Genomic DNA, 55576 nt, shown 5'->3' with positions numbered 1-55576 from the left:
CTCCAGCGCTCCGTCCTCCAGATCGCCCACCACATCGGCCGGCGCATCGAGGCGTTCACCCAGGACCCGGCCACCACGCCGTACCAGCTCGTCGTCGGCAGCCGCCGCGCGCTCGCCGACCTGTGCGCCGTACGTACCCGGTGGCAGCACGCCACCTCACCCGCCCCGCAGAACAGGCCCGCACGCACCAGGGCCACGGCGGCGCCCCGGGCCGGTCCGCCACGGACCACGGCCCCACCTCCACCAACCGCACGCATCTCCCGCTAACCCAAGTCGATTGGTGGCCGGGCCTCTTGGCCCGGCCACCGGCAGTAAGAGCGCCCTAGTGACAACCCCCTCGATCGACGCTCGCGTCCGCCTCGAGACTGCCAACGCACCGCCGTCGGGACACCTCATTCCTCCGGCTTAGCGCGGCCCACGCCAGCGGTCACGACCCAACGTGACCCGCACCGTTAAAGATGTCTAGAAGGGCTGTCCCAACAGCGTGTTGGGTGTCAACGTGCCTGCTGTTCGGACCGCACGGAGTTCAGTGGGCGAGGCTGTGACCTCGGCACTGAAATCTGCCGTGCGGCGGTCTGCGGCCAAGCGGGTACACCGATTGCTTCAGTGTGGGGTGGCGGCGGCTTTCTGCTGCCCATTCCCTCGGGTGCGGCGGGTCAGCGCTTGACGCGGTTGCGGACGGCCAGGACCGCGAGGCCCAGCAGAACGGGCTCGGTTACGCGGGAGGCCATCTCGATGTAGGTGCCGACCGTGGTCAGGTCATTGCTGGAAGAGCGGAACACCACCGAGTTGAGCGTGACGTTCAGGGCCTTCTCGAAGCGCTTGCCAGTGAACCTGTCTTTGGTTGGGCTTTGGGGATCCGCCTTGTCGATCTCGAAGGTGACCTTGCCTCCGCCGGGCGGCACAGTGCCGGTCGCCTCCTGCTTCGGGGCGTCCTTGGGGAGTCCGAAGCCCATCAGCAGCACGATTGTGACGACCATAGCGGCAACGAGCCAGCCCAGGGCCCGGGAGGCGCGCAGGCCATAGCCGGACAGAAGCCAGTAGCCGTGCAGCAGTCTGCGCTCGGCAGGAGTGGTGCCAGTGCGGTCATGACGGCGCATCTCCATCTCGCCGTAGTAGAAATCCGCCGCCCCCGGCTCGTTCTTGCCGTCCTCGAACGCCTTGCGCAGCGCCCGGTACACAGGCGCCAGCTGCGTCGGCCCGACGTGTCCGGAGCCAGACAACGCCACGGTCCAGCCCCCAGCTGCTGTCGGCTGGCTCGCACGCCAGTGACGTTCCTCAGCGATTATGCGGCGCTGGGTGAACCTCACAGGGGGCCACCTGCGCCAGCGCATGCCGGACGGTGCCGTGCCGAAGGAGCAGGCGCCCTCCATCCGCAGCTGGTCCAGATGCACGGTCCCGGTGAACAGGCTCCCCGAAAGGTCGACGTCGGCCAGGACTAGGTGTGCCGCGTCCACTCCCTGCAGCGAGGCGATCCGCACCCTGGCGTCCCTGGCAAGGATATGTTCCGCAACCGGCAGCCCGTCAGGGAGCACGAATGGCTCGGCCTCCGCGGCAATGGTGAGGGGGTATTCGAAGACCGCGTGGGCAAAGTCCACCGTGGCGTAGCGCAGACGCATCTCTGCCGTTGACGACCAGCGGGTCCGCCGGCACTCCAGGCGGCGCGCGGCAAACGAGAGGGTTACAGGGCTGCCGAACACGGCCCCGGACAGCACCACCCGTTCAGCGCACACCAACGGCCCGAGGCTGGCCAACCGCTCGAAAACCGCCCGGTCGAACCCGGCGTCGCCGTGGAAGGTCGCCGAGCCGAACCTGGCGTCGCTTCGGAAGGTTGTCGAGTCGAATCCGGCGTCGCTTCGGAAGGTCGTCGAGCCGAACTCGGCGTTGCCATGGAAGATCGCCGACTCGAACCCTGCGCCGCCGTGGAAGGTCACCCGGCCGAACTCGGCGTCATTTTGGAAGGTGGCCCGGTCGAACCCGGCGGCTTGGAAGGTCGCCGACTCGAACGTGGCGCCGCCTTCGAAGGCCGCCGACTCGAACGTGGCGCCGTCCTGGAAGGTCGCCGAATAGAACACGGCGCGGTGTTGGAAGGTCGCCGAAGCGAAGCTGGTGACGCCCTGAAAGGCCGCCCGGTCGAATACGGCGGCTTGGAAGGCCGCCGACTCGAACCTGGCGCCGCCTTCGAAAGTCGCCGAGCCGAACAGGGCGAGGCCGAGGCGGGGGTGTCCGGTGGCGGGGTCGCGGAGCACGTCGAGGAGGGCGCTGACGAGAGGTCCGGTGAACGGGGTGCCGCGGTGGTCGATGTCGCTGCCGGGGACCAGGCCAGCCAGGTAGGCGTCGCGGTCAGCGTCGGTTAGGTGGGCGAGGCATGCGGTGTGGCCGGTTACGTGGATGCCGCGGCAGCCGACTGGGTCCTCTGGGGTAGTGCCGTGGCCGCAGTGCGGCCAGTCAGGCAGATTTGGGGACGGTGCGGAGCTCGGGTGCGTCATGCTCGAAGGACGGTTGAGCACGGGCGGATAGTTGCCTTAACTGCGCGTCTCGGAGGAGTCACCGAAGCCTTAGGTGCGGTGCTGAAGAACGCACTGAAACGAAACGTGCGCTTCTGAAATGTTGCGTGCGGTCCGACACCTGCACGGCTGGCGGGTCGGTGGTGAACTCCCGTTTGTCGCGCATGAGTGCCCACAGGACACTGGCACGTCGGCGCGCGAGCGCTATGGCGGCTTGGATGTCCTTGCCGCCCTGGCCGGGATTCTTGAGGTAGAAGTCCCTGTTCGGTCCTTCACGGATGATGCTGGTCTGCGCAGACAGGTAAAACACCTGCGCAGTCGGCGACTGTAACGCTTGGGACGGCGCAGGTTGCCGGTACGACGCCCTGAATCCCTCGGCACGGGCACCAACCCGGCCGCGGAGGACAGCGTCCGCGTAGGCCGACAGGTCACCTGCGGCTACGACGAGCTCGGCACCGAGTATCGGGCGCATACCGGGCAACGACTCGATGATTTCTGCTTGTGGGTGAGTGCGGAATGTCTCCCGGATCTGCCGGTCGACGCGCTTGAGCCGGCCGTCTAGGGCTAGGACCCGGACGGCCAGATCGGCGACGATCTGGACGGCGACATCGCATCGTCCCCGTCACCGCCCCTCCGGAACCAGCAACGACTTCCCGTACGCCTCACCCTTCGGCGTCAGCACCTGTCGTCGGCTCAGCTGAGACTGGGACAGGCAAATCCTGCGGAGGGCCTCCTCGGACAAGCTGCCCCCGTCGGCCTGGGTTGCGCACACTCGCCGACGCCCCCGCCAACACCGCACACCAGCGCATCGCTGGAAGTCGCCGCACCCTGGCGTCCGCACCACCCTGCGCACCCGCAAGTGATGTCGGCGCACCGACTCGAGAGGGTCAACGTATGGTCAGATTTTCGATATCGCGGGCGAGTTGCACCTGATGCCTTGCAGAGCTCGATCTCGGTAGCGCGAGACGGATTTGCAGTGAAGATCACCCCGCTCTCTTCTCGGGACGTAACGAGCCAGGCGGCGACTTCGCTAGCGCTTGGCCACTCCGCTCCCTGGGCGCAGCTCGCAATAGATATTTGCGTGAGTAATTTGCTTGAATTCCCATGTGCACGTGCGGCCAGAAATGAACTCACGCCCCTCCTTCCACACCCGGAGCGCCTGGAGGGCTGCTCCCAGGCGAGGGCCCTGAGCTGCACGTTCGGTCAGAATGATCATTTCATGACTAGCTTCAGTCGGATTCGGTCAATGAATTCTCGTCAGCCTGTACATCCTGACCCAGTTCAGCTGCAACACTGCTCAACTAGCTCCAGGCCACTCCCGTTGCATGGGGCCATCGGCTTGCATGAAGGGAAATGCAAGAGGGGCAAAATCGAGTCTGCGAATGACGGGGCGGAATCTTAGATATGGTGATGTCACCGCACGCAGCTGAGCGATGGCCGACTGTGTGCGGTGGCCTCGGGCTTGCCTCCCGAGGCCACCTGACAGGCCATCGACAAACCGAAAGGTAAGGCCATGACCGTCGGAAAGGAGGGCCGGGGTGCCGACAACGAGCCGCCCCCGACCTCCAGCAATGAATCTATCCCGTCTCCGACGGGCGACGAAACCCGCCTTCCGGCCTGGATGAGCCGAATCCCTACGGGGAGCGCGTCCCTGCTGGCCGTGCTCGTGGGGCTCGTGCTCATCCATGCCCTGCTTACGGACGTGTTGCCGATCCTGATCCTGCGCGATCGGCCGGGCAGCAGTGGCGAGGGTGGTCAGGGCGCAATCTGAGGCGTTCAGCCTGATGGGTGCCGGCTTCCTATGTGCACGCTGAGCCGTCACCGAGTTCCGGAGCGGGCACCGCTATATGGCGGTGCCCGCGCGACGCCGTTGCCTCATGCCCGTGCGGCGAGGACGCACGGCTGGGCGAAGGGATCAATCTGATGGCTGAGCCGTCACTTCAGGCGCGCCGTTGCGCCTTCTGCGGAGAGAAAATCACGCACCGGGGCACCCGTGGCCCCCGTCGTGACTACTGCGACTCGGTGTGCCGGCGCCGGGCTCAGCAGAAGCGGGACCACGACCGGCAAGCCGTCCGGCAGAAAGGCGAGTCCTTCCGAGCGGTGGCCATCGACCTGGCCCTCCAGGCGGACGAGGCACTTACCCTTGATGCCGATGTCCCGTCGCTTGCCCGGGTGCTGGAACTGGCCTCCGGGATTCACCAGGATGCGGTGTGCCTTGCCGCTCTTGCGGTCGACAGTGCGCGCGACGACGGTGCGAGCTGGTCGCTGGTAGCCGAGGCGGCCAACGTCAGCGCGGCTTCGGCGCGAGCGCGGTGGGGCAAGACCAAGGTGACCAAACTCTTACACACTCGCATGACCCCACGGCCTCGAAGAGAGAGAGACCACGCAGCTGGGGCGGACGTTGAGCGGCACTTGCCGGTCGTCGCATCGACTCGGGACTCCGCTGAGGCCCTTGCGCGAGCCCTTCGAGCGCTGCAACAGCACTCGGCCCTGAGCGAAGAAGACATCGCCCGGCACACCGAGCTGCCGCCAGCGATCGTGAGCCAGGCACTGCAGGGCGACATCCTGCCATCGTGGCCGGTGATCTACATGCTGGTCCACGTGCTGGGAGGGCACCCGCCGGACCTGCGGCTGCTGTGGGAGCGAGCCCGCGGTGTGCCGGTGACCCGCGATCCTGCAACAGCACGTCGCCGTCTTGCTGCGGCCCTGCGCGGTGCCCGACTTGCGTGCGCCGACCCAGACCGGATGGGGCTGCCGGCGGAGTGCGACGTTGCAACTGAGGAACTGGACGCCTTCTTCGCCGGATCGACCGTTCCGAACTGGGTGATCCTGAGCGCACTGGTGGTGCGCCTCGGAGGTGATCCGACTGACTTCAGGCTGCTGTGGGCAGCCTGCCAGGACGATGCGCGCCCGCACCGGGAGGAGGCGGATACAGCATGACCCCCTCATCCCGTGAGCGTCCCGTGTACGCCGGGGGCAAGGAGACCTTGCCTGCCCGCTTCCCTCTGGAGTACAGGGCGTTTCGCCAGCTGCACCGCGACGTCTATCTACAATATGCCTGCGTGCGAACTGAGCGCGAATCAGCTGCAGTTCGTTGTGTCGAGGATGTGTTCCAAACATTGTCGGCAGAGTGGACCGCCGCCCTACGCAGTGAGACACCCGCGGCCCGGGCCTGGCACCTGCTGAGGCAGGAGGCAACAGCCCGTTCCGAATGTCGACCAGGCCACTCCTGGAGCGTCCACTGCCTACTGGAAGGACAACAGGCAGACGCCTTCCTCCTGCGCCACCGGCTGGGACTGCCCGTGGCGCGAACCGCCACCTTCATGGGTGTTGCCGACTACACCGTGCGGGCCTGGCTGCGGACTGCCGAGCGATCGCTGCTCGGGGTGCCCCGGTGCGTTCCGCTCGCCGGGGTGGGGTGGTGAGCCGGCGGCGGGAGGGCGGTTCGCAGCGGGCTCCGGAGCCGCGGGTAAAACCCTCACTCCCGGATGTAATAACTCACTCTGGCTGAAGCCCGATTGAGCGATTGGCCCATGCGCTCCTGAGCTCTACGATGAACCCTTCTACTGGGACATCTGGCCTACGCCCAAGGCCGAAGGAGCTACGCATGGCCCAATGGGAGAAACCCCAAGCTCGGCCTCTCGACATGGAGACCCCCAGCGTCGCCCGCATGTACGACTACCTGTTAGGGGGCTCGGAGAACTTTCAACCGGACCGCGAGGCATGTACACGGCTGCTCCAAATCGCCCCCAGCACCCAGAAGCTCGCTCGCAACAACCGGGCCTTCCTTCAGCGCATCGTGCGTATTCTTGTACGGGACTTCGGCGTCACCCAATTCCTCGACCACGGTTCCGGCCTCCCCACCCAGGACAACGTCCACGAAATCGCCCAACGGATTAAACCGGAAGCGAAAGTCGCCTACATCGACAACGATCCGATGGTCCTCGCGCACGGACGAACCACCCTCCGAAAAAACAGCAATGTCATGGTCATTGACCAGGACATGAGGAACACAAAGGAGATCCTGGAATCGACAAAGGAGTTCTTCAACTGGGAAAAGCCGATCGCCGCGCTCTTCGTCTCGGTCCTGCACTGCCTGCCCGACACCGACGACGACCGGGATCCCGCCGCCCTCGTCAAAAGGGTCGCAGCCGCACTACCATCCAAGAGCTACATGGTCATCTGCCAGCTCGTCAGTGACAGTCCGGACGTACGGGATGGCGCCACAGCGCTGATGGCCGAGGTTACCCAGCAGAACTGGGGAAGAGTCCGCGAAACCCACGAAGTTCGCCGGTACTTCGACGGATTGGAAATCCTGCCGCCGGACCTGGTGGAAGTCGTCGACTGGAGACCAGACACACCTCCTCCACCGCAGCATTTGCGCGCCACGGACTGGATCGAATGGGGAGGAGTTGGCCGCACATAGCGAGCTCATCGCAACGGGGCCCGCTACGGGGAGCCGACTGAAATGGTGTCAGCCGCCGTACTCCTCTATGGCCTTCCTCAGCTTATCCATACTGGGCTCCAGTTCGTCAGCATGCTGCCGGAGCGTCGTCAGGGCCCTTCGATAGTTATCAAGTGCCTTCTTCTGGGTAACGTAGACGGCGCCGCTGATCATTTCGACATAAGCGACTTCTGAGGACTCGCCGGCCCCGTTAGGGAAAGTTACATGGGTGATGGGATGCGGCGGCGTGGCACAGTCTTTGCCGATCAACCGAACGCAAACTTTGTCGGCCTCAGCTGCTTTCAGCAGGTGCTGCATTTGCTCCCGCATGACTTCGTTGCTACCGCGGCGCCTGTACAGCACGGTTTCATCCAGGAACAGATCAAGGCGGCGCAGGCTTTGGTCCATGATGAACTGGCGCCGCATCCTCAATGCAACAATCCGGTCCACTACGCGGTCTGTCGGCGTGACAGGCATGAACAGCTTGACCATGGCCCGCGCGTAGGCAGGAGTCTGTAGCAGCCCAGGAACCACCTGGTTCTCGAAGATCTGAATTTTCTCGGCCCGTCCCTCGAATTGAATGAGCCTACGAAGGTAATCGGGCGTGACATCCGCGAACTGCTCATACCATTCCTGGTTGAGTGCGTGTGCGAGCAGTTGATCGATAACTGCGAGTTCTTCGCGGGTGAGGCCGTAATGGGAGGCGAGATCCATGATGTCTCGCTGCTTGGGGGGGCTCTCTCCCCGCTCCAGACGGCTGACTTTCGATGTCGAGCCGCGGATTACCAGCGCTGCCTCTTTCAGGGTCAGGTTCCGCCGCTGACGGTGCCTGCGAAGCTCTTCGCCGAGCATGATTCCGGCAGCATGATTGCATTCCGGATTTCGCATGTTGACAACGGCAGTGTCGGCCGCGGGATGCGGATCCCATCCAGGGGCGACGGACATATGCACTCCGAGAGGCTGAAGGCAGAGGACTCCCCCAGTCTGGCGTGCATATGCCCGTCACATCAAGCAGTGGCCCCAGGTTCACGCTCCGGGACCGCAGGTTTCAGGCCATCAGATGATCAAACTCGGCATCCTTGGCTCCCTTGACGAAGACCTCCATCTCCATCGAAGTGAAGACCAAGGCCGGCCCCTCAGGGAACCGGGAATTACGCATTGCAATCCCGCCTCCTGGAAGACGTGAGACTTCAACGCAGTTTCCGTCTCCGATACTCGCGCTCCCTTTCTGCCAGGTCACGCCCTTGATCTCATACGCAGGGATTCCGTTCGCGATCTGCATGGTCAGTGCCACCATCCCTCTCTTACTCGCGACTCCTCGCCGTCACCGCACCACCTTCATTCCCATATGGGATTGCACCGTGACGTTCATGCAAATGCTAGTGCCACCAAGGTCGCATCGACATGCCTCGAAAGAGTGCAAGTTGAGTATGAAAATACGTTCGCATGGCGGTCCACTTTGAGATACCGGAACCGAGTGGAAGAGGTTCCACCCCGCCTTGCAAGTACCGGACGCGGCCGCACAACAGCCGGAAATGATGAGGGGGTTCCGCACGGTGACCGCAATGACAAAAAATTCTGCGACTATATTCGCCGCCCCAATCAGCTGATGGCGATCAGACGGCGATGCAACAAGACGGCTCACCTCCGCTTCTGCGCCCGACCAGGCGCCAAGTCTCCCGCCCAGCTCGTGCCCCGCCACACCAGACACACCCGTCTCGGGAGGTGTGGTACTTCATTGAGGGCCACCTTGATTGGGACTCCGGGCATCGGTGGCGGTGAACAGGGCTACGTCCGGGCTACGAGTGACAGCCTGATTTCGGAGCTGCCGTGCACCGGGCGCAAGGCGTCACCGCGCCGCCCTATGCCAGTGAAGCGGCGATCACAGCGGCAAGATCCCTCACGGGCTGGGGCACCGCAGACCTGCGGGCAGAGCGCTGAAGCGGCTGCGCCCTTCCTCTCCACGCTGAAACGGGCCGAGCGCCATCTCGCCACACGTGTGAGCAGCCGAGGAGCGGAGCGGGTCAGTCGACGGGCAGCGGTTCACCAAGGTAACCAGCCTGCGGGGCGGGCAAGGCGCGGGCGACGTCGCCCAGCGCCATCAAGCCCACGAGATGGTGACGAGAACGCGGCCGCCTGCCGCGTCACAGATGATCACGCGGCAGCATCTCGTTCCAGGTGCGGGAGAACACCCGGCGATCGTCCTCAAAACCGTCCAGGGTGGCGTCAACGAAGAACTCCGACTCACTGCACCGCAGCGACGTGCTGGAGCGGTGCTCCATCTCCGGTGATGCGGGTCACGGTAACGACGATGGTGACGCTTGCCGGTCTGCCGCGAGCGTTCAACTGTGAGATGACGGCTGCTCGGACGCTTTCGCGGACGTCGCGTGCGGTGTCGAGGGCGCGGCGGTGGTCGTTGAGTGCGCAGCGGACTTCGAGGTGCCAGGCGTTGGTTTCGGGTGTGTAGCTGGCGTGGATGCCGGCTTCGGGGGACGGTGTGAGCGAGCCGAAGGTCCGCCGGATGTAGGTGGCGGCGTCGGCCAGGGAGTGGCGCAGGCTGGGTTGTAGTTCCTCTACGCCGGGGACTGCCAGCGCGGCCCGGGCCGCTGTCTGCTCGACGCTGGCCGTGTCGACGGTGATCATGGCCCGGTTCCCTTCCGTGGGATGGGCTCGGCGGAGGTCAAGGGCTCCAGTTCGGACACGATCCTCAGGTCGATGCTGCTGACGGCGAGGCCGATCTCCTGCGCCGAGGCGTCGGCGACGGCCTGGCGCACCTGGGCGGCTCGGCTGGGCAGGGGGTGGTCGAGGGTGGCGGCGAGGGTCATGGTGATCGTCACGGTGGTGCCGGCATCGTCAGGGGTCAGGCGGCAGCTGGCGGCGCATACTCCGGGGATGCGGTCGGCGGCGCGGCGCAGGATCTTGGCCACGGTGGTTTCCGCGATCCGCAGGTCTTGAGCGGGATCGTCCAGAGGCAGCATCCGGCCGAGCCGTGCCTCCGCGCGTACGGCGCGCACGACCCGATCGGCGACCGTGCGAGCGCTGGGCCGCTCCGCCCGCAGGGTGCGGGTGGTGGCGTCCAGGGCTGCCAGTCCCTCGGTTGCCTGCTGGCAGTACGTGCAGTCGGCCGTGTGAGTGTCGGGCTGATCGCTTCCGGCGCGGGCCTGCTCCCAGACGTGGCTGACCAGGCGTCCGCAGGGCAGCCGTTCGTCGCCGATGAGCCGTGCCGGGTCGGTGGCCCGGTGCGACGGGGGCACGTTCTCGGGTGGGGAGGTGGCACGGGGATCTTCTAGCGCCATGAGGCCATCTCCTTCATCAGCGTGCGCCGTGCGCGAAAGAGCCTTCCGCGTACGGTCTGTTCGCTCTCCCCCACCACGTGCGCGATCTCTTCGTACGACAGTCCGTGCAGCTCCCGCAGGATCCAGCAGGCGCGCTGTCCGGGCCGCAGGTGTGCGAGTGCGTGGGCCAACGCGGCGGTGGCTGCCGTGCTTTCGGCAGCACGGGCCGGTTCGCCGCCGGCGTCATGCGCTGTGGGCTCAGCAACGGTGTCGAGGGAGACGGAAGGGGCGTGCGCGCGGCGGACGTTGAGGCATCGGTTGGTGACGATGCGGTACATCCACGTGCGGAACGCCGCGTCCCCCCGGAACTGGGTAAGGCGCCGCCATGCGCTGATGAAGCCGTCCTGCACAGCCTCCTCGGCATCCGGCACGTTGCCGAGCATGTGAAATGCCAGGGCCAGCAGCCGACCGCTGTGGCGGTGCACGAGCACAGCGAAGGCGTCGTCATCGCCCTCAGCGGCGCGGGCGACCAGGATCCGGTCCTCCACGTCCCCGAGGTCCGGCTCGCCGGGACGCTCCACCCCGCTGGACGGAGGCGGCTCCGCACGCCGGGGTGACGAGAATCCCTCGTGCTCCACATCCACTGTTCGCTTCCTACGTGAGGCGCCTCGCGGACCGCGAGGCCCGCCGTCACCCACCCAGGCTCCCTGATGGCGCGAGCCCGGTCGGGTAGCCACCGACCAGCCTACGTGATCCAGATCATAAACAAGTGTGACGATTTCACCCCGTACGTGTCCAACCTTGTAACGGGCACCGACTCCAGCGCCCGCGCCACTCATCCAGGAGAACGCCATGACGAACGCGACATTCCACCCTGCCTCGGAAGGGCGCAGGCCCACCGACGAGACCACGGCGCAGCAAGGTCCGAAGCACGGGACCGTCTCGCCGGAGAGCCGTGGCCGGACCACGATCGCGGACACCGTCGCGGCGAAGATCGCCGGGATGGCAGCCCGCGAGGTACCGGGCATCCACAACCTCGGCTCCGGCATGGCCCGTGCCATCGGTGGCGTCCGTGAGCGGATGCCCGGCGGGCAGCCCAGCGTCACCCGCGGTGTCAGCGTCGAGGTGGGCGAGCGCCAGGCGGCGGTGGACCTGGATGTGGTCGTCGACTACGGCTACCCCATCACCGAGGTCGCCGCCGAGGTCCGCACCAACGTCATCGCAGCAATGGAGCGGATGACCGGCCTGGAGGTCGTCGAGGTGAACATCGCCGTCAACGACGTCGACATACCGGGGGACGAAGACGACGACAGCGAGCAGCGGGTGGAGTGACCTCCCCACCCTCTTCCCGGCCGCGCCGGCACGGCGCGCGGGAAGAAACGGCAACGTAAGACGGGTGAATGAACAATGAATGCAACCGCGGTGGGGCTCCTGACCGGTCTGACCCTGGGTTTCGCAGGCTACTTCGGCGGCTTCGGGGCCTTCCTCGTAGTCGCCGCCATGGGCCTGGTAGGCCTGATCATCGGCCACCTGGCGCGCAGTGACGTGCACGTCAGCGACTACGTCCGCACCCGCGAGGGCTACGGGCGCCAGGAGACCTTCGACCGCCCTCGCAGCAATTACGGACCCAGCCCCCGCACGGGGCACGCCAGGCGAGTCCGGTGACAACCCAGCTCCCGTCGGTTTCCCTCCGAGGCGGCCCGGGAGGCGAGGGCACGAGTACGCCTTCCCTTCCCGTGCCCGCCCGACGCGGCGCGACACTGATCCCCGAGACCGTGGTGGCACGCATCGCGATCCGGGCGGCACGCGAAGCCCTCATCCGACATACCGGCCGCCCACCCGCACGTCTCGGCCTGGGCCCTGCCCACTCCACAGTCGCCGTGCACGAAGGCTCGGCCCGCCTCAAGGTCTCCTTGGACCTGCCCTACCCCGTCGACATCGCCCGCACCTGCGGCGAAATCCGGCAGTACATCACCGACCGGGTCTCTCACCTGACCGGCCTGCGCATCGACGACCTCACCGTCTCCGTCCAGCGGCTCGTCTCCAGCGAAAGCCTGCTACGAGGCCGGGCCGAATGACCTGACGACCCGCGCCACGACAGGAACATCATGACTTCCCCCACTCCACACGCCCCGCCCGGCCATGACGGCGATCTGCCACAATCGCAGCCGGCCACCACACATGCCCGGCCTGCTGGAACGGCGAAGCAAAGCGTGCCGGCGAAAGACCGCTCCCGGCGTCCTTGGTCGGCGCGTCGGATCCCCGCCTGCCTGGCCGCCGCTCTGACCCTGCTGGCAGCGGGGGCGCTGCTCTTCGAAGCGATCTGGATACGCACCGGACACCGAGCCACCGCATGGTGGACAACCCTGACAGACGAACTCGCCACCCGCCCGCTCGGCAACATCTGGATCCTCACCGGCGCGGCCGTCACCGCGGCCCTGGGCCTGTGGCTCATCATCCTGGCCCTCACCCCGGGCCTGCGGCACCAACTGCCCTTGCGTGTGCCGACCAACAGCCACATACGGATGCATGCCGTACTCGCGCGCAAGGGCGCAGCGCTGCTGCTGCGCGACGCGGCCATGCGTGTCCCGGGGGTCAGCACGGCGCGAGTGCGGGTGCGACGCCGCCGCGTCACCGTCCGTGCCGGCGTGGGCTTTCGTGACACCGCCGACGTCAAGGACGACCTCACTGACACCCTCCGCCGCGAGGAACGCGATCAACTCGCTTTGACCCGCCCGCCTCGGCTGAGGGTCCGCGTGCGCCGGAGCACGAAGTAGCGGCCTCCGACCGGCAGTACGCAGCCTTCCTCCCTGGAGAGCATGATGAGGGAACACGCCAAGATCAACCGAACGCTTCTGGCCCTGCTCGGGCTCGTGCTGCTGGGTGGCGGCCTGTTGGTGCTCGCCGGCGGTGCCGATATCTACCGGCGCTTGAATCTCATGCCGCCAGCCAGCTGGCCCCTCGCTGCTTCGCACAACGTCCTGGTCCCAGCGGATCAGACCCGGTGGACGGACATGAGCTGGTGGTGGCCGGCCACCATCGCGGTGCTGGCCCTGCTCATGCTGCTCGCCGTGGCGTGGCTGCTGTCCCAGCATCGGCGCCGCCCCAGCCAACTGACCGTCGCAGACTCATCCGAGGAGACCGTAACGGTCAGCAACCACGCGCTGAACGACGCGCTCACCACCGACCTCACCATGCTGCCGGGCGTCCGGGGCTGCCACGCACTCTTCTACGGCAAACACACGCACCCACAGGCCCGCATCGGCCTCACCCTTGGCCCGGGCACCAGTCCGCAGCAGATCATGGAGGGCCTGCACGACGCCGTCGAACGGGCACGGCAATCCGCAGGCTGGGACAACCTCCCCACGCGTGTCGACCTGAGCGTCGCCCGCCACAGCCCGCACCGCGTCGAATGACATCACGTCCGTTCGCGGTCCGGGGACGCAGCTCAAGGACAGGGCAGCAGCGAACCAGGGGTGTCAGTGGTGACCGTGGGCGCTGTCGGAAGCTCCACCGAACAGCCGGGCGACGGCACGGAAGGGGAGCGTGACGACGGTGGCGATGGCCCCGCCGATAGACCTGAGTACGTCTGCGATGGCGCTGAGCATGACGCGGTCCTCCAAGGATCTCCTCGACCGCGGCGGGCGAGGTCGTGATGCGTCAGCCGGACAACTCAGTCCGACTCGGAGCGCGGTTCCTGCGGGTCGACACCCGAGGATGCCTCGGCATCCCTGCTGCCGCTGGGACGCTGCGAAGGGCCTCGCCGGCCTTCGTCGTGCATTCCCTTCTCCTTGGACCTGCCGCCCTGCTTCTCTCCCCGACGGGAGGAACTCTTGACGGTGTCGCCCGTGACGCCCTCCATCTCTTCCTGGGAAGTTTCCTTGCGGGGCCCGGACTCGGGGGCGTACTGGTCAGGATGGAACGACCGATGCGCGCTCGGATTGTCTTGTTGCCTGGTCTCGTCGATATCAGGAGACCATCCGTGCTCTTTGCTTCCCTTATGGCGGCTCGGCCCTTCACCGTGGGAAGGGTGGGGTGTTTTTTCATGCTTGGTCATGAGCGGACCCGCCTCTCGTGCACGCCGCACCGCGAATCAGCGAGCGTGGCGTCACTGCCAGGATAGTTCACGCCGCAGCATAGTGAAATCGCCGAGACTTTCAGGCGCATTTCACGCGCCATAAAGTTGCATCCGCATCTGCGCCGGCGTGCGGTTTCCTCCGGCGCATCCTATTCTTCTTCCTCGGCTTCCTCATCGTCTTCAGCGTCTTCGTCGTCCTCTTCGGGCTCGCCTTCCTCGGGCTCGTCCTCCAGGTCTTCGGAGTCTTCTTCATCTTCGGCTTCTTGGTCTTCTTCGCCTTCGGCGTCTTGATCTTCGTCGTCTTCAAGTCCTTCTTCGTGGGTTCGGACAACTTCGCCATCGCGGATCTCGCCGCGCCAGCCTTCGAGGTCCTCGTTGTCGGTAAGCGTGACGTACCGCTGGAAGTGCTTGAGGTCTAGACGCAGGCGCCGTCCCTGAGCGCGCCAGATGTTGCCCGTCTTCTCGAAGAAGCCGGAGGGGTAGTACTCGACCACAGCGACAATGCGTGTGAGTTCCGGGGTCAGTTCGTGGAAGCTGATGGCGCCGCGTGTAGTGCCCTTGCCCCCTTCGGAGTTCCACACGATCCGCTCATCGGGAACCTGCTCTTGTACAGTCGCTTTCCAACTGCGGTTGGAGAACGCCACTTTCAGTTTCCAGTCGCTCTCGATCTCGTCCGACTGCGTGACACTCTTGACGCCCTTGGTGAAGCTGCTGAACTCCTCAAGCTGGGTCCATCGGTCATACACGGTACGCAGGGGCATACCGATGTCGATCACCTCGACGATGTTGGTGACCTTTGTGTCCCCGGCCTTGCCGCCACCGCCGAAGAACCCTTTCACGGTGTCGACTGCTTTGTCCTTGAGGCCACCGGCTTTCTCGCTGAGGAAAGCCTTTACAGGTGACTCGCCTCCGCCGAGAACCCGCTTCCCGACGTTGAGCAGGGTGCTGTTCCCTTCCCCCACATCACCCAGTCCCTGTGCAAGGTCACTGATCTTTTCTCCGGCCTTGTCCACCAGCCTCTGGCCCTGCGCTTCGGCAAATCCGGCCAGCTGCTCCTTGAGCATGTCAAGGCCGGAAGCCTTGTCCGGACTGGTGTCGCCCTCCTTAGCCATGGCTTACCTCCTGCGACTGGCGCGGCGGGATGTCTTCTTGGCGGCTGTCTTCTTCGCTGCCGATTTACCGGACGCAGCTTTCTTCGCCGGAGCCTTCTTTCCTGAGGACTTCGTTGTGCGGGCCGGTTTCGCCGAAGGCTTCCTCGTGCGGCGCCGTGCGGGCTTATCCTCTTCGCCCTCGTCCGCGTTTTCTTCCTCGTCCTCAGCCGGCTCTTCTTCGCCCTCGTCCGCGTTTTCTTCCTCGTCCTCAGCTGGCTCTTCTTCGTCCTCGGCTGCGCCCTCTTCTTCGTCCTCGGCCGGCTCTTCGTCCTCGGCCGGCTCTTCGTCCTCGGCCGGCTCTTCGTCCTCGGCCGGCTCTTCCTCGTCTTCCGGGGATTCCTGAAGGGCGCTGGTGCGCTTCTGCAGGGCATCGGCAAGTGCCCCGAAGCTGCGGTCGGCTGTCGCAGACAGCGCGGTGCGACCGGACTTCAAGAGCTCACCACGAACCTGGTCGATGAGCTGTGCGGCCTGGGGAGTGGCGGCTAGCTTGCGCAGCCCTTGGCCGATCAATTCACGCGGGCTCAGCTGCTGACCGGCAACCATCGAGGCGACCCCGATGGCGAGCTTGCCCTTCTTGGTCCGGCCCAGTACATATCCAGCCGCAAGCGCGGCGGCCAGAGTGACTTTTGTATCGGTTTCCATGAATGGCCTCATGTCACGTTCGTGGGATCGCGCCGCTCAGGCGCCATGCGGCCCCCTGCGCGAGACTCCCCAGATGCCCCCGAAGTTCTCTTGGGATGCAGAAGGCCCTCTTCCACCTTCACCCCACATCCGCAGGCCCGCATCTCCCCAGGAATCATCCTCGGCGCCGAAGCGCACCTCGACGAACAGTTCGGTGTGCCGAGGTGCTCGTAGAACTCCTGGTGTTCACGAGGCTTTCAATTCACGATCGCCGATGACTTGCGCTCGATCAGGCACCCACATGGCCCGGTCCGATACGTGAAGAGTCCGTCCACTGTCGCTACGTGACGAGTCCGCCCGGACTCCGCTGCGGGGCTTGGGTGGAGGGGCGGCCGGACGTCAGGCCGGCACAGCTTCCTTTCTCCCCTGGTCGGCCGGGACGGATTTGCCGCTCCCGCCGTCTGCCCGGGCACGGATGCCGGGTTGACGGCTTCGGTGCCGGGAGAGTGGTTTCACCAGGCCGGACTGCGGCTTTCGTCTCGCGCTACCCGGCGGGCCGAACAAGTAACCGGCCCTGCCGCGCCAGGTACGGGCGCGGCGGATGTCACCCAGTCCGGCGGTACGAACCCCCGAGTCAACTGCCTGTGGAGTCGGTCAGTCCCGCGTGCATGGCCGTGATGCTCGTTCCGCACCCGACGCCGCATCGAACGGTCAGGCGTCAGGTTCACCAGTTTCCGATGGGGTGAGCGGACCCGACGCGACTGGCAGGGTGTGCTCGTGGAGGTGTCGGGTAGGGGCCTGGCGACGGGGGCTCAGCAACCGGAGGGAGCCGGCCATGAGCGACAGCACCATAACGGCAGGAACGGCGATGGAGGCCGCGTCGAAGGTGTGTGCTGTCCCGGACCCGACGGTGCTGCCGCAGATCGAGGACCCTCAGCACATGGCTCCCGGCGATGCGCGCGAGCTCACGAAGGTCTTCCTGCTGCGACTTGACGCGCTGGAAGAGGGGACGCGTGAGTACCAGTACGTGCGCAACACCCTTATCGAGATGAACCTGACCTTGGTGCGCTACGTCGCCCGGCGTTTCTCCGGCCGCCGGGAATCCGTCGAGGACATGCTGCAGGTCGGCACGATCGGTCTGATCAAGGCCATCGACCGCTACGACACCTCGCGTGGCGTGGAGTTCACCACGCTCGCCGTCCCCTACATCCAGGGTGAGATCAAGCGGTTCTTCCGTGACACGACCTGGTCGGTCCACGTGCCCCGGCGTCTGCAGGAACTGCGCATCGATCTTGCCCGCGCCCGCGAACAGCTCGAAGGCCAGGGCGTTCACGAGCCGACTGTCGCCGATCTCGCCGCTCACCTTGATCTAGACGAGGCGGAGGTGGGGGAAGGAGTTGTTGCCTCGAACGGCTACGAGAGTGACTCCATAGACCGGCCCGTTCAAGCCTCCGGCTCCAAGCAGCAGACCGGCTTTGTCGCCGACCTCATCGGCGCCGAAGATCCTGCCCTCGCACTGGCCGAGGACATCCTGGCTCTCAAGCCGCACCTGGCCGAGCTCGGCGACCGCGACCGCACTCTCCTCGAACTCCGCTTCGGCGCCGAGATGACGCAGTGCGACATCGGCGAGGAACTCGGCCTCTCCCAGATGCACGTCTCCCGCCTCATCACCCGCATCTGCACACACCTGCGGGAAGTGATGCTGGCTACCGACTGACTGCACAGCACCTCAACTGCTGTGCGCAGCCTGCCGCTTGTCTCCGTATGGCCTGCCTGGGCAAGGGGTTGAGCGGCCGACGGACCGCCGCAGCTGCTCCTTGTTGATGGTGGAACGGACTTCGATGTTCTTCTTCTTGGCCTCTTCGTAGTGCTGGTCCTTTGTCGGATCGCCCGGTCCGCGGTGGGAGCGTTCGCCGCCTCGACGCGTGCAGGCCACCGCCTCGGGGTGCAGAGTCGACCGAGTTATGTAGTGCCGGAGGAGCAATCACAACTGCGAAGGGGTCCAAGTCGTCAGCTGCATTGACTCCCCCGGCGTTCCGGGCCGGTGTCAGCTAACGGCACGGCCTGGTCGGGTGGCCTCCGTCGCCGACGTGCCGACCACGAAGGGAATCGGGTGCTTCGCTGCGCGAGAGGGGCGGCATCAGCCGGAATCACGAGCGGCTGAGGGGTCCGTCGGCCATCCTGGGGCACCCATCCGCGGCGCAGGGGGAAGCCGACCGCTGTCGCCTCGGGAGCAAAGGGCTGGCAACGGGTGGGCTAACTGCTGAGCTCCTCGGGTAGGGACGGGCGGCCCACCGGTTCAGACGTCTCAATTAATCCCGGGAGAGGGAAACAGGGGCAAGGACGTTGACGAACAGCCATCCATTCGGCGCAGCGCCCGAGGGCTTCCGGCTGGCCGGTGGGGTACGCCACGCGCTTGGTATGCGCCGTGATGCGGGTTGCGCTGGGGTTTGTCTTCTTCCGTCGTCCTGGTGACTTGGGGGCGAGGCTATTTCTGGCGGGCCGAAGCGATGGATCACTGAGATCGTGTCGGCGCCCGTCGGTTCCTTGGGGTGTTCCGGCGGTGAGCAGGGCGCGACCAGAATTGCGGACCGGGTAGTGGCGAAGAGCGCCGCACGGGCCGCCCGGAAGGCGCGGGTGCTGCTCCCCACGCCGCAGCGCACCCGTTGACGGGCCAGGGCTGGTGGCGGCCCGTCGTCATCGCCGCGCTGGCCATGTTGCTGATGCTGTGGTGGCTGCTGATCCAGCACATGATCCTCGTCGACAGCGGCAACGGTGAGGGCGCCCTGCGCGGCCGGGCTCTGGAGGCAGCCCTCACGGCCGAATCGGAGGCGCCGGACGGCGCTGACGGGGCCGGTGCGCTACTGACCGGCGCCGGAGGTGAGCGCCGTGCTGGCGCTTGCCCCGCACGCCGGCCCGGGGACCGTCGTCCGGCGGCTGTCGGACGAGTCGGGGGCGCACGCCCGCCGCTCGGCCGGGCACCAGCGGCTGCCGGGCGAGGTCCGGCTAATGGGCGAATTCTCTTTGGTCTGACCGCTGCCGCCGCAGAGCTGAAACCCCTGACTACCACCCGTCATCAAGGTGCTATCGAGCCGGTTCCGCGCTTCCGCCGAGCCCGTCGCCGCCGTCTACGACCTACGCCCGGCTCTGTGCTCACACTGGCACGGCTCAGATCACCCAGGGCAACCTCGCCCAGACGTATAAAGGGCTGGGTCGCCTAGATCGGCCGCCACCGACGACGGATTCTGGCGCATTCGCCCACCTGCGCGCCCAGTTTCCCTCGGGCGTGCTTCACCCGTCGCCCGGCACCCATAACGCGGGGGGACCGAATTGCGCGTAGGTGGGAGGCAACACAGAGTTTCGGAACGTGACCTACCGCTCCATGCAATTAGCCTCTGTTCTTGAAAGTGTCCTTCGCCTTCTCCTTGGCCTCACGGGCGGCACCCTTGCTCTGCTGCGCTTGACCTTTGACGGTCATGCCCTCGTTGCCGACGGATCGACCGGCTTCTTTCTTCACCGTGCCTTTGACCTGCTCGGCCTTCGCCTTCGCCTTTTCGCTCGCGCTCACGATTCGCCTCTTTCTCGCACCCCGCTACTGGAAGCAATAATCGCACACAGTGCATTCGAATAGTTCGAACCAACAGGGAAAATGCCGCCCCGTGATGCACATGCCACAAAGCCACGAAACCGCGGCAGGCTCTGGCCTGTGTTCGGCATATGTGACCCGCCCGCCCCAGCTGGGACGCCCCAGGGGCGATTCGCCGGCCTGAAGCCCACGGCCGTCTTGGGTCAGTGACGGTTGCGGGCTTCCGGAGGCTCCGCCGAACAGCCGGGCGACGGCATGGCTACCCGACAGCGCCGGGCGGCGTGCCGCTCGGCGCTTGTCGCGGGGTACGCAGTGACGCTCTCCGCTTGCCGTGCTGGCGGCGCGCTGGAGGCCGACTCGGCCACCTCGGCGAGTGGCTCACGGCTCGTGCGCGATGATGCGGACGACTGGCTCGGCTCATGACCTACCGCTGGGCAGGTCGATGTCCGAATAGGTGTCGCTTGTGACGGTGTCCGTCACCGTCGGGTCGGCCATCCCGAGGAGAGCTGCCGTCCTGCCGTGCCGCTGTTCCCAGGTCGCTCCTCGCGTCAGGGGGGTCGACGCGGCCCTCGTCGTCCGTGCTGCGTGCAGCGGCTGCATCGTGGCGCTCCCCCTTGAGCGCTTGACGCATTGCGTTCTTTTTGCGGCTGGTTCGGCGCATGCCGCCGAGCAGCAGACTCAGCCCGAGCACTGCCACCGCGCCGACGATGGCACCCAAGAGGAACAACATGCCGGTGGATCCGGTCATGTGGAATCCGAAAACCTTGAACGCTGCCGTCAGCTCGTGTGCGCTGCCCATGTTGGTGACAACGGCGGCGACGCCGACGACTACCGCAGCGATCAAGAGGATGACTCCGAGAATCACAATCATGACGAGCTCCTGATAATCACCCGAAAGCGCTGTTCTCAGGCTGCACCCATCCGCTCGCAGGCACCACCGGGCGCCTTCTTCAGCACCTTGCGCGCAATGCGAGAGCCCCACGTTTCGATCACCGTCAGAGAAGAACGAGAGCGCGCACAGGTCCTTCCGCCGGAGCGCTACGCGCCCGAGGCGGACCGCAGCAAGGAGGACGCAGGCAGGAGAAGGTGCCACCGGCGAGCTAGGTGAGAGCGAGATCAAGGGTGGCGAATGCCGCGCGGCGCAGACCGAGGAGAAGGGCATGAGGAAGACCGGTACCAAGGGGCGCTCCCGTCGGCCAGCCGCTACCCGGGATGCCGAGGCGCACACCGGCGTGGACCCGCAATCCCGTGAGAGCGGGGCCCGCCGGTGCCGTCAGCGCCGGTGCAGGAGGCCGCCGTCCTTCTCGTACTGGGCCAGCGCCAGGCCGAGGCCGAAGAAGGTGGGGGCCCATTCGCCGACGAAGATGCCCCACCGGTCGGCGCGGTCCACGTCGGCGGACTTCTCCAGTTTGGCGGAGGTGGCCCAGCTCAGGAACGAGATGCCGATGGAACCCAGAGCGGCGCAGTAGGCGTGCTCGCTGCGCAGCCCGGCTTCGTGCAGCTTCTTGATGATCACAGCGTTCTCCTCGGTGAGGGCGTCGGTCCTCAAAGGAGATCACCGTGCTACGGGCCGCGCTCCTCGTGCTGCGCCGAATGCATGGAACGAGGTCGGGCGCGGGCAGGAAGCAATCCCCTGCTCCATCGCGCTCTGCCATTCACCAGCGGTCGGCTTCGGCGGTACTGCCTGACGGTGGTGACGGTGGGCCCGCCTCGTCCGTCGGCTGCGAGGTGAATGATCCGGTGGTGGCGGGTGTGCCGGCTGCTGCGCGCGCCAGGGCGTGGAGTCTGCGGCGGGCGCTGGTTTCCAGATTGGCTGAGGTCAGGTGGTGCATGCTTTGCGTGACGAGCTGGGCGATCTTCGTCTCGACCGCACTTCGGGCACCGGTGATGACGAGTACGTGCCGTACCGCTGCGAGGTCTGCGGGCGTCAGGTCGCGGGCACCCGCACAGCCTTCCAGCACAGCAAGGGATGCCTCGTCGCCGTTGGCCACGGCGCGTGCGCGGGCGATGGCGACGAGAGGGGTGAGCTTGCCCTCCCGGATGTCGTCGCCCGAAGGCTTTCCGGTCTGTCCGGGGTCACCGAAGGCGCCATGGAGGTCATCGCGGAGTTGGAAGGCGATTCCGGCGCTGCGGCCGGCTGCGCGCAGCGCCCGGGTGGTGGCTTCGTCGGCGCCGGCCAGGGCGGCGCCGAGCGCGAGGGGGCGCTCCACCGAATACAAACCGCTCTTGAGGTAGGCGATGCGGATCGCCTCGGACAGGGACATCGATCCGGTGGCCTGAGCGTGCAGGTCGAGGTATTGGCCTGCGGCCATCTCGGTTCGCATGGCGGTCCAAATGTCCCGGACCCCGCGGCCGGTCTCTGGTGGCAGTTCGAGGTGGACGACAGTGTCGTCTGCCCAGGCCAGCGCGAGGTCACCACCAAGGAGGGCTGCAGCGGCGCCCAGAGGTTCGCTTGCTCCCGGCCGATGAGCGGCGGCGTACTGGTTGGTGATGTCGGCATGCAGGGTGGGTCTGCCGCGGCGTAGGCGGGAGGCGTCCATCAGGTCGTCGTGCACGAGTGCACCGGTTTGGATGAGTTCGAGTGCGGCAGCGATGCGCAAAGCGCGGTGGACCTGGTCGTGGTCCTGGCCTCCCCGGCAGGCGCGCAAGGCCCACCACAGGAACTGTGACCGCATGCGTTTGCCGCCGTCGAGCGTGAACCGGGCGATGCGTTCGGCGACATCACGTCCGAAGACCCCGTCCAGGGCACAGGCTGAAGCCGTTCTGTCGCGCAGGACGTCAGCGAGCACGGAGCCGACGGCGGCCGGCACGTCCCGGTCGACGGATGTTGCTCCTCGCCACGTGATCGGGCGGCGGCGCCCGGGACCGCGGGCACAGGCGCGGCCCGGAGGGTCCGGCTGCTGCGAGCCCCTGGGAAAGGCCGGGGAGTGATGGGTGCGGGAGGGTTTCTCTGCCCACGTGTGGCGCATTCCCTCTCCTCTGTGACATCGCATTCGGCGGTGGTGGCAGCAGGCAGCAACGAAGCGCCGTTCACTCAGTCGATCACGATCGTCGCTTCCCGACATGCGGGTGTCTGGCGAGGCCCCACGTCGCACTGCGCCGACCCTGCCGCCCTGCGGGCCTGCTACGTCGAGGAGAGGAAGCGTCCGTTGGGGTTGTTGTTGGCCCTGTGCCGCCGGACGCCCCGGGGAGTGGGGGTGGGCACAGGGCCGCCGGCCGGTGAGGGTGGCCGGGACATGGGGGCACGGAACGGATCGTTTGCCGCTCAAGCGGTGTCGTCGGCCCTGTGCCCGCCGGGCGAACCTGGAATGGGAGGCGGGGCACAGGGCCGCCGGCCGGTGAGGGTGGCCGGGACGATGGGCACAGAACGCACCGCGCCCGCCGTGATGATGCCGCTTCCCGGGACGGGCGGGCGGGCGCCACGCCCATCGGTCAGGCAGTTGGGGGAATTCTGCACATACCGGTGTTGTGCGGGCGGCGTCCGGGAACTCGTGGGTGCGTCAGCCGGGTGGGCCGGCTGCCCAAGTGAGAGGCGGCGTGCCGTGGGGCATGGCGGCGATGTGGTTGCGGAGCTGACCGCCGACCACCGTGAGGTCGACGAGCTCTTCCATCAGTTCGAGGACGCTCCTCCCGGCAGTGAGGCCCGCGGGCGTCTGGTGGCTGCGCTGACGATCGAGCTGGTGCGGCACTCCGTCGCCGAGGAGCAGTACCTCTACCCCGCGGTGCGCAAACACCTCGAGGGCGGGCACTCTTTGGCAGACAAGGAGCTCGCCGATCACGCCCGCGTCGAGCACCTGCTCAAGGACCTCCAGCATCGCGAGCCCACGGACAAGGACTTCGACCGTCTGATGGTGAAACTGCGGACCGAAGTGACCGCGCACGTCGATGACGAGGAGAACAACCTTTCCCGCAGATGCGCAACAACGTCGACGCAGCCGTCCTGGAGGACCTGGGCGACAAGATCCGCCGGGCAAAGAAGACCGCCCCTACCCGCCCGCACCCCGCTGCCCCGACTACCCCGCCGGCCAACAAGGCGCTCGCACCGGGACTGGGGCTGATGGACCGGGTGCGGGACTACCTCACCGGCCGCGGCCAATAGCCCGGCACACCAACACCAGGGGAGCGCGGGGCCCAGGCGGCACAGGCGCGGTGCCGATGAGACGGCGCAGCCGCGTGCCCTGCCGAGCAGTTCGGGCCGAAACCCGCCAAGGCGAGCGAGCACCCGCGGGCCGGACGCCTGACGGGTGGAGAGCCGCGGTAACCATCGGTGGTGCTTGACGGTCAGCTGGTGGAGCTGCCGCCGGACAGCCGTTACCGCGGTGATGACAGCAAGCGCGTCACCCGTGCCTGCCTTTGGCGGCCCCGGCACTGCGGTGGGCTGGGGTCGGTCGTAGCCTGCGGGTATGACTGACGCCTCGCCTCCGTCCCCATCCGAAGCGGTCGAATTGCTGCTGGCCGGCAACCAGCGCTTCGTTGCCGGCGCTCCACAGCACCCCAACCAGGATGCCGCGCGCCGTGCCGAGACAGCTCCCGGCCAGCGCCCCTTCGCCGTGCTCTTCGGCTGTTCCGACTCGCGTCTGGCCGCCGAGATCATTTTCGACCAGGGCTTGGGTGACCTGTTCGTAGTCCGCACCGCAGGCCATGTCGCGGGGCCGGAGGTGCTGGGCAGCATCGAGTACGGGGTGAGCGTGCTGGACTGCCCGCTGGTCGTGGTGCTCGGCCACGACTCATGCGGTGCGGTCGCGGCCACCCGTGCCGCCCTGTCCGATGGCGTCGCCGCCACCGGGTACGTGCGCGACGTCATCGAACGCGTCACCCCCAGCGTCCTGGCCGCTCACGCAGCCGGGCTCACCAGCGACGACGACATCATCGCCGAACACATTCGCCACACCGTCGACCTGCTCCTGGACCGCTCCCGGGCACTCGCCGACCAAGTCGCCGCCGGACGCACGGCCGTGGTGGGCCTGTCCTACCGGCTGGCCGACGGCAGCGCCCGACTGGTCACCTCTCACGGTCTGCAGACAAAAGCGGCCACCACCGGCCCGGCATCCTGAACAGCTCGGCTGCCGCACCGGACGCCCTGGGGGCTACACCGGTTCGGCAGCCGGGAGACATCACCCCGAACCGGGCCCTTACGAGCACATCAAGGAGCAGGCCAGGAACACGGCACGTCCGAGAAGCGTGCCAAGGAAGTCGCCGCCCTCACCGTGAGCACGGAACGGGCCCGTCCCGGGGAGGTGAAGTCCCTCCTCGGCATCGAAGAACGCACGATTGACCTGAGCGCGATAACGCGCTGCGGCTGCGCTGTTCTGCGGAGGCTCCAAGCATGCGCGAGAATGGCCGTATGGGGCGACCGGGGGCTCCTTGGTAGCCAAGCCCCGCCTGAGAACCGGTCGGTGGTCATCTTCGCGGCATCATGAGCCCCCGGACCTTGAGTCGACGCCCGCACCGTGCACGGCTGATAGCCGGTTGTCACGGATCGCCTGGGCCCAAGGGCGGGGAGTGTGTCCCTGCCCGTCGATGATCAACACGCATGGGATGTCATCGAAGAGCACTTGACCCTCTGGGGGCCTCGACTCCAGCGGCGTATGTCCCGGATGGGAACGACTGGTCAGGTCTCCGGGCTCGCCAGCCGTGGTCCGACCTGAGCCGCACCGGTGATGACGGCACTCAGTGTGGCACTCCTTCGGTCTTGCACACGAGGTCAACCAAGCGCCCGGTACGAGAACGGAGAAGGCGATGGCACCGAGCAGTGATGCGCGGCAGCGCGCCGCCGGGGGCACGGGGGTGCGAGCTGTGCGGGGTGGCAGCGACTACGCCGAACTGTCCCGACGGGTCAGGAGCGCGGGACTGCTGCGCCGGCGTCCGCTCCGCAGTGCCGCCAGGCTGGTGGGGACCGGGGTGCTGACGGCCCTGGGCTGGATGCTCTTCGTCATCGTCGGCGACTCCTGGTGGCAGCTCGCCGTAGCCGTGGTTCTCGCCTTCGCCTTCACCCAGTGCGGTTTTCGCGGCCACGAGGCGGGCCACCGGCAGCTCTTCTCGAACAAGTGTGCCTGCGATCTGACCGGGCTGTTCTTCGGGAACCTGCTGATCGGGCTGGGGTTCGGCTGGTGGGTGGACAAGCACAACCGCCACCACGCGCACCCCAACCAGCCCGAACGCGACCCTGACATCGGCACGGGTGTTTTGGTGTTCATCCCGGGCGACGCGGCAGCCCGACGGGGCGTTCGTGCCTGGTGGACTCGCCATCAGGCAGCGCTGTTCTTTCCGCTGCTGCTGATGGAAGGGTGGAACCTGCACGTAGCATCGGTCCGCGCACTGCGCCACCGACGCCCGGGTGCTCCCGCACCGATCGCCGTCGAAGGGGCGCTGCTGCTCCTGCACGCCGCTGCCTACTTCACCGCCCTTGCGCTGGTCCTCTCCCCCGCCAAGCTGGTCGTGTTCACCCTGGTCCAGCAGGGCCTGTTCGGCTTGTACCTGGGGGCCTCGTTCGCGCCCAATCACAAAGGGATGCCGATGCCCTCAGCCGAAGACAAACTCGATTTCCTGCGCACTCAGGTCCTCACCTCACGCAACGTACGCGGTGGCCGGGTCACCGCGTACATGCTGGGCAGTCTGAACTACCAGATCGAACACCATCTGTTCCCGAGCATGCCCAGCCACTCACTGCCGCAGGCCCAGCTCCTGGTGCGTGAGCACTGCGAAGCACTCGGCCTGCCCTACGCCGAGACCGGCATCTTCGACTCCTACCGACAGGCGTTGGACCATCTGCACGCAGTCGGCGCCGGCGCTCCTCCACCGGCCGCGCACCCCGGCTAACGGCCTGGCCCCCCGTGCCCCCTGCACCGGCAGGCGTCCGCTCCTGCGCAGGGTGGTGCCAGTGCGGGTGAACCCTGCTTTGGCCAGGACGCGGAGCTGGTGTGAGGTCAACACGGGGCGCACGGCATTCCTCCTGGAGGTGATAGGCGCGCCTGCGGTCGTCCGGGATGATCAGCGAGGAGATCGCAACTAAGTCCCTGGAGGCTTCGTGCCCGTGTTCCCTCTGTTCCGCAAAGTCGCCCTTGCCGCTGCCTCGCTCGTGCTGGTCACCTCTCCGGCCGCCTTGGCTGCGCCGGCGCCGAAAGCAGCCGAGCCTTGTTATGTGGAGCACTTCTGCCTGTGGGGGCGCGGGCAGTTCGAAGGGCCGATGGCTTCCTACACCAAGGGCAGCCGGAACGTGGCCGGCCAGGGCCTTACGCGGGGCGGCTGGTCAGCGTGGAACCGCACCAGCGAGGCATGGTGCCTGTGGTACAAGCCCGGCTACGCGGGCGGTGGAAAGGAGGTCGTGAAGCCGGGTCAGAAGTTGTCGGTGACCTTCTACGCGTTCAAGTCGCTCCTGCCGCGCAGCGACTGGAGGTGCTGACCTCCGGCTCCCCCATCGACAAGTGAAGCTGTCCGACTCGGGCGTGGTCGGCGACTCCTTGCCCGCGGAGCGGGATGCCACCTTCCAGGCGCTCACGCACCGCCCGGCAACCGGCCCCTGAATTCCTGGCGCGCGTGGATCTCCGGCCCGGTTGACGCACGCACGGGGAGACGATGGCGGCCCGGACCGGAGACCTGGACGTGACACTAAGAGGAGCTAACACAATGCTCGGACGCGCCGGTAGGTGATCACGCAGCAGGCCAGCTTGAGGAATGCTTCGTGGATGTCGTCACGGATGTCCCATCGGATCCGCAGGCGGCGGAAGCCGTGGATCCAGGCGTTCGTGCGCTCTACCACCCAGCGGACGGTTCCGAGCCCGGAACCGTGCGGTTCTCCGCGTCGCGCGATGACCGGCTTGATTCCGCGTTTCCACAGCAGGCGGCGGTACTTGTCGTAGTCGTAGCCACGGTCGGCGAACAGTTGCCGCGGCCGGTGACGCGGCCTGCCGGTGCGGCCCTTGATGTGGGGTATCGCATCGAGCACGGGCAGCAGCTGGGTGACATCGTGCCGGTTGCCACCAGTCAGCGTGATGGCCAGCGGAGTACCGCGCGAGTCGGTGATCACATGGTGCTTCGAGCCCGGTCTGGCGCGGTCGACCGGGCTCGGGCCGGTTTTGGGCCGCCCCGACGTGCCTGGCGGTGCGAGCCATCGATCACCGCCCGCGACCAGTCCAGCTTCCCGGCCCGGTGCAGCTCGGTCAGCAGGACCTGGTGCAGCTGGTCCCACACCCCGGCCTCGTGCCAGTCCCGCAGCCGGCGCCAGCAGGTCATCCCCGAGCCGAAGCCGAGCTCCTGCGGCAGCCACTCCCACTGGATGCCGGTATGCAACACGAACAAGATCCCCTGCAGGCACTTGCGGTCATCCAGCGGCAACCGGCCCGGATTCCGACTCCGCCGGGGCCGCACCGGCAGCAACGGTTCAACCCGCACCCACAAGTCATCCGTCACCAGCCACGGCGGGCCCTGTCCCTTCCCCACAGCTTGTTCAACGAGACGCCACGAAACGGGACATGGTCCAACGAGCCCTTTCTGTTAGCTCCTCTAAGCAAATCGGACATCAGGCGCGAGTGACTCACGGGTGGCAGGCAGAGCGTTCTTCGAGAGCATGAAGCCGCACCGCCGCGTGGGCCTGGCAGGTGGCGGCGGAATTGGTTGGGGAGTGGTGGGTGTGAGCGGTCCGGTCGGCAGGGCGATATTGGACGTGGTCAAGAGCCGGGAGGGTCGGCTCTATATCGCGGCGGAGGGCATCGGCGGACTGCTGCGCGGTATCGACGAGGAGTACACGGCGCTCGCCGGGCCGGGTGGGTCCGTACGGGTGCCGGGGGCGGCGCGGAGGTGGAGTTGGACGGCGCCCCCTGTCCGCCTTCGCCTCGATGCTGACGCCCAGGCCGACGACCTCGGCATCCAGCTCATCCACCGCGACCCCTGAGGCGCGCCCGGCCGACTGGCTGTCTCGCGTGCGGACGGTCAGTCCCAGACCTCCGGTCCGCCGCCCTGCCACTCAATCAGCTTCCGATCGTCCAGCGTGATGACGCTGTCTTCGTTTCCTGCCTGCCGCAGGATGTCGACCACGTCGGCGGGGCCGTACGCCACACCGAGCACCACGTTACCGAGAACCACCGGCCGCCCTCCCTCACTGGACGGCGGAAGCACCTGCACAGGGGCGCCTTCCACCACGGCTCCACACTCCACCACAACGTCTGCCACCGCCCCCGCTACCACCCCGGGGCTGGGCCGGTGAGGTGCAACGCGCTCAACAGCGTGGCCCCGACCGGTTCGCCCGGCCGGGGCCACGTGTGTTCGCGGGGGACTTGAACACCCCTTCAACGATGGAGCAGGGCTCAGAGCAACGGGCAACGCGAGCACCTGGCAGCCGGAGGGCCGCAAGCTGTACTCGTGGCCGACCGGACAGCACCCCGGCCTGCTGTGCGCAGCGCCGCCCCTCCTGCGTCACTCCAGCCCCACCCGTAACGAAATCAACCAATCACACCCAGCGGCCTCCAGCGAAGGACAGCGCCCCCGGTATTGGTGCCCGCCGTCTTCGCGGCACAGTCGCGGCGGGCGGGGACGGCCGCGCCCGGCGGGTTTGCGCCTGCGGCCTGCTGGAGACGTTCCTGCGCGGTACCGTCCTTTCGTCAGCTTGTCTTCTTGCGCATCTTTACGCAGGAATTCATTGCGCCCGAACTCGGGTTCCAGTTGCAGACCTCAAACCACACGTTCTTGACGTTGTAGTAGGTCTCCCCTGGCCTGAACTCTCCGCCGAAGTCGTCAACCTGAGCCAGAAGGCCCCACTGCGCTCCTGAGGGGGTGTCGTAATGGCTCCGAATCGCACTCCCCCAGCCGTCCCCACCCCTCATGTCATTGAGGTTGATGTAGGAAAAATCTGCCTTGTACCAGCCGCCTCCCGTCGACTCGTAGCGGTAGTCAAGGGTGCCGTAACTGGCATTGTTCGAACTGGTTGCCTCGTACGTGGCCCAGTTCGTCCAGGCCGGCGTTGCCTCCGCCGGAGTGGCTGCCGTCAGAGCCATGGCCCCCACCGCCGCCATGGACGTCAGCACGTGACGGATCCGCACGTTTGCCCCCACTGGTCAAGCCTGCACCCCTGTGGCGCATGCCCCATGAAATGACGGAATGCTTCCATGGCGCCCGCATTGGGGCAATACCACATTCGAGCCACCTGTGAGGCGTCAGCCCTGCCTCCGGCCCACGGCCGGAGGGTCTCCTCACGGTGCGGCGGGCCGAGACCGTAGCGGCCGGGCCAGCCGCCGACCGTGAGGCGGGCATGCGGTTTGAGCGCGCCTCCGGGATCTCCTCCTCGACCTCGACGGAGACCACGCCACTGTGCGTCATTCGCTGTCTCGACCGCCGGCACTCATCTCCAAGGGGCCCGGGAGCGGCATCGACGCTGGTCACCGCCGGCGGTGCTTGCCCTTCCCCGGCAGCAGAACCGCCACGACAGTTGGCGCGGAAGGTCGCCGGGGCCCTGGAGGAGCCGCAGCCGGCTCCCGCGTAGCGCCGGAATCGCGCCGTCCTTGGACAGCGCGATTCCATGCAGGCGGGCCCCCGGATGCGGTTGATCCCCGGGGCCCGCTGCGTTGCCGGTAGAGCTACTGCACCAGCGCGGCGAGGGCCTGCTCAGCCATCTGCACGCCCATCGTGGCCGCGATGGTGGTCCCGGCCTCGATGAGCTTGTCTTTGACCTGGGTGGCGACCTGGCGCAGGCGGCCCGGCTCAGGGCTTTCGGAGGTCGCCTCAGCGTGGAGGTCCTGGGCGACGCGCTCCAACTCCGCGCGGTCCGTGTCGGACATACCCAGGGTGCTGCTGACCTGGCCGATGTATCCGGCGAGCTGGACGAACAGCGTCGGGTCGACGCCGTCGGTGTTGTTCTGGGTGAAGTGCTGCTGCTCGCCGATGATCACGCCCTTGGCGTTCGGCAGGTAGTTGTTGTAGGTGCTGCCGGGACGGGGCTGGTTGATGTGGTCCTGCACGCTTCCTCCTGCCAGGGCGCAGCTGACGCCCTGGGGTGTGATGGCGACCGTGGCGGGGTCGGTGTCGATGCGTTCGATCAGCTTGTGCTCTGCCAGGTAGACGAGCGCTTCGTGCAGGTCCTCGCCGGAGATGGCGGATCCGGCGAAGAAGGCGCCGGGCGCGGCGAAGAAGAGGGCCGGGTCGACGGGCTGCTGGTTGCCGGAGGTGTCGAACAGCCACCGCTGGAAGGCGTCCATGGCGTAGCGGAGCCGTGCGGCGCGGTCTCCCCGCAGCTTCGTCAATCGGTGGATCGCGGCACGGCCCGCATCGGTGAGGCAGACGTCGGACGTTCCGTCGAAGGTGCGCGCGACTTTCACTAGGTCACGCTGTTCCAGCTCGAAGACGAGCACGGAGGCGTCCTCGCCGTGCAGTTCCTGTTCTTGGATGAACCGGGTGACGTCGACGTAGTGTGACGGGTTCTGCTGTGCCTGCTCGTCCAGCCACAGCAGGAGTCGCGCCAGGATCGGATCGCCTTCGGCGGTGCCACGGCCGGGCACCGAGCCTCCTTCGGCTGACGTCCCCGTCTGGATCGGCACACGGATCGGATTTCGCCGGGCCGCGCGCTCATAGCCCTTAGCGATCTCCTTGAGGTGCTTCTCGATCGCGCGCTGATTGATGGAGTTGCGGGCCATGTTGCCCTCCTGTCGCAGATGCCTCAGCGCCAAGGGCACGGAGGGGGTACGACGACAGGCTGTTCGTTTCCGAGGCAGCCAAGGGGGTGCCCGCCGTGCCAGGCGGACGTCCCCTTCGTCAGTCGATCGGGACCAGGACGTCGTCTTCTTTCGGCAATGCGTACACCTGATATGCCACTGCGGTTCCGTCGTCGGCGTGCCGGACGGAGGTGCCGGTGCCGGTGAACCCGGCTTTGGCCAGGACGCGGCCGGAGGCGTCGGCAACGTTGGTATGCCACCGCGACACATGGGAGTTCGTGGCAGCACAGGTCGGCAATCACCCTCACTTCCGTACCCCGGCTCTGGAGGAACGCGACGGCGGCCTGGTGGCTGCGGTGCTCTCCGGCCGGTCCCTGGGCGCCATGCTGCTCTCGCTCTACCATCTCGCTGTGACCTCCCGGCGCGCTGAGGGCACCGAGGAGTGGGTCTCGTATGCCGACTGGGCCATGGCCGCGCAGGTGTACTACGCGACGGCGCGGTTGCTGAGCCGATCGTTCTGCGAAGAAGGTGATCCGGTCGTGGTGAAGATCGACGACCGAGTACCCGCTCGTCCGTAGGGGAAACACGCCGCGTTCGTGACGCTCTTCCAACGCGGCAAACCAGCCGCTGTGACTCTCCTCGTCCGCGGTCAGGGACCTGCCAGAGCGAGCCACCCGTTGCATGCGCCGACATGACGACGAGGAGCAGACTCGGTCCGTAACTGTTCCGGACTCGTCGTGTCTCCGCCGGGACGGTGTGCGCGCCGGGTCAACGAAGCTCCGTCCGACGCCGATGCGGGGCACGGAAACCTGCTCCAGCACCCGGTCGAGCTGGGGGCCGTCACCGTAGTGCCCGGGTGTCACAAGGAGCGCGAGGGGTCGGCATCGTCCCTCGGCGGCGAGGTGGATTTTGGTGATGAAGCCGCCGCGGGAGCGTCCCAGGCATTCGCCGATCTGACCACCTCCTCCAATCGGACGGCCAGTTTCCGCAGCACCGGACCGACCCGGTTTGTCCCCTGCCCGGCCCCCTTTTGAGGAACCGCGGCTGGGGGCACCTTCCTCGCGCCGGCGGCGTGCTGGTGAGCCCGCACCGCGGTGGAGTCCACTGACACGTCCCAGTCGATTCGGCCCTCAGCATCCTCGGCGGCCTGGACACGGGACAGCAGCATCGCCCACGTTCCGTCCGCTGACCAGCGGCGATGACCTTTGTAGACCGTCTCCCACGGCCCGAACCGCTCGGGAAGATCCCGCCACTGCACACCCGTCCGCACCCGGTACAGCACCCCGTTAGTCACCCGCCGATGATCACTCCACCGACCCCCACGCGCACCACCACGAGGCAAGAACGACTCCAGTCGATGCCACTCCGCATTCGTTAAATCCCCACGGCCCATGGAACCAGCCTGACCCCAACACCCCACCCACGTCCGGAGATCCGAGAAACAGTGCCTAGTTTTCGAGCGGCCGGAGCCGCGGCAGCACCTGCAACGGAGGCGATCAGCTACAGCGTCAGCACATCGTCGAAGATCCGGTAGCTCACCAAGTCGATACTCCCGGGCAGCGCCTCTTAACTCACGAAAGTGCCGACAGCTGCATTGTGTAATCGCGGCGAGAGTCGCTACCTAGTCTGCACTCAAGGTCGCGCCGCGCCACCCAGCCGCTGGGCACACGGTCGTTAGAGACCTCGCGTGTGCACACCCGGCATCTCGGAAACGCGATGGATAGGCCGATGGGAAACGGCATACGCTCCTTATTCCCCGGCTCCGACTACCTCACGCACTTTATCGCCAGCGGCATGAACTGCCTTCTTGGCTTTACTTTTGGCGACCTTCTTGGCTGCTTGGCCACCGAACAGCTCGGGAACGGTGACGGTGCCCGAGTCGCGTTCCAAGTCCAGCCGGTTGCATGCCTCGGCGAACCGCAGATAGGTGTCGACACTTGCCACGACGATCCGGGCGTCGATCTTAAGGATTTCGATGCCGACCAGGGAAACCCGGACGAACACATCGATGACCATTCCCCGGTCCAAGATGAGTTCCATTACGTCGTACAACGTGCCGGCCCGCGGTGGGCAGGAGATCTCGCCGGCCGAGGTCGTGGAGGTCATCGCGGGCGTCCTTCTCGTGGTTGTTCAGGCTGTCGCCCGGTGGGCTGGCATTGGACACGGGTCGGGTGGGGGATTCCTGCCGGCAGCCGAGGGGGCGTGCGCCGAGCTCTGCCCTCACCATCATTCTGTTCAACGTGCCGGCGAGCGCACCCTGGGCGGACCGACAGGGTTCCGGCCGGGCTGGGGCTACTGCTGCCGGTGGTCTGGCGGACGATCCAGCACTACGGGGTGGAGATCGACACCTTGCGCTACAGCGGGCCGGTGGCCGGGAAGACATAAACCGCACCAGCGGCTACTGGCGCCCGGGCGACTTCTACGGCGCCCGCAAGGGCGGCCGGTGGCCCACAAGCCTGCACTGGTCACACTGGCGCCGCAGACGTCAGCACCAGGCCCGCATCAGTCACTACACACGACGCGGGCACAGCCCATAGAACTGCCCAGCCATCAGCACAAACACCGTTGCAGTACTAGGGGGCGTCTTGTCGATCATGCGTTGGAGAGAGATGGGTGTGCTGGCCAGTGTGATGCGGCGGGGCAGTGGTCAGGGCGCTTCCCCCTCGGCGAAGCGCCCCGGTGCCACACCCTCATTGGCCCACCCTGCCGACCCGCGACGACGGCGACGCCCGCTCCACGGGCCGACGACCCGGCCTGACGTTTTGTCTCCCGAAGAGCTGGGCGATGCACAATGTCATGCGCGCGTCCTAAAGCGGGCCACGCGCCGCAGGAGGTCTTGGCTCTGCTGCGAGGGCCGTTGCTGCTCACCCTGAAGCGCGGTGAGCACGACGATCCCGGCGGTCAGGGACGGGACCACCCACTGCATCAAAGTGAGCTGTCGCTGCGCCTTCGCGAGGTCGCCGGGCACCTTATCCGCCGTCTCGCGGTCCTCCGGATTGTCGGAGGTGGCGAGGTCCACCTTCTTGCCGAGAACGCGGGTGTAGGCGGTGGCCGCGAGGGCGCTGGCGGTGAAGGCGATCTTCGCGGCGCTGGAGGCGGCGACACTCCTTTGTTGCGCCACCCGCTCCTTGTTGGCGTTGAGGAGGCCGGCACCGCTGACCAGGTGCGCCGCGACGGCTGCGGCACCGACGGGCGCCCATTTCGCCCAACCGGTACTGGAGATCCGTGCGGTGGCCTTGTTCGAGCCGCCTTCCAGTTCGGCGGCCCTGTTGAGGCCGACGGCGCCCATCAGGGATCCGCCGAACCAGGGAGGGCCTGAACCTGCACGCCGCCGGCGTGAGGGCGCTGACCAACCGCGCCCTCACGCACCGCCTGCTGGACGGAGTCCTGCTGCTCACCCACATGGCGGCCTACCTCGCAGCCGTCTTCCTGGTGCTGCCGCCGGCATGGCCTTCGTCTTCCTCGCCGTGCACCAGGGCTTCTTCGGCGTCTACACCGGCTCCGTCTTCGCCCCCAACCACAAGGGCATGCCCCTGGTCACCGACGAGGACCGACTCGACTACCTGCGCAGCCAGGTGATCACCTCACGCAACGTGCGCGGCGGCCTCCTGACCGACCTCCTCATGGGCGGGCTCAACCACCACCCCTCTCCCGACCGGCCGGTGTCTCCGCCATGGCGGGACACCGCTGCGGGTGGCTGCGGCTACGGGACACGGCGGCCGACCGGTGCTCGTCGCCTTCCCAGTGTCAGGCGTCTTCGTGTGGCAGGCGCAGCTTGCCATCCTCGCTTCCTCCGGCATGGTTGTCGCCAGGCGGCTGGCCGGCGTCGCCGCGGTGTTTGCGGCTCGATCACCGCTCAAACAACATCAGACATCTCCCATCCCTCACGATCAACGCAACAATCGCGTGATCGGAAGACACTCCCGAGGTCGTGCGGGACCTCTACGAGCGCCTCCATGACGTCTACCTCTAGAATGGGCGATCAGCTATGCGAGTGGGAATCACCGGGCACCGCGGCTTGGGTCAGAACGTCGAGCGGCAGGTCCGCCGCCTGGAGGGCGCAGTGCGCCGCTGGGAGCCGACCGAACTGGTCGCGGTCTCGTGCATCGCGGACGGGCCGGACTCCTGGCTGGCAGAGGCAGTGCTGGAGTACGGCGGCCGCCTGGAGGTGGTCGTGCCCGCCTGGGAGTACCGCGAGAGCCTCCCTAGCTGGCACCACCCGGTCTATGACGCGCTGTACCGGAAGGCGATCGACATTCACGAGACCGGCCTGACGGTATCGGACAGTTACGCGCACATGGCCGGCAGAGAAACCCTGGTCGGCCTGGCGGACGAGCTGATCGCGGTATGGGACGGACAGCCCGCGCGGGGCTACGGGGGCGCTGCGGACGTGGTCGCCTACGCCGAGCGCACCGGAACCCCCGTGCAGGTAGTCTGGCCGCAGGACGCCACCCGAGGATGAAGGCCACTCAGGATCACGGAAAGGCAGTCACGTCTTCAGCAAGCGGTTGAAGAACGAACGGTACCGTTGAAGCGCGACACGCAGTTCCTCTGTCGCCACTTGTTCTCCCTGCTGCCACTGACTCTCGAGACCCTGTTTGTGATCCGAAAAGATCGCGGCGAGAGCCTGCATGACTTCAGCAACCAATTGATCAGCCGCACCGACGGCCTTTTGTGGGTCATCCACGAACTCGCCTTGAATGCGCTGCCATTTGATCCGGAAGTCCTCCCGCTCAGGCCCGAGAAGTGGCTCGTCGCTCCCCTCCGAGGGCCCATTCTCATCCGGATTCTGCGAGGGGGCACCGGCTTCGCTTTCGGCGGACAGATCCCGGTGGATTGTGTCAGCCTCTCCTGGAAAAGTCGGTGGCGCATCGGTAAGAGGTCCAGGGGTTTGTGCATCTACATTCCGTTTTGCGCCTGCCAGGTCGTCCGTTGACAGGCCCGTCGCGTCCGATTCAGGCAGATCCCTGCGTCCCATCCCTCAGCCTCCCTTTTGGTATCGCCTCGCCTGAGGTGATGTTCTGTTGCGGTCGCGAGGCGTATCAATGCTTTCCTGGCTGGTGACCGTTGTGCAGAAGCTCCTCGAAAAGTGCGCGGTAGTGAACCATCGCACCCCGTAGCTCTTCCGTGGTTGCCTCATGCTTACTGCTGCGGTCGTTAACCTCGTGGGCGGCACGATAGTGCTCCAGCGTGCGCCCATGCTCGACCGACAGGTCTTTGAGCTGCTGTTCAAACCCGCTCGTCGGATAGCCCCGCTCACCCATAAGCGCCGTCACCAGCCTGTCAGCCTCATGGACCGCATCATCGGGCCGGTCAACAAAACGCTCTTGCGCGCGACTCCAGCCATCAGCATATTCGTCCCGCACCCCTGACGGCAGGGGCTTGATCTCCAACGAATCATGACGCTCTTCGCGCTCACGCAATTCGCGCTCCGCGGCCATACGGCTGTCCTGGGAATCCAGGGCCCGTTCGTACTCCGGCCCGAACTTCTCTTTCAGGCGGCGACGCCTAACAATCATCCGAGCCAGCATTGCGCAGACCAACACGCCGATCACGACGACTACGACGATCGCTATCAGGATTCCAGTCGACATGGATCTCCTCCGCCTTGGATGGGCCGCATAAGAACAGTACTGAACTGAGGCTGGCTACAAATGCGCTGGCCTACTTACCTCAGCCAGCACCGCAAATCGCTGCCAAGAACGGGATTCGGGGGCGCATCCGGAGTCGGCGAGTTCTACCAATAGTGCCTCCGCCCGAACACCGCGTGACCCAACGAGCCGAGGATCCAGAAGATCACACCGAGAACAGCGAGCACGATGCCGATCGTCCACAAGATGGCTATCCCGGTCACGAACCCGACGACGAGTAGGATAATTCCGAGAACGATCACGATGCCCTCCTACCGGACACACTCCTACTCCAACTGTGATCCCCTCCTGACTTCACGGCAACTGCTAGACAATTGGCTGGTGAGTTCTCGCGGCACGTTGAACTTTTGGTCCATAGTCAACATGCACCGACGAGCAGTCCGGGCGTAAGTAGTTGCGATCGGTCGACGGCGGACGAGGTTCCTGGCCGCCGCGCGATATCTCCTCTTCCAGAGTCGCAGGCCCTGGGGACCGAGACCGTCAGCAGCGTCGGAGCACGGCATCGAGCGACCGCTGTCCTCCTTTGACGAGGGCGACAAGAGAGTCCTGGACGGGCATCGCTTGGTGCTCTTCTCAACCCCGCCCGCGCCCCATTCAGGACGGCCAGATGACGCTCCGCGGCATCCGCCAGCCGTCCTGTGCCCAGGTCTTGTCACGCTGTTGAGCCCGGCGTGGACCTCTCCTGTCCCCGGGATTCGGCGGGCTGGCGCATCGGGAGCAGCCTGCGCAGTCCTGGCGCCAGGAGAAAGAGCCACAGGCCCAACCACGGCGACTGCGGCCCCTTTAACTGAGCCAAGCCGTCATCCAACGACCACGTGGCCGGTTGTCGGCGAGGTGCCGTCGCCAGCCCATAGCGGTCGGGTGTGCCCGCACCGCGGCCACGTCGTACAGGAGCAGTCCGATGCCGGTGACGCACAAGGGGGCAACGACAGCCGCGGCCGTCGGGCGGACCAGAAGCGCTGAGCCGGCCGGCCAGAGTCGTGGTCCGCTCCCGCGCCGTCATCCGGAGGACACCTGTCACTGCCGACCGGCAGCCGCCGGGTATTCGAGCCTGGTTCCCTGGCGCTCATCCGCACCGGTCCTGACCTGCGCTCTGCGAGTGGCCCGAGCGGAGCCTCGCGACCGACACCAGGTCAGGCACGTCCATGCCGCTCGGCGCCCGCTCCATGGACGCCGTCACGCGTGGTGCCGGACGGTTGGCCGGAGATCTCCGGCTGCCACACCGAACTCCTTCAGCGCCTCACGATCCACCTGGGAAGCGATCTTCGCAACGATCCGGTCGGCGATAGCGATCGCACCGCGCTCCGCCGACAGTGCCCAGGGCCGGTCGGCGTCAGTCGTCACCGCCGCCATTCTCCCCGCGCCCGCCGCTGCACATCGCCGATCCGCTGCTGGTCGTCACGGCGGCGGAAGAAGTCGCCCGGTTCCAGATCACCTTCCATCAAACGCCCGGCCACAAGCCCGATGGCGCCCGCCCCAACACCGTCAGGAAGGCACCGAAGCCGCCGAAGTACCCGGCGAAGCCCAGCGCCATCCCGGCCAACAAGCCGACCACGGCCCTACTCATCATGCGCTCCTTCGCTTGAGCGACCCGCTCCTGCCGCGGCTAGTGGACCCGCTGTTGCTCTTCCGCGGCTCTCAGGCCCACGCCGGAAACTGCAGCCGTGCGAAGCTCGGCACCCGGTCCCCGGAACAGGAACAGTGCGAGGGCCCGCCAGCGAGCTGGACGACGTCGTCATGGCCGTCCCCGGCGTTGCCCGCCTCACCCCGATGCTGGGAGCCCGCCCGGTCAAGATGGAGCAACACGACGATCCGCCTGGCCGGCCCATCGAGGTCCAGTTTGCGGTCGCCCCGGGACACCTTCCGTTGAACGTCGCCCGCGCCGTCCGGGCAGCAGTGACCGGTGCAGCCGCCGATGACACCCCGGGCCCGGTCACCGCGGCCGCCCTCATCACGGAAGTCGAGTTTTACAACGGCTAACACTTGAGCCGGGTTACCCGCGGGTGATCAGGAGGCGAGTCCGAAGGCCGCGTCACGTCCTGGAGGCAGAAGGCATGGCCCCACCCCGTTTGCACTGTCCGGCTCGCCGGAACCGGCGCACGCCGGTAGGAGTGGTCACGGACATCTCCCGCGCACGACGAACTCTCACGTCAGCGCCCCCGTACACCTGAGGTCGATATGACAGAACGCAACACGTTCCTGCGCAGCATGCACGATGTGGGTCTCGCGGCGTGGTTCGGCGGCACGCTTATGGGCGCAATCGGGGTCAACGGCGCCGCAGAGGAAGCCGGCAGCAGCCCGACAGACACCGCACGGATCGCAAGCGTCGGCTGGGCTAAGTGGACACCTGTCAACGCTGCCGCCATCACCGCTCACCTGATCGGAGCGACCGGACTGCTCACCGCCAACAAGGCCCGCCTTCCCTACCAGCGGGGCCTGATGGCCTCTACCGCGGCCAAGACGGCCCTGACCGGCCTCGCCCTCGCCGCCACCGCCTATAGCCGCGTGCTCGGGAAAAAGGTGGAACTCTCCACCTCCCCCGACCCCGACCAGGCCGACATGTCCACCAGCCACCCCGTCCCGCTGGCGCAAGCCCAGCGACAGCTGCGCCTGGCCCAGTGGGCCGTTCCCGCCTCCACCGCCGCCCTGCTGATCCTCAACGCCCTCCACGGCGAACAACAGCGCCCGGCCGAACAGCTACGCGGCATGGTCAACAAAGCCGTTTCCCGCCTCAACATCCACCACTGACTCACAAGTGCTCCGATCAGCGGATGCCGTTCCGGACAGGCGACTACGGCGACAAGGCCCAACCGACTCGAGAACATCCCCAACGTCACCGTCTCAAAAGAGTTGAAGTCATTGCGGGACAAGCTCACTCAATGGGCCACCGAGCTCTCGCAACAGGCTGCGGGCCACGCACTGGCACCCATCGCTGGTTCTACTCGAAGACCCACACGGAGCCTCCCCCCCGAGGGCGCGTCAGCGCTTGCTCTTCCAGGGGCGAGCAGGCTGGTGGCCTCGGCGATGGCCTCCGGGGAGGGCTTGAAGCAGCGGCGGACGTTCTCCGGTTCGGCGGAGTGGGCGCAGTGGGTCCTGCCGGTCGCTCCAGTCGCTGCGGGGTGCTGCTGGCCCGGCCGGTCCGCCCATCGGCCGGCGTCTGCCGGGCCGGACGTCCGCGGGCTGCTCGGCGCGGTTGTCCTGGGTGGGGCGGGCGACGGCCTGAGGGGGTATTTGAAGGCGGCGAGGGTTCACATCAGGGCGTTCACTGCGGCAGCGAAGGCCCGCGGCATGCGTTCGGCCGTGGGAACGATGCGCGGTGCAAGCACGGGCTGCTGTCGGGCCCGTACCAGAAGTTCCGTCAGTAGCCGATGGCGGCGGGTCGCGCGTTTCCAGTCAGCCTCGTAGCGACCTGGTGTGCCTCGGCGCACGTTGTTGACCAAGGCTTCGGCGCCTGTGAGAGCCAGCGAAATACCTTCACCGGTGAGCGCGTCGATGTATCCAGCGGCGTCGCCCACGAGCAGTACCCGCCCCTCGAATCGGGCACGGGCCTTTTGACGGAGCGGCCCTGCGCCTCGCACCACAGTGACGGCCGTTTCAGCGCGGAGCCTGGCGGTCAGTGCGGGGAAGTGCTCCAGTTGGGCATCAAAGGGGGCACGGTGGGCGGTCAGCAAGGCGACGCCTACGAGTTGCGGACCGAGCGGGGTGACGTACGCCTCCAGATGCCGTCCCCAGTGCACCTCGACGTACGGAGACCAAGGTTGCACGGCGTAGTGGCGGCGAAGCCCGTAGCGGGGTGTACCGCAGGGCTGCGTTGCCAGGCCGAGCGAGCGGCGGACCGGTGAGTGCAAGCCGTCCGCGGCAACCAGCCACCGGGCGCGCAGCCCCGTGCCGGGGATGGTGATGCCCGTGGCGTCCTGCCGTACTTCTTCCACTCGCAGGGGCAGTACGGGCACCCCCGCCTCCACTACGGCCCGGTGCAGGGCGCTGTGCAGGTTGGTTCGGCGCACACCGAGGCCGGGGCCTTGCTTGAATGATGCCTGCACCTGACGTGGGCCCTGGACGTAGCGGATGCCGGCAATCGGGTGGCCGGCGACCTGGAGGCCGAGGGCGGTAAGGGCGTGGACGGCGCAGGGCATCAAACCCTCACCGCACGCCTTGTCGACCGGCGCCTGGCGCGGCTCTGCCACGACGGCGTCCAGGCCGGCGCGCGCAGCATACAGGGCGGTCGCCAGCCCGGCGGGCCCGCCTCCGGCGATCAGCAGGTCGTGGCCGCCGCTCACGCGGGAACCGCTCGGGTGAGCGCGGCGTTCTCGCAGCGCACACGGACCGTGAGCAGGATCGCATTGGCGAGGCTGAACATCGCGGCGGTCATCCACGCGGAATGCACGAGGGGCAGGGCTGCGATCTCCACGACAACGGCGACGTAATTGGGATGGCGAAGGAACCGGTAGGGTCCGGCGCTCACCAGACTCGCTCCCGCAACGACGATGACCCGGGTGTTCCAGTAGGGCCCGAGTGTCGTGATGCACCACCAGCGCAGCGACTGTGCCAACACGACCAGCACGAGCATGGGCCAACCCGGGACGGGCAGGAACGGTCGGTAGACGATCACGGGCTCGAGGAGACAGCACACGAGCAGGCCCACGTGCAGGGCGACCATGACCGGGTAGTGGCCGCGGCCGTACTCCACACCGGTGCGAGCCAGGGTCCATGCCGCATTGCGCCGGGCGACGATGAGTTCCACGACACGTTCGACGGCGACGGCCAGGACGAGAAGCGTGTACCAGCTCATGCGGCCACTCACCAGCGCAACAGGACGAGTTCGGAGCAGAACCCGGGGCCCATCGCCATCAGCAGGCCCCAGGAACCGGGCTCTGGCCGACGGGACTGCCAGGTGTTCTGCAGGATGTGCAGCACGGAGACGGACGACATGTTCCCTACCGCCGCGAGTGAGCACCATGCGCTGTCCAGGGCGTCGGCGGGGAGTCCAAGGGTGTCGGTCACGGCGGAGAGAACCCTTGGACCGCCCGGATGGCACACCCAGGTCTCGATGTCGTCGGTGGTGAGCCCGTGACAGGCGAGGAAAGCACGCACGTGCCGGCCGAAGTGGCCCCGCACGATGCCAGGGATACCTGCGTCGATCACTACGCGGAACCCATCGGCGCCGATGTCCCACCCCAGGAGCTGCTCAGTGCCCGGATACAGGCGGCTGCACGTGGCAACCACCGAGGGTCCGGCGTCGCCCGCCCGGATGCCGGCGCCGATGCCACAGCTACTGCCTCGTGCGACGAGCGCTGCCGCGCCGTCACCGAACAGTGCGCCGGCGACGAGATTGGCGCGGGAGCGGTCGCGCTGCTGGAGCGTCAGCGAGCACAGCTCGACGTTGAGCAGCACAGCAGTGTCGTCGGGATGTCCGCGCAGGTAGTCGTGGAGCCGGGCGATGCCGGCCGCGCCCGCCACGCACCCCAAGCCGAACACCGGAAGCCTTTTCACGTCGGGCCGCAACCCCACGCGCCCGGCCAGACGGGCGTCGAGCGACGGGGCGGCGATGCCGGTGATGGAGGCGCACACCAGTAGGTCCACATCGGTCGGCTCGAGTCCCGCATCGCGCAGTGCGCCGGTGAGGGCTTCCTCCCCCAGCTCCAGGCCGACAGCCATCCATGCGTCATTGCTCTGCCCGAAGTCGCCGAGGCTTGCATACCGCTCGATCGGCAGCGCGAGGTGCCGCGTTCGCACGCCGGCAGATGCGTGCAGACGGCGCAGCAAAGCGCGGTCTGCCCCCGGGGGCAGGCACAGGTCGCCGATCGGCTCGACGAGGTCGTCCTGTGCGTAACGGTGCGGCGGCAGTGCGGTGCGAACGGCTGCGACCGTGATCCCCGTGGCGGGCACAGCCCTCCAGCCCGGCGCCGCTGGAGCAGGGAAAGCATCGCCGGCGATGACTGGGACACGCATGACGGTAATGCCTTCCTTGTCGTGAATGGCTTGTACCTTGCAGTCGTGTCTCTACACCCGTCCGAGGCCCTTCCGCTCACGACACACCGTGTCCCGGCACTGCTCCGCTCCTGCCACCTGGAGCCGGCACTGGCCGTGACGGTCCTCGTGACCGCGCTGGCCGCGGCGGCCGGCCGCGGGCCGGCGGGTTCGGCAGCGGTAGCAGCAGCGGTGCTGGCCGGCCAGCTCTCGATCGGCTGGTGCAACGACGCGGTCGACGCACAGCGCGACACAGATGGCGGCCGCCGCGACAAGCCGGTGGCCGCCGGTGAACTCCCGCCTCGAGTGGTGGCTGTTGCAGCCGGCACGGCGCTGGGGCTGTGCGTACCGCTGTCACTACTGAGCGGCGCGGCAGCCGGAGCGATGCATCTGGGGGGCACGGCCGCGGGCTGGGCGTACAACCTGTGGTTGAAGCACACAGTGCTCTCCCCGCTCCCCTATGCCGTGGGCTTCGGTTCGCTACCGGCCTTCGTCACGCTCGGTCTGCTGTCGCCGTCCTGGCCGCACTGGTGGGCCCCGGCGGCTGGCGCGCTGCTGGGCATGGGCGCGCACCTGGTGAACGTCCTTCCAGACATCGACGACGATCTCGCGGCCGGTGTGCGCGGACTGCCCCAGCGGCTGGGCCGGACGGCCTGCCGGCGGCTGGCCCCGCTCATGATGCTGGCGGCTGTGGCCGTGCTCGTAGCAGGGCCACCTGGGCCGGTGGGGGCGATGAGCTGGATACTGGCGGCGGCCGCAGCCATCTCCATCCTGAGCACGGCTGTGCCATCGAAAGCTGGGAACCGGTGGCCGTTCCGGGCGGCGATCGTAGTTGCAGGCATGGCCGTGGCACAGCTCCTGCTGCGGGGGGCGGACATGGTCCGGCCTTGAACCGCCGTAGCTCCATGTTGGGCGAACGCATAGCCGTAACACCCGCACGGTGTACACCGTGTCGCCAGGAAGCTAGCCGCCACCCCGGAGCACCACGATGCTGCCAAGCGCTGTACGTGGCGTGGGTCGACCGCAAGGGCACACCGACACCCGAGCCAACGAACCCTCTCCGAGTAGCCCACCGGCCGCGTCCGCCCCGTTCACACGCTCCCGCCCCGGCCGGCGCCCCGCGAAGATGCTGCCCATGCCCGACGATCACTGCTCGAAGTGCTGCCTCGTCAAGCCGCCCAAGCCCGAGACGCCCGCGCCGTGGCCGTTGGGTGCGCTCCTGTAGCTCGGCATCATCCTCGGCGTCGGCGGTCGCAGGATCCGGGGCAATGACCTTCGGTGGGTCTGGTAGCCCGGCCGGCGTCGCCTTCGAAGTGCTGGAAGACGAAGCCGATGTGCCGGGCGCGCAGCGCGGAGAGCTGGGCGTCGGACAGCGTGCTGACGTCGTACCCGGCCACCCGGACCTCGCCCGAGGTGGCCCGGTCGAGGGTACCGAGCAGGTTGAGAAGGATGGGCTTTCCGGAGCCGGACGGGCCGACGATGGCGGTCAGTTCGCCGCGCTCCACCCGGAGGTTCACGCCCCACAGGGCGTGCACCCCGCCCGGGTACACCGGCTCACCGTCGAGGAGAACACCCCCGTCCGGCAGGTCACGTTGCGCGGCCGCCGCGATGTCGGAGAACGCCGCCGTCAGCTCGGTGCCCCTACGGGAACGCATCTCCACCCGGCCATCGGGGTGCCGGGCAAGGAGCGCCGCTATCGGGAGGTGACGATCACCGGACCGGAGCCTTCGCGGAGGCCAGGCTCGAATTGCGCGACTCCCTGGCACGCGTGTCGCGGAAATTTTGCCCGCTGCGGTGGCTCAAGGGCCGGCGGTCTCCTCATATCCGCGCGGCCGCGGGACATGAGTGGCGTTCCGGGTACTGGCGTGACTGTCCACTGAGAACGTTGAGCCCAAGGCTGAGGAATCCGGCATGCTGATGGCCCACTCTGCAGTACTACGCAAGCTCGTAGACGAGTACGAGGCCCTCCAGGCGGTACACGCCGAACGCGGTGACGCAGAGCCGCGTGGACGAATAGCAGAGGTCGCCTGCGCCCTGTGCATATCCACCGGCACCTCCGACGTGGACGCGGCCCTGGTCGCCGCCCACCACCAGCTCCCCGGAGCTCAGGTACATGACGACTCTCTTCTCGCCCCCTGAGCGCACAAAGGCACTGCCGGGGCGGCCCCACCGCTGGTATCGCGATCATCGTGGACCTTGTCCCTGAACGTCTGGCGCGGGCACGCGCCCGGGGTGTGCACACCCTGAACTTGAACGAATACGGAAAGAATGTGGGCGATGAAATCCGCGGCCTTACCGCCGGCGGCCGCGGCACCGACGCCGTCATCGACGCGGTGGGCATGGAGGCACACGGCGCGCCGTTGGCCAGGGCAGCCCAACAGTTCGCCGGCCTGCTGCCCGACACGCTCGGGGAGAAGATGATGGGTCGAGCCGGTGTGGACAGCATGGCTGCCATCAACACCGCCGTCGATGCCGTGCGCCGCGGCGGCACCATCTCGCTCATCGGCATCTATGGGGGCACCATCGACCCCATGCCGATGATGACGATGTTCGACAAGCAGATCCAGCTGCGCATGGGCCAGGCCAACGTCAAGCACTGGGTGCCCGACATCCTCCCGCTCCTCACCGATGCCGACGTCCTCGGCGTCTACGACTTCGCCACCCACACGCTGCCCCTCGAAGAAGGCCCACGCGCCTACAAGACCTTCCAGGCAAAGGAAGACGGCATGGTCAAGACCGTCCTCACGCCCTGAACTGCCAGGTGCCAGCCGGAACGGAAGCCGTGCTTCGCAGGGCGCCTCTATCCGCCCAGCTGACCCAGCTCTGCCCCGAGAAGCAGCCACGGCTCCAGGGGGCCGAAGGGCACCGACCTGGCCCCGCTCGCCCGCTTCGCTCAGGGCACCCCACCATTCTCACTCAATGAAGGAGACGCGAAGTGGCAGGCGACAACCGAGCCGAGCAGAACCCGGTCACCAAGCACCCTCAGCCGGAATTCGAGCAGCAAGATCAGGCCCACCCGGGCTGGACGGGGCCCATGGACCCTCCGCCCGACCACGGGGAGGAGTCCTACCGGGGCAGCGGCCTTCTGGAAGGACGCAAGGCCGTGGTGACCGGCGGGGACTCCGGCATCGGGCGGGCTGTCTGCCTGGCCTTCGCACGCGAGGGCGCGGACGTCCTGTTCACCTACCTCCCGGAAGAGGGCAAGGAAGCCGGCGAGACCTCCCGCCACATCGAGGAAGCCGGGCGCACCCCGGTGGCGGTGCCCTGCGACATCCGCGAGGAAGAGCAGTGCGAACGTCTTATCGAACGGGCGGTGACAGAGTTCGGCAGGATCGACATCCTCGTCAACAACGCCGCCTACCAGATGTCACAGCCCGACGGCATCAGCGCCATCACCACCGAACAGTTCGACCGCGTCGTCCGCACCAACCTCTACGGCATGTTCTGGCTGTCGAAGATGGCCATGCCGCACATCCCTCAAGGCGGATCGATCATCAACTCAGCCTCTGTGCAGGCATACAAGCCCAGCCCCCACCTGCTCGACTACGCGATGACCAAGGGCGCCATCGTCACCTTCACCCAGGGGCTCGCTCAGATGCTGGCCTCCGACGGCATCCGCGTCAACGCAGTCGCCCCCGGGCCGGTGTGGACTCCTCTGATCCCGGCGACGCTCCCGGACACCACCACCTTCGGCAAGCAATCTCCCCTGGGCCGGCCGGCCCAGCCTGCCGAGATGGCACCCGCCTACGTCTTCCTCGCCTCACCCCAGGCCAGCTACATCACCGCCGAGGTCCTCAATGCCACCGGCGGAACACCACTTCCGTAAGGAGCCGGTGGACCGCTCGTGGAGGCGCCGGTACGCCGTCCAGCTGAGGTCGCACGCCGGAGTCCAGGGAGCAACGCGGCCCGCCAGAGGATCTCGTCGCACAGCAGACGGCCGAGGCCCGCGATCGTGGGCTGGCCCAACAGCGCACTCTTGGCGGCACCCCGCCGTCCTGACAGCAGGTCCGTCGGCTCCGCCCGGCCCACGGCCAGGGCGTCGGGTCCCAACCGGTCCAGTTTTCGGCCGACGCCCGAATCGTCTGCCAACTGCGTTCCCTGGGGCTTGTGTTGATCGCGGTAGCGCAGGCCGGCGCCGCCGAGGTCAGCACACGACAGGCATGCGCGGCAAACGGTTCGTCGGAGGAACGGCACCACAGGTGAGCAGTCTTCAGCTCCGTCTCGGTGAGTTTCGTCTTCCCTGGCGGATCAGGCATTTTCTCGTGCGGGTCGCGTACCTCGCCCAGGCCCCATCTCTCCATGTCAGTGATCGCCCAGCACCAGGGGCCGAGCGATAGCACTGGAGACACAAGGAAGAGATCCGGGCAGTGGGACGGGAACAAGAGAGAGCCCTGCGACTCGACAGCGAAGTCATCCTTCCAGCTCAGAAAATCTCCTCAGCGGTGGATCTGACGATGCGGGCCTGCATGTTGCCTTCCATCATGCGCAGGGCGGCCTCGGCGAGATCAGGGTGGATATGCGCACAGGCGTCCTCGACGACGGTGACACCGAAGTGCCGGATATGCGCGTCGAGCGCCGAGTAGAGCACGCACTGTTCGGTGACCTGGCCGCCGAGCACGATCGTGTCGATGCTGTGCTGGCGCAGGAGATATTCGAGGGGCGTCTGGTAGAAGATCGGGTGCCGCGCCTTGACCACGAACAGCGACTCCTCATCCGGCCGGAGCGGCTCCACGAGGTCCGCGTGCGGGCCGCTGAGCACGGTGTCCAGCAGCTCGTCATGGTGCGAGCGCCACAGCCCGAAATTGTCGTTGACGTAGATGACCTGGGCCTCGCTCTGCCGGGCCCGTTCGATCAGCGAGGTGAGGTGCGGCAGGACCGTGCGTACCGAGGGCAGGAGCAGTTCGGCGTCCTCGTGGTCGTAGGAGTTGAGCATGTCGATCACGATGAGTGCGGTGTCGGACATGGCGCGGCTCCTGGTCAGCCCCGGGCCGGACGTTCGCGGACCACGTCCTCTGTTCGCTTGTCGTCACGCAGGCCGAGGAACCGCGGATGGCGCAGCATGTCGTCGCGGGTCCACTCCGTGAAGCCGATCTGGGCGACGAGTTCGGGCCGCACCCAGTGGACGCCCCGGTCACGCACGGACCCGTCGAATGGGGAAAGGTCGCACCCGCGGGCGTCGAGCAGGGTACGGACCGGCGCAGGGTCTGCTGGTCGAAGCCGGTGCCGACCTTGCCCGCATAGCGAAGGGCGCCGTGCGCGTGGTAGCCGAGGAGCAGGGCACCGAATCCGGTTCTGCTGCCGGCTGGTTCGGTGAAGCCGCCGATAACGAACTCCTGGCCCTGCGCGCACTTGAGTTTGAGCCAGTCCGAGGAGCGGCGGGGAAGGTAGCGGCCGGCTGCCCGTTTGGCGATCAGCCCCTCCCAGCCGCGGGCACAGGCATCCTGCAGTTCGCGGGCGCCGCCGTGGTTGCGGTGCGGGGTGAAGCGCAGTGGCTGTCGAATGTCCAGCGCCCTGCGCAGCAGGGACTTGCGGGTGCGCAGCGGCAGCCCGTTGAGGTCGCGGCCGTTCAGCCGCAGCATGTCGAAGACGTAGTACGTCACCGCGACGCCGCTGGCGCGGGCCTGCTCGTGGTCGGTGAGCTGCATCCGATGCTGGAGGCGGGCGAAGTCAGTGCGGCCGTGTGCGAAGGCGACGATCTCGCCGTCGACGGTGAAGTCGCGGCATCCCTGGCGGCCGAGGGCGTCGACGATTTCCGGGTAGCTGGAGTTGACCTCGCGGCCGGTTCGGGACAGCAGCCGGGTGCGGTCAGGTTCGCGCAGGCCGAGCGCCCGCACCCCGTCGAGTTTGCGTTCGAATATCCACTCATCGTCGAATTCCCGGCGGTCGCTGAGCACGGCCAGCATCGGGCGCACCGCGTACTCCTCGCCGGCCGGGGCGTCGTCCAGCAGCGCCTGCTCAGCCGGGGGTAGCGCTGCCGCCAGCAGCTCACCTGTCCCGGTCATCACCGCTCCCTCCGCCCGGGGCCTCCTCCTCGACGACGCGCTGCAGGATCCGACCGCTGCGGACGGACCGGGCTCGGCGGGCGTCGGGGGTGTCACGACATCCGGCTCGCTCGTCGCCCTCCACGTCCAGCAGCCAGCACTCCCGCTCCCCGGGACCGCCGGTCGGCGTCATGGATCTGCTCCACGAAGCAGGGTGCGTCACCGGACGGGGCCTGCCCGCCCTGCGGCTCGCGGGTCCGGCCGAAGTGCCGATTGCCACGATACGTAGTCAGCTTGTTCCTACTGGTCACGGGCCCGCCCACCTTTCTCTGGAGGCCGCATCTCTCACTTTGGCGCGCGGCGGACAGCGGCGCATGTGCACCTGCGGGCTCGCGCCGCGGCCTTTTGCCTGCCCATAGCGGGTAACACCACGTGTCACAGGGCACTCAACAGCCTCAGAAGGTACGACGCGCTGGAAGAGGGCGCCCACGAGTACCGGTACGTGCGCAACACGCTCTGGTGCGCTACGCCGCCCGACATTTCTCCGCCTGCAGGGAGCCCACCGTGGCCATGCTGCAGGTCGGTACGATCGGCCTGATCAAGGCCATCGACCGCTACGACGTCTCACGTGGCGTGGAGTTCACCACGCTCGCCGTCTCCTACACCCAAGGTGCGATCACGGACGAGGCAGAAGTGGCAGAAGGAATCGTCGCCTCCAACGGCTGACACAGCGAGCCATCGAACGGCCCCACAAGCCTCCGGCTCCACGCACCAGACCGACCTCATCTCCGACCTCGTCGGCGCCGAAGACCGCCCTGGCACTTGCCGAAATCATCCAGCCCGCAAGCCGCACTTGGCCAGCGACCGCACCCTACTCGAACTCCCCCTCGGCGCCGAGATGACCCAAGACTGCCGGGCGCAGCCTGCCGCTCCTCTCGCGGGTTACAGATGACTGCGTAGGCAGTTGGCTCCGTAGGGCGGGGCTGCGCTCAGGGGGAGGGGCAGACGGACCGGCGCCCAACCGCTGCTTGCCCGGCGTGATCGGCCTAAAGGAGAATCTGCGCGCCGAGACCTCTATGCCTCAGTGTCCTCCCTGCAGGGGACGCGCGGGCTCACCGGCCGTGCCCGGCATGCCTCCTTCTCGTCGTCGCTCGTGACGGGCCGCGTTCACCATCGCGTCTCGACGATCGCATTTACCGCAGCACGCGCTGGCCCCCATACCTCCAGGCTCGGGCATTGCACCTCAGCGCGGCCCGGTTCATCGCCGGAAGAGGGACGCAGGCATGGCCCAAGGTCATGACCACGACACTACCGCCAGGTGGCCAGGGGATCGGATAGCTAGCAGGCTGGAGAAGACGCGCGCGGACCCATCCAGATCCTGGTACCCGGCTCTCGGAGCGGAGGTGCCGTATGAGCACGTGGCCGGCCACGGCCCCCGGCCTGCGGCCGCTGGTGACGCTTGCCGGTGTTTATCTTCCGCAGCACGACACGCGGCTGCTGTTGCGCGCCCTGTACCGCGAAGGTGTGGGGGCGGGCACCGAGCTCCTGGACCTCGGTTCGGGCAGTGGGGCCCTCGCGGTGGGAGCGGCGCGGTGTGGCGCTCTGGTCACTGCCGTCGACATCTCCTGGCAGGCAGTCCTGGCCACAAGGATCAACGCCTGGCTCTCCCGGCAGCGCGTCACCGTGCGTCGCGGCGATCTGACCGCAGCTGTCGGCGGCCGTTCCTTCGACGTGCTCGTCAGCAATCCGCCTTACGTCCCCGCACCCGGCAATCAGACGCCCCGGGGGCCGTCCCGCGCCTGGGACGCGGGACGCGACGGACGGCTGCTCGTCGACCGCATCTGCGACGCCGCGCCGCGCGCGCTCCGCCCCGGAGGCGTCCTGCTCATGGTCCATTCCGGACTGTGCGGCACCCAGGACACCTTGGAGCGCCTGACATCCGCGGGGCTGCGGGCGACGGTCAGCGACCGCGCGGTCATACCGTTCGGCCCGGTCCTGCGCTCCCGGCTGGCCTGGCTGCGGTGCCAAGGCCTGCTGGACGAGGTCCAGGACACAGAGGAACTGGTGATCATCCGTGCCGAAAACTCCTGAGCGGCCACGCCGCATCACCCTCGTCCGAAACGGCCCGCTCCTGGTGGAAGGGCCGGTGGAAGTAGTCGGTGACGACGGTGCAGTAGCCGTCTCCCGACGCTTCACCGTTGCGATCTGCATGTGCCGGCGCAGCCGCAGCTACCCCTGGTGCGACACCAGCCACCGCAATCGTTCGAAGCTCCCGCCCGACCGTGCAGCCGGCACCGACTGCCCAGCAGCCGACCGGACCACCGAAGGAGACCAGCAATGAAGGCCGACCTCGGAGCCGCCCGGCCCGGCAAGCCGCAGCTTCCGCGACCGCGCGGCTACCTGTCCGACGCGGTGATCTCGTGGCTCCGCACCGGGAAGGGACCCTTGCCGACGCGGGAGGAGGTCCAGCGTGAGGGCCCGTACGGGGCAGATCTCCAGCTCGCCCTCTACGTGCTGTACGAACTGCACTATCAGGGCTTCGACGGCGTGGACGACGACCGCGAATGGGCTCCCGCACTGCTGTCGGTGCGGCGCTACCTGGAGGAGGCGTTCCTCCGGGCCCTCCGCGCTGACGTCCCGGCGCTCGGCGCGCAGGAGGCGATGGCCGGCCTCCTGACCGAGCCCGCCACCGACGACGGCAACAGCGTCAGCCACTACTTGAAACGCGAAGGCCGACTGTGGCAGCTGAGGGAGTACGCCGCCCTCCGCTCGCTGTACCACCTCAAGGAAGCCGACCCGCACGCCTGGGTCCTCCCTCGTCTGCGGGGCCGCGCCAAGGCCGGCATGGCCGCCATCGAATTCGATGAGTTCGGTGCCGGGCGGGCCGAGGACATCCACGCCCAGCTCTTCGCCGACCTCATGGCAGACCTCGCCCTGGAAACCGCGTACGGGCACTACCTCGACCTGGCTCCCGCGGAGACGCTCGCCATCGTCAATCTCATGTCCCTGCTGGGGCTGCATCGGTCACTGCGCGGGGCACTGGTCGGTCACTTCGCCACGGTCGAGGTCACCTCGTCGCCAGGATCACGACGCCTCGCAGAAGCCATGCGCCGCACAAGTGCCGGCCCAGCCGCGGAGAGGTTCTACGACGAACACGTCGAAGCCGACGCCGTCCATGAACAGGTCGTCCGCACAGAAGTGGTCGATGGTCTGCTGAAGGACGAGCCAGACCTGGAAACCGATGTCGCCTTCGGAATCGGTGCCACCACACTTCTCGACAGCCGACTTGCCGGATATCTGCTCGCCGCCTGGCGGGAGGACCGCAGCGCACTGCCGGCGCCATTGCCGCACGTCCGCACCCGCAGGTCCACACGGAGCGTGACCTGAAAGCGCGTCCTCATCGGCAGGGCCGGGCGAAAGGACGACAGGAGGGTGTGATGGACGAGAGTACTGAGTTCTGGACTCCGGCGGAGACCACGGCCTTCCAGGAGCCTTCGCCCGCCGTGGCGGCGGCTCGCGAGTCCTTGGCCTCGACCGGCGTCCACCTCATGCCCGCAGCCGCCGTGAGGGCACACTTCAGCTCCGGAGAGGAGGAGTGGGCGCGCTTCGCCTCGCATTGGGAGGGCCTTTCCCAGGACCGGTATGCCGCCGAACGCGGCACCTGCCGGCTGCGCCGTTACGGACGGTTCTCGCTCACCCCCGCCACCGGCGAGCTGACCCAGTTGCCGGACACCCCGTTTGTGCAGCCGGATCGGAGCAACCCGCTCTACGTGGACGTCGACCGGCACTTCGATCCGCTGACCGACGCCTTTGTGACAGACCCGCTGCTGCGCTCGGTCGTGTCGCTTCTCGGACACGTCGCGGGCGCCCTGGACTCCGCCCCGTGCTGGATCGCGAAGGTGCATCCGTTCCGGGTTGTCGCCACGGCGGGCGGCGAAGGGCAGCCGACTCCGGAGGGCCGGCACCGCGACGGAGTGACGCTGGTGTCTTCGTTGCTGGTCGGACGCAACAATGCGAGCGGGGGCCGGAGCAGCGTCTTCGCTCCGGAGGGGCCCACTCTGCTCTCGGCCACTCTGGACGAACCCGCGAGCCTGCTGCTGTCGGACGATCGCCGTACCTTGCACGGCGTGTCACCCATCCGTCCGCTGGATCCGTCCCGGCCTGCGCACAGGGACGTGCTGGTCACCACTCTCACGCCGGCCTGACGGTGACGCCTCCCGGTGGACGTCCTCCCGGTGGCTCTCCTCGTCGAACGTCAGCCGCTCGAGATCATCCACTACGTCCGCCAGGTGTGCGCGACGGCGCCACGAGGTCCGCTGACGCTGAGCGCCGCAGCCCCGCTCGGCGAGCCGACGCAGGAAGCCGACGGCCCGGTCGAGATCCCCGTGCTCCTCCAGCGCAGGGCGGACATGCTCGACGAGCCGGGCGGCCTGCACGGAGGAGGGCAGGATCCGGCCCGTCAGTGCATCGACCCCCTCGCCCGCCCACCCGTCGCGCGCGGCTCGCCAGTAGGCGGCGCGCACCAGTTCGCTGCAGGTCTCGGGGCCGGTGTGGCCGCGCTGTACCAGCGCGCCGGCCGTCACCACGAGCGCCCGGATCAGAACCGCCAGGCCGACGGTGTCCGTCGCCTCCGCCGGGACATCCATGACCCGGATCTCCAGGGTGGGGAACTGGGGATTGGGTCGCACGTCCCAAAAAGGGACGCTGGCATCCAGCATCGCCTCCGACTCATGCAGGGCGGCGGCAAGCCGCTCGTAGTGGTCCAAGGACTCGACGTACGGCGGGGGCCCCAAGGCTGGGAAGCGGCCCCTGATCACGGTGCGCCAGCTGGCATACCCCATGTCCCGCCCGTCGAGGAAAGGCGAGTTGGCACTCATCGCCACGAGCAGCGGCAACCACGGCCGCAAATGATTACCGACCAGCACCGCCACCTCCCGATCCGGCAAGTGCACGTGAATGTGTGCGGCGCAGATGGCGAATCCATCGAGCAAGGCCCCGAACTGGTCCAGGCCCGCCCGGTAGCGCGGATGGTCCCCAACGATTGCCGGGCCCTCGCGCCCAATGACCGGTGTACCGGAAGCACAGACGCCGAGCCCTTCGGCCCGCGCGGCTGCTGCGGCGGCCCCTCGTACGGCGACCAGCTCGTCATACAGGGCGGCGCCCTCCCGGCAGGGAGGCGTTTTCACCTCAACCTGACACTCATCGAATTCCCCCGAGACGAGGTCACCCACCGCCTCCCGGGCCCGCGCCACCACCCGCCTGCCCAGCGATGACACCGCCCGGCTGGCTGGATCGACGAGAAAGAACTCTTCCTCCACGCCCAGCAACGGAGCCGGGGCGCGGCCCGTCGGCCCACCGGGGCACTGCCCGCTGGTCATCCTCCCTCCGGCCCCTGCCGACTCTCGGCCACTGTTCCGGGCCGGCGGCCGCGGGAGGGACCGGGAGAAGGCCCGGTCGAGCAGGCCCGCCGGCCCGCGCTCTCGCCCAGTGCGGTCCTGGATCCCACCGAACAGGCGGTGGCACCGGAACCTTCGATGACATCCACCGTCATGGCGCCTCCTTGCCCCGGTTTCTCCTGTTTACGCCGTACCCGGCCAGGGCGCGACTCCAGGAGCCGGGGGCGGCAAGCGACAAACTCGCCAGGCCCTAGGCATCCGTAGAGAACCGCGCCCACACACGGTGCTGGCCGAGAAGTTGGGAGAGCTGATCCAGGGTGCCGGAGCCGTCGTTGCTGATGACTACGCCGGGGGCGTCAGTGGGGACACCTGCGGCCTGGAGGGCGTCCTCGGCGCCGGCCCAGCCGCCGAGTGCCTTGCCGTGGCGGAACGCCTCGGACAGCATCAGCAGGACCCGGGGGTCAGTCTCGGTCCGGCCCGCCGCGGGATCACCGGCCTTGGCGTCACGCGCGCCATAGGCGTCCTTGCCGGGTCCGGGGGCCCCGGCGAGCACGAGGGCGTCGAACTCGATGGAGCGGGCGGTGGCGAAGGTGCGTTGCACAGTGATCGGATCGCCGGCCGCGTCCAACTTGCCGCCGGCCGGGGCGATGACCAGGGGGACCATGTCGGCATCGAGCACGGCCTGCCGCAGCGCGCGTACCCCCTCAAGGTCACCGTTGTCGTCCGCGACGATGCCGATGATGCGACCGTCCAGCGGCCAGGTCCGGCCGATCTGGGACAACGCCGGGCTGGGGTCGACGGAGGCGAGGGGGCGGTCGGCCTCGGCAGGCGGCAGCCCGAGACCTGCGGCGACGCCCTCGCAGAGTTCCGGGTCGATGTTGGCGAGGACCCGCAGTGCCCGCTCCTTGATGGCTTGCTCGTAGCACTTGTTGAGCTCGAAGGTGTAGGCCGCGATGATGTGCTCGCGTTCGACCGGGGTCATGCTGAGCCAGAAGCGGCGGGGCTGGCTGAAGTGGTCGTCGAAGCTCGCAGGTGCTTCCCGGACCTTCTTCGCGGACGGGAGTTCCACGGGTACCTCGATGTATGCCCCGGTGTCCGCTCCGGCGAGGAAGAGGCAGCCACCGTCGAGGGAGTTAGGCCGGTAGGGCGCCACGCCGCTGTGGACCGCGTCCTGGTGGAAGCCGTCCCGCGTCATGTCGTTGACGGGGGCGTGGGTGCGGTTGATCGGGATCTGGGCGAAGTTGGGGCCGGCGAGCCGGGTGATCTGGGTGTCGAGG

57 protein-coding genes and 11 pseudogenes (2 of these 68 cut by a window edge) are annotated in these 55576 nt (G+C 67.5%); 30 read left to right on the top strand and 38 right to left on the bottom strand.

Annotated elements, in window-relative coordinates; genetic code table 11:
• On the top strand, positions 1–267 hold the 3' portion of the coding sequence (locus NUT86_RS33375; RefSeq protein WP_274739058.1) for a DnaB-like helicase N-terminal domain-containing protein. It extends 855 nt beyond the left edge of the window; the window shows 267 of its 1122 coding nt (coding positions 856–1122); its start codon lies beyond the left edge, outside the window; its stop codon occupies positions 265–267.
• A 389-nt stretch (positions 268–656) separates the two neighbouring features.
• Here NUT86_RS33375 and NUT86_RS33370 read toward each other — a convergent pair whose 3' ends face one another.
• Positions 657–2510 carry a pentapeptide repeat-containing protein gene (locus NUT86_RS33370; RefSeq protein ID WP_446750799.1) on the bottom strand — a complete coding sequence of 618 codons (1854 nt, stop codon included), beginning with the start codon at positions 2508–2510 and terminating at the stop codon, positions 657–659.
• 112 nt (positions 2511–2622) lie between these two features.
• Positions 2623–3114 (bottom strand): annotated as a pseudogene (locus NUT86_RS33365) (transposase); the annotation flags it as partial.
• A 906-nt stretch (positions 3115–4020) separates the two neighbouring features.
• Between NUT86_RS33365 and NUT86_RS33360 the strand changes: the two are divergent.
• From NUT86_RS33360 to NUT86_RS33350, 3 genes are all read left to right on the top strand, one after another.
• Entirely contained in the window at positions 4021–4278 is a 258-nt protein-coding gene (locus NUT86_RS33360) for a hypothetical protein (protein ID WP_274739057.1), read from the top strand.
• Positions 4279–4607: 329 nt separating this feature from the next.
• Entirely contained in the window at positions 4608–5447 is an 840-nt protein-coding gene (locus NUT86_RS33355) for a helix-turn-helix domain-containing protein (protein WP_274739055.1), read from the top strand.
• A 667-nt stretch (positions 5448–6114) separates the two neighbouring features.
• The gene (locus NUT86_RS33350) at positions 6115–6933 is read left to right on the top strand and encodes an SAM-dependent methyltransferase (RefSeq protein WP_274739053.1); all 819 of its coding nucleotides are present in this window, start codon (positions 6115–6117) and stop codon (positions 6931–6933) included.
• Positions 6934–6981: 48 nt separating this feature from the next.
• Here the strand turns inward: NUT86_RS33350 and NUT86_RS33345 are convergent, their stop codons facing one another.
• The 5 genes from NUT86_RS33345 to NUT86_RS33325 form a co-directional block, all read right to left on the bottom strand.
• A complete protein-coding gene (locus tag NUT86_RS33345; RefSeq protein ID WP_274739051.1) occupies positions 6982–7896 on the bottom strand; it encodes a helix-turn-helix domain-containing protein in 915 nt (304 codons plus the stop codon).
• A 103-nt stretch (positions 7897–7999) separates the two neighbouring features.
• A complete protein-coding gene (locus NUT86_RS33340; protein WP_274739049.1) occupies positions 8000–8233 on the bottom strand; it encodes a DUF397 domain-containing protein in 234 nt (77 codons plus the stop codon).
• A gap of 962 nt (positions 8234–9195) precedes the next feature.
• On the bottom strand, positions 9196–9594 hold the full coding sequence (locus NUT86_RS33335) for a hypothetical protein (RefSeq protein ID WP_274739047.1): 399 nt from the start codon (positions 9592–9594) through the stop codon (positions 9196–9198).
• The gene (locus NUT86_RS33330; RefSeq protein WP_274739045.1) at positions 9591–10247 is read right to left on the bottom strand and encodes a hypothetical protein; all 657 of its coding nucleotides are present in this window, start codon (positions 10245–10247) and stop codon (positions 9591–9593) included. The genes NUT86_RS33335 and NUT86_RS33330 overlap by 4 nt, the downstream gene beginning before the upstream one ends.
• Positions 10238–10774, bottom strand: coding sequence for an RNA polymerase sigma factor (locus NUT86_RS33325; RefSeq protein ID WP_274739043.1), 537 nt, complete (start codon positions 10772–10774; stop codon positions 10238–10240). The genes NUT86_RS33330 and NUT86_RS33325 overlap by 10 nt, the downstream gene beginning before the upstream one ends.
• Before the next feature lie 304 nt (positions 10775–11078).
• On the opposite strand from NUT86_RS33325, the gene NUT86_RS33320 reads away from it, so the two are divergent.
• The 5 genes from NUT86_RS33320 to amaP all read left to right on the top strand — a co-directional run bounded on the left by NUT86_RS33320 (position 11079) and on the right by amaP (position 13642).
• Positions 11079–11558, top strand: coding sequence for an Asp23/Gls24 family envelope stress response protein (locus NUT86_RS33320; protein ID WP_274739041.1), 480 nt, complete (start codon positions 11079–11081; stop codon positions 11556–11558).
• 75 nt (positions 11559–11633) lie between these two features.
• On the top strand, positions 11634–11891 hold the full coding sequence (locus tag NUT86_RS33315; RefSeq protein WP_274739039.1) for a hypothetical protein: 258 nt from the start codon (positions 11634–11636) through the stop codon (positions 11889–11891).
• 215 nt (positions 11892–12106) lie between these two features.
• Complete coding sequence (locus NUT86_RS33310) at positions 12107–12304, top strand: hypothetical protein (RefSeq protein ID WP_274739037.1); 198 nt, start codon at positions 12107–12109, stop codon at positions 12302–12304.
• Positions 12305–12439: 135 nt separating this feature from the next.
• Positions 12440–13003, top strand: coding sequence for a DUF6286 domain-containing protein (locus NUT86_RS33305; RefSeq protein WP_274739036.1), 564 nt, complete (start codon positions 12440–12442; stop codon positions 13001–13003).
• Between the two features lie 45 nt (positions 13004–13048).
• Positions 13049–13642 (top strand): alkaline shock response membrane anchor protein AmaP, encoded by a 594-nt coding sequence (gene amaP, locus NUT86_RS33300; RefSeq protein WP_274739034.1) that lies wholly within the window; start codon positions 13049–13051, stop codon positions 13640–13642.
• Between the two features lie 63 nt (positions 13643–13705).
• Here amaP and NUT86_RS33295 read toward each other — a convergent pair whose 3' ends face one another.
• The 4 genes from NUT86_RS33295 to NUT86_RS33280 form a co-directional block, all read right to left on the bottom strand.
• Positions 13706–13834 carry an LPFR motif small protein gene (locus NUT86_RS33295; protein ID WP_274739032.1) on the bottom strand — a complete coding sequence of 43 codons (129 nt, stop codon included), beginning with the start codon at positions 13832–13834 and terminating at the stop codon, positions 13706–13708.
• Between the two features lie 65 nt (positions 13835–13899).
• Entirely contained in the window at positions 13900–14283 is a 384-nt protein-coding gene (locus NUT86_RS33290) for a hypothetical protein (RefSeq protein ID WP_274739030.1), read from the bottom strand.
• Positions 14284–14453: 170 nt separating this feature from the next.
• Complete coding sequence (locus NUT86_RS33285) at positions 14454–15416, bottom strand: SRPBCC family protein (RefSeq protein ID WP_274739028.1); 963 nt, start codon at positions 15414–15416, stop codon at positions 14454–14456.
• A 3-nt stretch (positions 15417–15419) separates the two neighbouring features.
• Positions 15420–16097 (bottom strand): hypothetical protein, encoded by a 678-nt coding sequence (locus NUT86_RS33280; protein ID WP_274739026.1) that lies wholly within the window; start codon positions 16095–16097, stop codon positions 15420–15422.
• An 814-nt stretch (positions 16098–16911) separates the two neighbouring features.
• Between NUT86_RS33280 and NUT86_RS33275 the strand changes: the two genes are divergently transcribed.
• Positions 16912–17793 (top strand): SigB/SigF/SigG family RNA polymerase sigma factor, encoded by an 882-nt coding sequence (locus NUT86_RS33275; RefSeq protein ID WP_446750798.1) that lies wholly within the window; start codon positions 16912–16914, stop codon positions 17791–17793.
• A gap of 72 nt (positions 17794–17865) precedes the next feature.
• On the opposite strand, the pseudogene NUT86_RS33270 reads toward NUT86_RS33275, so the two are convergent.
• Positions 17866–18000: pseudogene (locus tag NUT86_RS33270) on the bottom strand (plasmid stabilization protein); the annotation flags it as partial.
• 965 nt (positions 18001–18965) lie between these two features.
• On the opposite strand from NUT86_RS33270, the gene NUT86_RS33265 reads away from it, so the two are divergent.
• Positions 18966–19109, top strand: a complete 144-nt coding sequence (locus NUT86_RS33265) for a hypothetical protein (RefSeq protein WP_274739024.1) — start codon at positions 18966–18968, stop codon at positions 19107–19109.
• A 355-nt stretch (positions 19110–19464) separates the two neighbouring features.
• On the opposite strand, the gene NUT86_RS33260 is transcribed toward NUT86_RS33265, so the two are convergent.
• The 4 genes from NUT86_RS33260 to NUT86_RS33240 all read right to left on the bottom strand — a co-directional run bounded on the left by NUT86_RS33260 (position 19465) and on the right by NUT86_RS33240 (position 22631).
• Complete coding sequence (locus NUT86_RS33260; protein ID WP_078886116.1) at positions 19465–19644, bottom strand: CsbD family protein; 180 nt, start codon at positions 19642–19644, stop codon at positions 19465–19467.
• Between the two features lie 442 nt (positions 19645–20086).
• Complete coding sequence (locus tag NUT86_RS33255) at positions 20087–20533, bottom strand: hypothetical protein (RefSeq protein ID WP_274739020.1); 447 nt, start codon at positions 20531–20533, stop codon at positions 20087–20089.
• 402 nt (positions 20534–20935) lie between these two features.
• Complete coding sequence (locus tag NUT86_RS33245) at positions 20936–21178, bottom strand: hypothetical protein (protein WP_274740705.1); 243 nt, start codon at positions 21176–21178, stop codon at positions 20936–20938.
• A gap of 139 nt (positions 21179–21317) precedes the next feature.
• Positions 21318–22631: a polyprenyl synthetase family protein gene (locus tag NUT86_RS33240; protein WP_446750797.1), complete on the bottom strand. Its 1314-nt coding sequence runs from the start codon at positions 22629–22631 to the stop codon at positions 21318–21320.
• A 573-nt stretch (positions 22632–23204) separates the two neighbouring features.
• On the opposite strand from NUT86_RS33240, the pseudogene NUT86_RS33235 reads away from it, so the two are divergent.
• From NUT86_RS33235 to NUT86_RS33215, 4 genes and pseudogenes are all read left to right on the top strand, one after another.
• A pseudogene (locus NUT86_RS33235) lies at positions 23205–23761 on the top strand (hemerythrin domain-containing protein).
• Between the two features lie 304 nt (positions 23762–24065).
• On the top strand, positions 24066–24716 hold the full coding sequence (locus NUT86_RS33230) for a carbonic anhydrase (RefSeq protein ID WP_274739016.1): 651 nt from the start codon (positions 24066–24068) through the stop codon (positions 24714–24716).
• A 685-nt stretch (positions 24717–25401) separates the two neighbouring features.
• Complete coding sequence (locus tag NUT86_RS33220) at positions 25402–26481, top strand: fatty acid desaturase family protein (RefSeq protein WP_274739014.1); 1080 nt, start codon at positions 25402–25404, stop codon at positions 26479–26481.
• Positions 26482–26695: 214 nt separating this feature from the next.
• Positions 26696–27064: a peptidase inhibitor family I36 protein gene (locus NUT86_RS33215; protein WP_274739012.1), complete on the top strand. Its 369-nt coding sequence runs from the start codon at positions 26696–26698 to the stop codon at positions 27062–27064.
• Positions 27065–27280: 216 nt separating this feature from the next.
• Here NUT86_RS33215 and NUT86_RS33210 read toward each other — a convergent pair.
• A protein-coding gene (locus tag NUT86_RS33210) for an IS5 family transposase (RefSeq protein ID WP_274739011.1) occupies positions 27281–28101 on the bottom strand; the annotation gives its coding sequence in 2 pieces (ribosomal slippage) (positions 27281–27741 and positions 27741–28101; 822 coding nt in all).
• Positions 28102–28291: 190 nt separating this feature from the next.
• On the opposite strand from NUT86_RS33210, the gene NUT86_RS33205 reads away from it, so the two are divergent.
• Entirely contained in the window at positions 28292–28552 is a 261-nt protein-coding gene (locus NUT86_RS33205) for a hypothetical protein (protein ID WP_274739010.1), read from the top strand.
• A 38-nt stretch (positions 28553–28590) separates the two neighbouring features.
• Here NUT86_RS33205 and NUT86_RS33200 read toward each other — a convergent pair whose 3' ends face one another.
• From NUT86_RS33200 to NUT86_RS33185, 4 genes are all read right to left on the bottom strand, one after another.
• On the bottom strand, positions 28591–28743 hold the full coding sequence (locus NUT86_RS33200) for a hypothetical protein (protein WP_274739008.1): 153 nt from the start codon (positions 28741–28743) through the stop codon (positions 28591–28593).
• 515 nt (positions 28744–29258) lie between these two features.
• Positions 29259–29681, bottom strand: a complete 423-nt coding sequence (locus NUT86_RS33195; protein ID WP_274739007.1) for a hypothetical protein — start codon at positions 29679–29681, stop codon at positions 29259–29261.
• Between the two features lie 549 nt (positions 29682–30230).
• The gene (locus tag NUT86_RS33190) at positions 30231–31283 is read right to left on the bottom strand and encodes a hypothetical protein (protein WP_274739005.1); all 1053 of its coding nucleotides are present in this window, start codon (positions 31281–31283) and stop codon (positions 30231–30233) included.
• A 118-nt stretch (positions 31284–31401) separates the two neighbouring features.
• Positions 31402–31569: a hypothetical protein gene (locus tag NUT86_RS33185; RefSeq protein WP_274740794.1), complete on the bottom strand. Its 168-nt coding sequence runs from the start codon at positions 31567–31569 to the stop codon at positions 31402–31404.
• A 10-nt stretch (positions 31570–31579) separates the two neighbouring features.
• On the opposite strand from NUT86_RS33185, the gene NUT86_RS33180 reads away from it, so the two are divergent.
• Positions 31580–31879 (top strand): hypothetical protein, encoded by a 300-nt coding sequence (locus NUT86_RS33180; RefSeq protein WP_274740792.1) that lies wholly within the window; start codon positions 31580–31582, stop codon positions 31877–31879.
• A gap of 234 nt (positions 31880–32113) precedes the next feature.
• Here NUT86_RS33180 and NUT86_RS33175 read toward each other — a convergent pair.
• The 3 genes and pseudogenes from NUT86_RS33175 to NUT86_RS33165 all read right to left on the bottom strand — a co-directional run.
• A pseudogene (locus NUT86_RS33175) lies at positions 32114–32694 on the bottom strand (IS5 family transposase); the annotation flags it as partial.
• Between the two features lie 362 nt (positions 32695–33056).
• Positions 33057–33407 (bottom strand): annotated as a pseudogene (gene gvpJ / locus NUT86_RS33170) (gas vesicle protein GvpJ); the annotation flags it as partial.
• 688 nt (positions 33408–34095) lie between these two features.
• The gene (locus NUT86_RS33165; RefSeq protein WP_274739003.1) at positions 34096–34590 is read right to left on the bottom strand and encodes a hypothetical protein; all 495 of its coding nucleotides are present in this window, start codon (positions 34588–34590) and stop codon (positions 34096–34098) included.
• Positions 34591–34604: 14 nt separating this feature from the next.
• Here NUT86_RS33165 and NUT86_RS33160 point away from each other — a divergent pair.
• A pseudogene (locus NUT86_RS33160) lies at positions 34605–34963 on the top strand (acyl-CoA desaturase); the annotation flags it as partial.
• A gap of 326 nt (positions 34964–35289) precedes the next feature.
• Positions 35290–35763 (top strand): hypothetical protein, encoded by a 474-nt coding sequence (locus tag NUT86_RS33155; protein ID WP_274739002.1) that lies wholly within the window; start codon positions 35290–35292, stop codon positions 35761–35763.
• A gap of 27 nt (positions 35764–35790) precedes the next feature.
• Here NUT86_RS33155 and NUT86_RS33150 read toward each other — a convergent pair whose 3' ends face one another.
• The 5 genes and pseudogenes from NUT86_RS33150 to NUT86_RS33130 all read right to left on the bottom strand — a co-directional run bounded on the left by NUT86_RS33150 (position 35791) and on the right by NUT86_RS33130 (position 38519).
• Positions 35791–36279, bottom strand: coding sequence for a hypothetical protein (locus tag NUT86_RS33150; RefSeq protein WP_274739001.1), 489 nt, complete (start codon positions 36277–36279; stop codon positions 35791–35793).
• Between the two features lie 64 nt (positions 36280–36343).
• Positions 36344–36895: a hypothetical protein gene (locus NUT86_RS33145; RefSeq protein WP_274738999.1), complete on the bottom strand. Its 552-nt coding sequence runs from the start codon at positions 36893–36895 to the stop codon at positions 36344–36346.
• 143 nt (positions 36896–37038) lie between these two features.
• A complete protein-coding gene (locus tag NUT86_RS33140; protein WP_274738997.1) occupies positions 37039–37194 on the bottom strand; it encodes a DUF6131 family protein in 156 nt (51 codons plus the stop codon).
• A gap of 934 nt (positions 37195–38128) precedes the next feature.
• Positions 38129–38296: a hypothetical protein gene (locus NUT86_RS33135; protein WP_274738995.1), complete on the bottom strand. Its 168-nt coding sequence runs from the start codon at positions 38294–38296 to the stop codon at positions 38129–38131.
• Positions 38293–38519, bottom strand: a pseudogene (locus NUT86_RS33130) (hypothetical protein). The gene NUT86_RS33135 and the pseudogene NUT86_RS33130 overlap by 4 nt, the downstream one beginning before the upstream one ends.
• A gap of 134 nt (positions 38520–38653) precedes the next feature.
• Here NUT86_RS33130 and NUT86_RS33125 point away from each other — a divergent pair.
• The gene (locus NUT86_RS33125; protein ID WP_274738994.1) at positions 38654–38932 is read left to right on the top strand and encodes a hypothetical protein; all 279 of its coding nucleotides are present in this window, start codon (positions 38654–38656) and stop codon (positions 38930–38932) included.
• A gap of 198 nt (positions 38933–39130) precedes the next feature.
• Complete coding sequence (locus NUT86_RS33120; protein ID WP_274738992.1) at positions 39131–39700, top strand: hypothetical protein; 570 nt, start codon at positions 39131–39133, stop codon at positions 39698–39700.
• Positions 39701–40200: 500 nt separating this feature from the next.
• On the opposite strand, the gene NUT86_RS33110 is transcribed toward NUT86_RS33120, so the two are convergent.
• Genes NUT86_RS33110 through NUT86_RS33100 form a run of 3 tightly spaced genes read right to left on the bottom strand, consistent with a single transcriptional unit; the run spans position 40201 to position 42904 of the window.
• Positions 40201–41232 carry an NAD(P)/FAD-dependent oxidoreductase gene (locus NUT86_RS33110; RefSeq protein WP_274738990.1) on the bottom strand — a complete coding sequence of 344 codons (1032 nt, stop codon included), beginning with the start codon at positions 41230–41232 and terminating at the stop codon, positions 40201–40203.
• Positions 41229–41744 (bottom strand): isoprenylcysteine carboxyl methyltransferase family protein, encoded by a 516-nt coding sequence (locus tag NUT86_RS33105; RefSeq protein ID WP_274738988.1) that lies wholly within the window; start codon positions 41742–41744, stop codon positions 41229–41231. The genes NUT86_RS33110 and NUT86_RS33105 overlap by 4 nt, the downstream gene beginning before the upstream one ends.
• Before the next feature lie 8 nt (positions 41745–41752).
• Complete coding sequence (locus tag NUT86_RS33100) at positions 41753–42904, bottom strand: type III polyketide synthase (RefSeq protein WP_274738986.1); 1152 nt, start codon at positions 42902–42904, stop codon at positions 41753–41755.
• Between the two features lie 45 nt (positions 42905–42949).
• On the opposite strand from NUT86_RS33100, the gene NUT86_RS33095 reads away from it, so the two are divergent.
• Positions 42950–43813, top strand: a complete 864-nt coding sequence (locus NUT86_RS33095) for a UbiA family prenyltransferase (RefSeq protein WP_274738985.1) — start codon at positions 42950–42952, stop codon at positions 43811–43813.
• Positions 43814–44214: 401 nt separating this feature from the next.
• Here NUT86_RS33095 and NUT86_RS33090 read toward each other — a convergent pair.
• Positions 44215–44508 (bottom strand): annotated as a pseudogene (locus tag NUT86_RS33090) (ATP-binding cassette domain-containing protein); the annotation flags it as partial.
• 325 nt (positions 44509–44833) lie between these two features.
• On the opposite strand from NUT86_RS33090, the gene NUT86_RS33085 reads away from it, so the two are divergent.
• The 3 genes and pseudogenes from NUT86_RS33085 (at position 44834) to NUT86_RS33075 (ending at position 46748) form a co-directional block, all read left to right on the top strand.
• A complete protein-coding gene (locus tag NUT86_RS33085) occupies positions 44834–45061 on the top strand; it encodes a DUF5133 domain-containing protein (RefSeq protein WP_274738983.1) in 228 nt (75 codons plus the stop codon).
• A gap of 32 nt (positions 45062–45093) precedes the next feature.
• A pseudogene (locus NUT86_RS33080) lies at positions 45094–45675 on the top strand (glutathione-dependent formaldehyde dehydrogenase); the annotation flags it as partial.
• 182 nt (positions 45676–45857) lie between these two features.
• Positions 45858–46748, top strand: a complete 891-nt coding sequence (locus NUT86_RS33075) for an SDR family oxidoreductase (protein WP_274738982.1) — start codon at positions 45858–45860, stop codon at positions 46746–46748.
• 597 nt (positions 46749–47345) lie between these two features.
• Here NUT86_RS33075 and NUT86_RS33070 read toward each other — a convergent pair.
• The 3 genes and pseudogenes from NUT86_RS33070 to NUT86_RS33060 all read right to left on the bottom strand — a co-directional run bounded on the left by NUT86_RS33070 (position 47346) and on the right by NUT86_RS33060 (position 49096).
• Positions 47346–47885 carry a cysteine hydrolase family protein gene (locus NUT86_RS33070; protein WP_274738980.1) on the bottom strand — a complete coding sequence of 180 codons (540 nt, stop codon included), beginning with the start codon at positions 47883–47885 and terminating at the stop codon, positions 47346–47348.
• A gap of 14 nt (positions 47886–47899) precedes the next feature.
• Positions 47900–48924: pseudogene (ligD, locus tag NUT86_RS33065) on the bottom strand (non-homologous end-joining DNA ligase).
• Positions 48908–49096, bottom strand: a complete 189-nt coding sequence (locus tag NUT86_RS33060; protein WP_274738979.1) for a hypothetical protein — start codon at positions 49094–49096, stop codon at positions 48908–48910. Before NUT86_RS33060 ends, ligD begins: the two are co-directional and overlap by 17 nt.
• A gap of 239 nt (positions 49097–49335) precedes the next feature.
• On the opposite strand from NUT86_RS33060, the gene NUT86_RS40510 reads away from it, so the two are divergent.
• The 5 genes from NUT86_RS40510 (at position 49336) to NUT86_RS33035 (ending at position 53108) form a co-directional block, all read left to right on the top strand.
• Positions 49336–49629 (top strand): sigma factor, encoded by a 294-nt coding sequence (locus NUT86_RS40510; protein WP_342456268.1) that lies wholly within the window; start codon positions 49336–49338, stop codon positions 49627–49629.
• 684 nt (positions 49630–50313) lie between these two features.
• Complete coding sequence (locus NUT86_RS33050) at positions 50314–50994, top strand: HemK2/MTQ2 family protein methyltransferase (RefSeq protein WP_274738975.1); 681 nt, start codon at positions 50314–50316, stop codon at positions 50992–50994.
• Positions 50978–51244, top strand: a complete 267-nt coding sequence (locus NUT86_RS33045; RefSeq protein ID WP_274738974.1) for a CDGSH iron-sulfur domain-containing protein — start codon at positions 50978–50980, stop codon at positions 51242–51244. The genes NUT86_RS33050 and NUT86_RS33045 overlap by 17 nt, the downstream gene beginning before the upstream one ends.
• The gene (locus tag NUT86_RS33040) at positions 51241–52290 is read left to right on the top strand and encodes an iron-containing redox enzyme family protein (RefSeq protein WP_274738972.1); all 1050 of its coding nucleotides are present in this window, start codon (positions 51241–51243) and stop codon (positions 52288–52290) included. Before NUT86_RS33045 ends, NUT86_RS33040 begins: the two co-directional genes overlap by 4 nt.
• Before the next feature lie 50 nt (positions 52291–52340).
• On the top strand, positions 52341–53108 hold the full coding sequence (locus tag NUT86_RS33035; RefSeq protein ID WP_274738970.1) for a 2OG-Fe dioxygenase family protein: 768 nt from the start codon (positions 52341–52343) through the stop codon (positions 53106–53108).
• Here the strand turns inward: NUT86_RS33035 and NUT86_RS33030 are convergent.
• The gene (locus NUT86_RS33030) at positions 53034–54221 is read right to left on the bottom strand and encodes a carboxylate-amine ligase (protein WP_274738968.1); all 1188 of its coding nucleotides are present in this window, start codon (positions 54219–54221) and stop codon (positions 53034–53036) included. The two genes, NUT86_RS33035 and NUT86_RS33030, sit on opposite strands and share 75 nt — an antisense overlap.
• Before the next feature lie 328 nt (positions 54222–54549).
• Positions 54550–55576: pseudogene (locus NUT86_RS33025) on the bottom strand (catalase-related domain-containing protein); its annotated part runs 17 nt beyond the window's last position; the annotation flags it as partial.

The organism is Streptomyces sp. G7(2002) (genome assembly GCF_028870195.1).
Lineage (GTDB): Bacteria > Actinomycetota > Actinomycetes > Streptomycetales > Streptomycetaceae > Streptomyces > Streptomyces nigrescens.
Note: the sequence above shows the minus strand (reverse complement) of the source record. Positions and strands in the feature narration are given on the sequence as shown.

Excerpts from the sequence above, each read along its gene's own strand:
- NUT86_RS33360 (WP_274739057.1), top strand. The coding sequence starts at position 4,021 with ATGACCGTCGGAAAGGAGGGCCGGGGTGCCGACAACGAGCCGCCCCCG.
- NUT86_RS33350 (WP_274739053.1), top strand. The coding sequence starts at position 6,115 with ATGGCCCAATGGGAGAAACCCCAAGCTCGGCCTCTCGACATGGAGACC.
- NUT86_RS33345 (WP_274739051.1), bottom strand. The coding sequence starts at position 7,896 with ATGTCCGTCGCCCCTGGATGGGATCCGCATCCCGCGGCCGACACTGCC.
- NUT86_RS33340 (WP_274739049.1), bottom strand. The coding sequence starts at position 8,233 with ATGCAGATCGCGAACGGAATCCCTGCGTATGAGATCAAGGGCGTGACC.
- NUT86_RS33335 (WP_274739047.1), bottom strand. The coding sequence starts at position 9,594 with ATGATCACCGTCGACACGGCCAGCGTCGAGCAGACAGCGGCCCGGGCC.
- NUT86_RS33330 (WP_274739045.1), bottom strand. The coding sequence starts at position 10,247 with ATGGCGCTAGAAGATCCCCGTGCCACCTCCCCACCCGAGAACGTGCCC.
- NUT86_RS33320 (WP_274739041.1), top strand. The coding sequence starts at position 11,079 with ATGACGAACGCGACATTCCACCCTGCCTCGGAAGGGCGCAGGCCCACC.
- NUT86_RS33315 (WP_274739039.1), top strand. The coding sequence starts at position 11,634 with ATGAATGCAACCGCGGTGGGGCTCCTGACCGGTCTGACCCTGGGTTTC.
- amaP (WP_274739034.1), top strand. The coding sequence starts at position 13,049 with ATGAGGGAACACGCCAAGATCAACCGAACGCTTCTGGCCCTGCTCGGG.
- NUT86_RS33295 (WP_274739032.1), bottom strand. The coding sequence starts at position 13,834 with ATGCTCAGCGCCATCGCAGACGTACTCAGGTCTATCGGCGGGGCCATC.
- NUT86_RS33290 (WP_274739030.1), bottom strand. The coding sequence starts at position 14,283 with ATGACCAAGCATGAAAAAACACCCCACCCTTCCCACGGTGAAGGGCCG.
- NUT86_RS33285 (WP_274739028.1), bottom strand. The coding sequence starts at position 15,416 with ATGGCTAAGGAGGGCGACACCAGTCCGGACAAGGCTTCCGGCCTTGAC.
- NUT86_RS33280 (WP_274739026.1), bottom strand. The coding sequence starts at position 16,097 with ATGGAAACCGATACAAAAGTCACTCTGGCCGCCGCGCTTGCGGCTGGA.
- NUT86_RS33275 (WP_446750798.1), top strand. The coding sequence starts at position 16,912 with ATGAGCGACAGCACCATAACGGCAGGAACGGCGATGGAGGCCGCGTCG.
- NUT86_RS33255 (WP_274739020.1), bottom strand. The coding sequence starts at position 20,533 with ATGATTGTGATTCTCGGAGTCATCCTCTTGATCGCTGCGGTAGTCGTC.
- NUT86_RS33240 (WP_446750797.1), bottom strand. The coding sequence starts at position 22,631 with ATGCGCCACACGTGGGCAGAGAAACCCTCCCGCACCCATCACTCCCCG.
- NUT86_RS33230 (WP_274739016.1), top strand. The coding sequence starts at position 24,066 with ATGACTGACGCCTCGCCTCCGTCCCCATCCGAAGCGGTCGAATTGCTG.
- NUT86_RS33220 (WP_274739014.1), top strand. The coding sequence starts at position 25,402 with ATGGCACCGAGCAGTGATGCGCGGCAGCGCGCCGCCGGGGGCACGGGG.
- NUT86_RS33190 (WP_274739005.1), bottom strand. The coding sequence starts at position 31,283 with ATGGCCCGCAACTCCATCAATCAGCGCGCGATCGAGAAGCACCTCAAG.
- NUT86_RS33165 (WP_274739003.1), bottom strand. The coding sequence starts at position 34,590 with ATGGGCGCCGTCGGCCTCAACAGGGCCGCCGAACTGGAAGGCGGCTCG.
- NUT86_RS33155 (WP_274739002.1), top strand. The coding sequence starts at position 35,290 with ATGCGAGTGGGAATCACCGGGCACCGCGGCTTGGGTCAGAACGTCGAG.
- NUT86_RS33150 (WP_274739001.1), bottom strand. The coding sequence starts at position 36,279 with ATGGGACGCAGGGATCTGCCTGAATCGGACGCGACGGGCCTGTCAACG.
- NUT86_RS33145 (WP_274738999.1), bottom strand. The coding sequence starts at position 36,895 with ATGTCGACTGGAATCCTGATAGCGATCGTCGTAGTCGTCGTGATCGGC.
- NUT86_RS33120 (WP_274738992.1), top strand. The coding sequence starts at position 39,131 with ATGACAGAACGCAACACGTTCCTGCGCAGCATGCACGATGTGGGTCTC.
- NUT86_RS33105 (WP_274738988.1), bottom strand. The coding sequence starts at position 41,744 with ATGAGCTGGTACACGCTTCTCGTCCTGGCCGTCGCCGTCGAACGTGTC.
- NUT86_RS33100 (WP_274738986.1), bottom strand. The coding sequence starts at position 42,904 with ATGCGTGTCCCAGTCATCGCCGGCGATGCTTTCCCTGCTCCAGCGGCG.
- NUT86_RS33085 (WP_274738983.1), top strand. The coding sequence starts at position 44,834 with ATGCTGATGGCCCACTCTGCAGTACTACGCAAGCTCGTAGACGAGTAC.
- NUT86_RS33070 (WP_274738980.1), bottom strand. The coding sequence starts at position 47,885 with ATGTCCGACACCGCACTCATCGTGATCGACATGCTCAACTCCTACGAC.
- NUT86_RS33060 (WP_274738979.1), bottom strand. The coding sequence starts at position 49,096 with ATGACGCCGACCGGCGGTCCCGGGGAGCGGGAGTGCTGGCTGCTGGAC.
- NUT86_RS33050 (WP_274738975.1), top strand. The coding sequence starts at position 50,314 with ATGAGCACGTGGCCGGCCACGGCCCCCGGCCTGCGGCCGCTGGTGACG.
- NUT86_RS33040 (WP_274738972.1), top strand. The coding sequence starts at position 51,241 with ATGAAGGCCGACCTCGGAGCCGCCCGGCCCGGCAAGCCGCAGCTTCCG.
- NUT86_RS33035 (WP_274738970.1), top strand. The coding sequence starts at position 52,341 with ATGGACGAGAGTACTGAGTTCTGGACTCCGGCGGAGACCACGGCCTTC.